53 protein-coding genes, 1 tRNA gene and 1 pseudogene are annotated in these 57671 nt (G+C 61.1%); 41 read left to right on the top strand and 14 right to left on the bottom strand.

Annotated elements, in window-relative coordinates:
- Positions 1–352 precede the first annotated feature (352 nt).
- The 7 genes from GCM43_RS12780 to pssA all read left to right on the top strand — a co-directional run bounded on the left by GCM43_RS12780 (position 353) and on the right by pssA (position 7711).
- A complete protein-coding gene (locus GCM43_RS12780; protein WP_193315610.1) occupies positions 353–2116 on the top strand; it encodes an acetolactate synthase 3 catalytic subunit in 1764 nt (587 codons plus the stop codon).
- A gap of 2 nt (positions 2117–2118) precedes the next feature.
- Complete coding sequence (ilvN, locus tag GCM43_RS12775; protein WP_152244821.1) at positions 2119–2610, top strand: acetolactate synthase small subunit; 492 nt, start codon at positions 2119–2121, stop codon at positions 2608–2610.
- 66 nt (positions 2611–2676) lie between these two features.
- On the top strand, positions 2677–3693 hold the full coding sequence (gene ilvC, locus GCM43_RS12770) for a ketol-acid reductoisomerase (protein WP_152244819.1): 1017 nt from the start codon (positions 2677–2679) through the stop codon (positions 3691–3693).
- A gap of 122 nt (positions 3694–3815) precedes the next feature.
- Entirely contained in the window at positions 3816–4250 is a 435-nt protein-coding gene (locus tag GCM43_RS12765) for a hypothetical protein (RefSeq protein WP_152244817.1), read from the top strand.
- Between the two features lie 197 nt (positions 4251–4447).
- On the top strand, positions 4448–5683 hold the full coding sequence (locus GCM43_RS12760) for an MFS transporter (RefSeq protein WP_152244815.1): 1236 nt from the start codon (positions 4448–4450) through the stop codon (positions 5681–5683).
- 161 nt (positions 5684–5844) lie between these two features.
- Entirely contained in the window at positions 5845–6597 is a 753-nt protein-coding gene (locus GCM43_RS12755; RefSeq protein WP_152244813.1) for an SIMPL domain-containing protein, read from the top strand.
- A 262-nt stretch (positions 6598–6859) separates the two neighbouring features.
- Positions 6860–7711, top strand: coding sequence for a CDP-diacylglycerol--serine O-phosphatidyltransferase (gene pssA / locus GCM43_RS12750; RefSeq protein WP_152244811.1), 852 nt, complete (start codon positions 6860–6862; stop codon positions 7709–7711).
- A gap of 160 nt (positions 7712–7871) precedes the next feature.
- Here pssA and bamE read toward each other — a convergent pair whose 3' ends face one another.
- A complete protein-coding gene (bamE, locus tag GCM43_RS12745; protein WP_152244809.1) occupies positions 7872–8369 on the bottom strand; it encodes an outer membrane protein assembly factor BamE domain-containing protein in 498 nt (165 codons plus the stop codon).
- A gap of 177 nt (positions 8370–8546) precedes the next feature.
- Here bamE and rpsO point away from each other — a divergent pair, with 177 nt between their 5' ends.
- The 28 genes from rpsO (at position 8547) to ispF (ending at position 35238) form a co-directional block, all read left to right on the top strand.
- Positions 8547–8816 (top strand): 30S ribosomal protein S15, encoded by a 270-nt coding sequence (rpsO, locus tag GCM43_RS12740; protein WP_010399743.1) that lies wholly within the window; start codon positions 8547–8549, stop codon positions 8814–8816.
- A gap of 227 nt (positions 8817–9043) precedes the next feature.
- On the top strand, positions 9044–11161 hold the full coding sequence (pnp, locus tag GCM43_RS12735; RefSeq protein WP_152244807.1) for a polyribonucleotide nucleotidyltransferase: 2118 nt from the start codon (positions 9044–9046) through the stop codon (positions 11159–11161).
- Between the two features lie 191 nt (positions 11162–11352).
- On the top strand, positions 11353–13329 hold the full coding sequence (locus tag GCM43_RS12730) for a methyl-accepting chemotaxis protein (RefSeq protein WP_226929469.1): 1977 nt from the start codon (positions 11353–11355) through the stop codon (positions 13327–13329).
- Between the two features lie 165 nt (positions 13330–13494).
- Positions 13495–14256 (top strand): GIN domain-containing protein, encoded by a 762-nt coding sequence (locus tag GCM43_RS12725; RefSeq protein WP_152244805.1) that lies wholly within the window; start codon positions 13495–13497, stop codon positions 14254–14256.
- Positions 14257–14329: 73 nt separating this feature from the next.
- Positions 14330–14938, top strand: coding sequence for a tetratricopeptide repeat protein (locus GCM43_RS12720; protein ID WP_152244803.1), 609 nt, complete (start codon positions 14330–14332; stop codon positions 14936–14938).
- Positions 14939–15007: 69 nt separating this feature from the next.
- Complete coding sequence (locus tag GCM43_RS12715; RefSeq protein ID WP_152244801.1) at positions 15008–15988, top strand: NAD(P)H-quinone oxidoreductase; 981 nt, start codon at positions 15008–15010, stop codon at positions 15986–15988.
- A 75-nt stretch (positions 15989–16063) separates the two neighbouring features.
- Complete coding sequence (gene tpiA / locus GCM43_RS12710) at positions 16064–16813, top strand: triose-phosphate isomerase (protein WP_152244799.1); 750 nt, start codon at positions 16064–16066, stop codon at positions 16811–16813.
- Between the two features lie 28 nt (positions 16814–16841).
- Entirely contained in the window at positions 16842–17267 is a 426-nt protein-coding gene (gene secG / locus GCM43_RS12705; protein ID WP_152244797.1) for a preprotein translocase subunit SecG, read from the top strand.
- Positions 17268–17446: 179 nt separating this feature from the next.
- Positions 17447–17531, top strand: a tRNA-Leu gene (locus tag GCM43_RS12700).
- A gap of 177 nt (positions 17532–17708) precedes the next feature.
- Positions 17709–18068, top strand: a complete 360-nt coding sequence (locus tag GCM43_RS12695; protein ID WP_152245192.1) for an NADH-quinone oxidoreductase subunit A — start codon at positions 17709–17711, stop codon at positions 18066–18068.
- A 3-nt stretch (positions 18069–18071) separates the two neighbouring features.
- Positions 18072–18548, top strand: a complete 477-nt coding sequence (locus GCM43_RS12690; protein ID WP_152244795.1) for a NuoB/complex I 20 kDa subunit family protein — start codon at positions 18072–18074, stop codon at positions 18546–18548.
- A gap of 17 nt (positions 18549–18565) precedes the next feature.
- Positions 18566–19159: an NADH-quinone oxidoreductase subunit C gene (locus GCM43_RS12685; RefSeq protein WP_152244793.1), complete on the top strand. Its 594-nt coding sequence runs from the start codon at positions 18566–18568 to the stop codon at positions 19157–19159.
- A complete protein-coding gene (locus tag GCM43_RS12680) occupies positions 19159–20412 on the top strand; it encodes an NADH-quinone oxidoreductase subunit D (RefSeq protein WP_152244791.1) in 1254 nt (417 codons plus the stop codon). Before GCM43_RS12685 ends, GCM43_RS12680 begins: the two co-directional genes overlap by 1 nt.
- 11 nt (positions 20413–20423) lie before the next feature.
- A complete protein-coding gene (gene nuoE, locus GCM43_RS12675) occupies positions 20424–20903 on the top strand; it encodes an NADH-quinone oxidoreductase subunit NuoE (protein WP_152244789.1) in 480 nt (159 codons plus the stop codon).
- A complete protein-coding gene (gene nuoF, locus GCM43_RS12670) occupies positions 20900–22195 on the top strand; it encodes an NADH-quinone oxidoreductase subunit NuoF (protein ID WP_152244787.1) in 1296 nt (431 codons plus the stop codon). Before nuoE ends, nuoF begins: the two co-directional genes overlap by 4 nt.
- Positions 22196–22217: 22 nt before the next feature.
- On the top strand, positions 22218–24551 hold the full coding sequence (nuoG, locus tag GCM43_RS12665; protein WP_152244785.1) for an NADH-quinone oxidoreductase subunit NuoG: 2334 nt from the start codon (positions 22218–22220) through the stop codon (positions 24549–24551).
- A complete protein-coding gene (nuoH, locus tag GCM43_RS12660; protein WP_152244782.1) occupies positions 24551–25633 on the top strand; it encodes an NADH-quinone oxidoreductase subunit NuoH in 1083 nt (360 codons plus the stop codon). The genes nuoG and nuoH overlap by 1 nt, the downstream gene beginning before the upstream one ends.
- Before the next feature lie 12 nt (positions 25634–25645).
- The gene (gene nuoI, locus GCM43_RS12655) at positions 25646–26134 is read left to right on the top strand and encodes an NADH-quinone oxidoreductase subunit NuoI (RefSeq protein ID WP_065310660.1); all 489 of its coding nucleotides are present in this window, start codon (positions 25646–25648) and stop codon (positions 26132–26134) included.
- Positions 26135–26200: 66 nt separating this feature from the next.
- Positions 26201–26830 (top strand): NADH-quinone oxidoreductase subunit J, encoded by a 630-nt coding sequence (locus GCM43_RS12650; RefSeq protein WP_152244780.1) that lies wholly within the window; start codon positions 26201–26203, stop codon positions 26828–26830.
- Entirely contained in the window at positions 26830–27135 is a 306-nt protein-coding gene (nuoK, locus tag GCM43_RS12645; protein ID WP_183676647.1) for an NADH-quinone oxidoreductase subunit NuoK, read from the top strand. The genes GCM43_RS12650 and nuoK overlap by 1 nt, the downstream gene beginning before the upstream one ends.
- A 46-nt stretch (positions 27136–27181) precedes the next feature.
- Positions 27182–29284 (top strand): NADH-quinone oxidoreductase subunit L, encoded by a 2103-nt coding sequence (nuoL, locus tag GCM43_RS12640; RefSeq protein ID WP_152244776.1) that lies wholly within the window; start codon positions 27182–27184, stop codon positions 29282–29284.
- A gap of 29 nt (positions 29285–29313) precedes the next feature.
- The gene (locus GCM43_RS12635) at positions 29314–30816 is read left to right on the top strand and encodes an NADH-quinone oxidoreductase subunit M (protein WP_152244774.1); all 1503 of its coding nucleotides are present in this window, start codon (positions 29314–29316) and stop codon (positions 30814–30816) included.
- A 16-nt stretch (positions 30817–30832) separates the two neighbouring features.
- Positions 30833–32335: an NADH-quinone oxidoreductase subunit NuoN gene (gene nuoN, locus GCM43_RS12630; RefSeq protein ID WP_152244772.1), complete on the top strand. Its 1503-nt coding sequence runs from the start codon at positions 30833–30835 to the stop codon at positions 32333–32335.
- Positions 32336–32337: 2 nt separating this feature from the next.
- Positions 32338–32670, top strand: a complete 333-nt coding sequence (locus GCM43_RS12625; RefSeq protein WP_152244770.1) for a DUF2818 family protein — start codon at positions 32338–32340, stop codon at positions 32668–32670.
- Positions 32671–32725: 55 nt separating this feature from the next.
- Positions 32726–33283, top strand: a complete 558-nt coding sequence (locus GCM43_RS12620) for an NUDIX domain-containing protein (RefSeq protein WP_152244768.1) — start codon at positions 32726–32728, stop codon at positions 33281–33283.
- A gap of 8 nt (positions 33284–33291) precedes the next feature.
- Entirely contained in the window at positions 33292–33993 is a 702-nt protein-coding gene (locus GCM43_RS12615; protein WP_193315609.1) for a hypothetical protein, read from the top strand.
- A 10-nt stretch (positions 33994–34003) separates the two neighbouring features.
- Complete coding sequence (ispD, locus tag GCM43_RS12610) at positions 34004–34717, top strand: 2-C-methyl-D-erythritol 4-phosphate cytidylyltransferase (protein WP_152244764.1); 714 nt, start codon at positions 34004–34006, stop codon at positions 34715–34717.
- 23 nt (positions 34718–34740) lie between these two features.
- Entirely contained in the window at positions 34741–35238 is a 498-nt protein-coding gene (ispF, locus tag GCM43_RS12605) for a 2-C-methyl-D-erythritol 2,4-cyclodiphosphate synthase (protein WP_226929468.1), read from the top strand.
- 140 nt (positions 35239–35378) lie between these two features.
- Here the strand turns inward: ispF and GCM43_RS12600 are convergent, their stop codons facing one another.
- From GCM43_RS12600 to GCM43_RS12580, 5 genes are read right to left on the bottom strand one after another with little or no spacing between them, the layout of a single operon-like run.
- Positions 35379–36770 carry a sensor histidine kinase gene (locus GCM43_RS12600; protein ID WP_193315608.1) on the bottom strand — a complete coding sequence of 464 codons (1392 nt, stop codon included), beginning with the start codon at positions 36768–36770 and terminating at the stop codon, positions 35379–35381.
- Entirely contained in the window at positions 36763–37443 is a 681-nt protein-coding gene (locus GCM43_RS12595; protein WP_152244760.1) for a winged helix-turn-helix domain-containing protein, read from the bottom strand. Before GCM43_RS12595 ends, GCM43_RS12600 begins: the two co-directional genes overlap by 8 nt.
- A gap of 18 nt (positions 37444–37461) precedes the next feature.
- Positions 37462–38886 carry an efflux transporter outer membrane subunit gene (locus tag GCM43_RS12590; RefSeq protein WP_152244758.1) on the bottom strand — a complete coding sequence of 475 codons (1425 nt, stop codon included), beginning with the start codon at positions 38884–38886 and terminating at the stop codon, positions 37462–37464.
- Positions 38886–42023, bottom strand: coding sequence for an efflux RND transporter permease subunit (locus GCM43_RS12585; protein WP_152244756.1), 3138 nt, complete (start codon positions 42021–42023; stop codon positions 38886–38888). The genes GCM43_RS12590 and GCM43_RS12585 overlap by 1 nt, the downstream gene beginning before the upstream one ends.
- 10 nt (positions 42024–42033) lie before the next feature.
- Entirely contained in the window at positions 42034–43200 is a 1167-nt protein-coding gene (locus tag GCM43_RS12580) for an efflux RND transporter periplasmic adaptor subunit (RefSeq protein ID WP_152244754.1), read from the bottom strand.
- 236 nt (positions 43201–43436) lie between these two features.
- Here GCM43_RS12580 and GCM43_RS12575 point away from each other — a divergent pair, with 236 nt between their 5' ends.
- The 3 genes from GCM43_RS12575 to GCM43_RS12565 all read left to right on the top strand — a co-directional run bounded on the left by GCM43_RS12575 (position 43437) and on the right by GCM43_RS12565 (position 47127).
- A complete protein-coding gene (locus tag GCM43_RS12575) occupies positions 43437–45488 on the top strand; it encodes a PKD domain-containing protein (RefSeq protein WP_152244752.1) in 2052 nt (683 codons plus the stop codon).
- A gap of 111 nt (positions 45489–45599) precedes the next feature.
- A complete protein-coding gene (locus GCM43_RS12570) occupies positions 45600–46775 on the top strand; it encodes a PQQ-dependent sugar dehydrogenase (protein ID WP_152244750.1) in 1176 nt (391 codons plus the stop codon).
- Positions 46776–46824: 49 nt separating this feature from the next.
- Positions 46825–47127 (top strand): hypothetical protein, encoded by a 303-nt coding sequence (locus GCM43_RS12565; protein WP_152244748.1) that lies wholly within the window; start codon positions 46825–46827, stop codon positions 47125–47127.
- A gap of 11 nt (positions 47128–47138) precedes the next feature.
- Here the strand turns inward: GCM43_RS12565 and GCM43_RS12560 are convergent, their stop codons facing one another.
- A complete protein-coding gene (locus GCM43_RS12560; protein WP_152244746.1) occupies positions 47139–47540 on the bottom strand; it encodes a hypothetical protein in 402 nt (133 codons plus the stop codon).
- A 46-nt stretch (positions 47541–47586) separates the two neighbouring features.
- Positions 47587–47922 (bottom strand): MmcQ/YjbR family DNA-binding protein, encoded by a 336-nt coding sequence (locus GCM43_RS12555; RefSeq protein WP_152244744.1) that lies wholly within the window; start codon positions 47920–47922, stop codon positions 47587–47589.
- A gap of 449 nt (positions 47923–48371) precedes the next feature.
- Between GCM43_RS12555 and GCM43_RS12550 the strand changes: the two genes are divergently transcribed.
- The gene (locus tag GCM43_RS12550; protein WP_152244742.1) at positions 48372–49034 is read left to right on the top strand and encodes a CCXG family PEP-CTERM protein; all 663 of its coding nucleotides are present in this window, start codon (positions 48372–48374) and stop codon (positions 49032–49034) included.
- Positions 49035–49129: 95 nt separating this feature from the next.
- Here the strand turns inward: GCM43_RS12550 and GCM43_RS12545 are convergent, their stop codons facing one another.
- The 4 genes from GCM43_RS12545 to GCM43_RS12530 form a co-directional block, all read right to left on the bottom strand.
- Complete coding sequence (locus GCM43_RS12545) at positions 49130–50110, bottom strand: FHA domain-containing protein (protein WP_152244740.1); 981 nt, start codon at positions 50108–50110, stop codon at positions 49130–49132.
- Complete coding sequence (locus GCM43_RS12540) at positions 50107–51519, bottom strand: S1 family peptidase (RefSeq protein WP_152244738.1); 1413 nt, start codon at positions 51517–51519, stop codon at positions 50107–50109. Before GCM43_RS12540 ends, GCM43_RS12545 begins: the two co-directional genes overlap by 4 nt.
- A 63-nt stretch (positions 51520–51582) precedes the next feature.
- A complete protein-coding gene (gene ribA / locus GCM43_RS12535; protein WP_152244736.1) occupies positions 51583–52236 on the bottom strand; it encodes a GTP cyclohydrolase II in 654 nt (217 codons plus the stop codon).
- A 190-nt stretch (positions 52237–52426) separates the two neighbouring features.
- The gene (locus GCM43_RS12530; protein WP_152244734.1) at positions 52427–53128 is read right to left on the bottom strand and encodes a pirin family protein; all 702 of its coding nucleotides are present in this window, start codon (positions 53126–53128) and stop codon (positions 52427–52429) included.
- Between the two features lie 162 nt (positions 53129–53290).
- On the opposite strand from GCM43_RS12530, the gene GCM43_RS12525 reads away from it, so the two are divergent.
- Both GCM43_RS12525 and GCM43_RS12520 read left to right on the top strand, forming a co-directional pair.
- Entirely contained in the window at positions 53291–54214 is a 924-nt protein-coding gene (locus tag GCM43_RS12525; RefSeq protein WP_152244732.1) for a LysR family transcriptional regulator, read from the top strand.
- A gap of 186 nt (positions 54215–54400) precedes the next feature.
- Entirely contained in the window at positions 54401–56557 is a 2157-nt protein-coding gene (locus GCM43_RS12520) for a putative bifunctional diguanylate cyclase/phosphodiesterase (protein ID WP_152244729.1), read from the top strand.
- 4 nt (positions 56558–56561) lie between these two features.
- Here the strand turns inward: GCM43_RS12520 and GCM43_RS12515 are convergent, their stop codons facing one another.
- Positions 56562–57446, bottom strand: a complete 885-nt coding sequence (locus tag GCM43_RS12515) for an EamA family transporter (RefSeq protein WP_152244727.1) — start codon at positions 57444–57446, stop codon at positions 56562–56564.
- 118 nt (positions 57447–57564) lie between these two features.
- Positions 57565–57671 (bottom strand): annotated as a pseudogene (locus tag GCM43_RS26140) (IS110 family transposase); the annotation flags it as partial.

The raw sequence follows: 57671 nt of genomic DNA, 5'->3' as shown, positions 1-57671 counted from the left end.
GACATTTTCCTTGACCATAATGGTGCGACGCGATAACGTATGGAACGCTTTGAACACCCCAAAGCCCTATGGTCGACTTGACACTGGCACACAACGCCAGCGGCGACGAGACGCGCTTTCATTTGTAGGCAGTTTGTTCTAACCCGCGCCACAAGCGCGAGAGGTTCGTACGATCGCTACAGAAACTCCGCCGAACGAGTTGCGTCCAGCGTCATTTTGCAAGGTATCTATGGGTGCCCGAATCTATGCCGTGACCGCATGAAAAGGGAAGCAGGGAAACTGTCGCGCAAGGCGTACTTCGTCAGGAAAGAGCATCCGATCAATCTCCAATGGACCTTGAAAGGAATGTTGCATGAATACCGACGCAAGAGGACCTGCAGCAGGTTCGGCATCGGGCCAGCCCACCGGGCCCATCACTGGCGCAGAAATTGTCGTGCGCTGTCTGGCTGAAGAAGGCGTCGAGCACGTCTTTGGTTATCCGGGCGGAGCCGTACTGTATATCTACGACGCCATTTTCCAGCAAAATAAATTCCAGCACGTACTGGTACGCCATGAACAGGCGGCCGTGCACGCTGCTGACGCCTATTCGCGCAGCTCGAACAAGGTTGGCGTGGCCATTGTCACCTCCGGCCCGGGCGTGACCAATGCCGTGACCGGCTTGTCGACCGCGTATATGGATTCGATTCCGATGGTGGTGATCTCCGGCCAGGTGCCGAGCCACGCCATCGGCCAGGACGCCTTCCAGGAATGCGACACCGTGGGCATCACGCGCCCGGTGGTCAAGCACAACTTCCTGGTCAAGGATGTGAAAGACCTGGCGGCAACCATCAAAAAAGCTTTCTTTATCGCCAAGACCGGCCGTCCAGGCCCGGTGCTGGTTGATATTCCGAAAGATATCAGCATGCACAAATGCCATTTCGACTATCCGAAGGAAGTTGAAATGCGCTCCTACCGTCCGGTCGACAAGGGTCACTCGGGCCAGATCCGCAAGGCCGTGCAGCTGCTGCTGCAAGCCGAACGTCCGATGATCTACACGGGCGGCGGCGTGATCCTGGCCAATGCTTCTGACGAGCTCAACAAGCTGGTCGACCGCCTCGGCTTCCCGTGCACCAACACCCTGATGGGCTTGGGCGGCTACCGCGCTTCGAGCGAGCAGTATGTCGGCATGCCCGGCATGCACGGCACCTACGAAGCGAACATGGCGATGCAGAACTGCGACGTGCTGATCGCTATCGGCGCCCGCTTCGACGACCGCGTGATTGGCAATCCGAAACACTTCGCCTCGCATCCGCGCAAGATCATTCACGTCGATATCGACCCATCGTCGATTTCCAAACGCGTCAAGGTCGATATTCCCATCGTGGGCAACGTCAAGGATGTGCTGATCGAGTTCCTGGCGCAGCTGGACGCGGCAGAAGCGAAGCCGAACGTCAATGCGCTCAGCAACTGGTGGAAGCAGATCGCCGACTGGCGTGGCCGCGACTGCCTGAAATACCCGGGCTCGGACCTGGTGATCAAGCCGCAGTCGGTGGTCGAAAAAGTCTGCCAGATTACCAATGGCGACGCCTTTATCACGTCCGACGTGGGCCAGCACCAGATGTGGGCTGCGCAGTACTACCGCTTCAACAAGCCGCGTCGCTGGATCAATTCGGGCGGCCTGGGCACCATGGGTGTCGGCCTGCCGTACGCCATGGGCGTTCAGATGGCCAATCCTGACGCCACCGTGGCCTGCATCACGGGCGAAGGCTCGATCCAGATGTGCATCCAGGAGCTCGCCACGTGCAAGCAGTATCACCTGACGCCGAAGATTATCATGCTCAACAACCGTTTCCTCGGCATGGTGCGCCAGTGGCAGCAGATCGATTACGGTTCGCGCTATTCCGAGTCCTATATGGATTCGCTGCCGGATTTTGAAAAGCTGGCCGAGGCCTATGGCCACGTGGGCATGAAGATTGAAAAACCGGGCGACGTTGACGGCGCCCTGAAAGAAGCATTTGGCATGAAGGACCGGCTGGTGTTCATGAACTTTATTACCGACCAGTCTGAAAACGTGTGGCCAATGGTGAAAGCCGGCAAAGGCTTGTCCGAAATGATGCTCGGCTCGGAGGACCTCTGATCATGCGCCATATTATTTCTGTCTTGCTGGAAAACGAAGCCGGCGCCCTGTCGCGCGTGGTCGGCCTGTTCTCGGCCCGCGGCTACAACATCGAAACGCTGACCGTGGCGCCGACCGAAGACGCGACGCTGTCGCGCATGACGATCGTCACCAGCGGCTCAGACGACATCATCGAGCAGATCACCAAGCACCTGAACCGCCTGATCGAGGTGGTCAAGGTGGTTGATCTGACCGAAGGCCAGCATATCGAACGCGAACTGATGCTGATCAAGGTGCGTGCGGTCGGCAAGGAGCGCGAGGAAATGAAGCGCACCGCCGATATTTTCCGTGGCCGCATTATCGACGTGACCGAAAAGAGCTACACGATCGAACTGACCGGCAACAAGGTCAAGCTTGACGCGTTTATCGATTCGATCGACCGCGCCTCGATCCTGGAAACGGTACGCACCGGCGGCTCGGGTATCGGCCGCGGCGAACGCATCCTCAAAGTATAAAAGCGTAGTACTGCGGCACGTGCCGCACCACAGACAAACACAACAAAATATTAGATAGGAAATACCATGAAAGTTTTTTACGACAAAGACGCTGACCTCTCCCTGATCAAAGGCAAAAACGTGGCCATCATCGGCTACGGTTCGCAAGGCCATGCCCACGCGCAAAACCTGAACGATTCGGGCGTCAACGTGACTGTCGGCCTGCGCAAGGGCGGCGCTTCGTGGAACAAGGTTGAGCAGGCTGGCCTGAAAGTGGCGGAAGTCAATGACGCAGTCAAGAACGCCGACGTCATCATGATCTTGCTGCCGGACGAAAACATTGCCCAGGTCTACAACGAGAACATCGCCCCGTTCGCCAAGCAAGGCGCGGTGCTGGCGTTTGCCCACGGCTTTAACGTGCACTACGGCCAGGTCGTGCCACGCGCCGACCTCGACGTGATCATGGTTGCGCCGAAAGCGCCGGGCCACACCGTGCGCGCTACCTACACCCAGGGTGGCGGCGTGCCGCACCTGATCGCCGTGTACCAGGACAAGTCGGGCGTGGCGCGCGATATCGCGCTGTCGTACGCTTCGGCCAACGGCGGCGGCCGTGCCGGCATTATCGAAACGAACTTCCGTGAAGAAACCGAAACCGACCTGTTCGGCGAACAAGCCGTACTGTGCGGCGGCGCCGTCGAACTGATCAAGGCTGGCTTTGAAACCCTGACCGAAGCCGGCTATGCACCGGAAATGGCCTACTTCGAGTGCCTGCACGAACTGAAACTGATCGTCGACCTGATCTATGAAGGTGGTATCGCCAACATGAACTACTCGATCTCGAACAACGCCGAATACGGCGAGTATGTGACCGGCCCGAAAGTGGTGACCTCGGCCACCAAGGACGCCATGCGTCAATGCCTGAAAGACATCCAGACCGGCGAATACGCCAAGTCGTTTATCCTGGAAAACAAGGCCGGTGCACCGACCCTGATCTCGCGCCGCCGCCTGACGGCCGAGCACCAGATCGAAGAAGTCGGCGCCAAACTGCGCGCCATGATGCCATGGATCGCCAAGAACAAAATGGTTGACCAGTCGAAGAACTAAGTTGTTTCTTGATAGCTAGAAGCCGGCGCAAGCCGGCTTTTTTGTATCTGTGCAGCCCGGCATGCATCCAGGCACGCGAACATCGGCTAGAATCAGCATCGTTAAAAATTGCCGGTCACACCATGCTTGTTTTTTCAAAAGTTGTCGTAGGAAACCTCAATCTGGTCAGGCGGCCGTTTTCCGTCGCCATCAGCTGCTGGTTTCTGATTATCGGTTCGCTGGCCTCGCTGGCGTCGGCTTATCTCAGCCGCAACGATCCGGCCATGCATGCATGGATGGCGCGCAGCTTTCTGTCGGTCCCGGTGCAATATGCGATCCTGCTGGGCGGCCTGGGGCTGACGCTGGTGACCGCGCTGGCCATGCTGCAGGGGCATCGCAGTGCGCGCACCGTGTATGTGCTCTGGAGCGTGATCGATATCGGCCTGGCGCTGGCCACGGTGCCGGTCAAAAGCGGCGTGCTGCCCGGTGCGGTGGCGTTTGTGGTGATCTGCGCTTTGTTGTTCAGCCCAGGCGCCAACGGTTATTTCTCGCCGCGCAAGGCGGCCAATGATGCCTGAACAAGATGTCTGACTGACTAGCAGCCCTGGCGTGCGCACGCTTTTGGTGCGTTTGCTGTAAAATTCCGCCCTTCCTTTGCAGTTGCGCCCGCAACTGCATCTGTTTCGGTTTCTGCCGACCGCAACGTGCATTACCCGCGCCGTAACAATTCCGGCAGCACGCCAGGCGCCAAGCCTGCGTCTTCAGAAAGACCCACATGACTGACCGTTTTACCGCCACGGTGCCCCTGACAGGCGCTGACAGATTTTCTATTCCTCAACGCTTCCCGCTGGCCGGCCTGCTGGCGTTGGCCATGACCGCCTTTATCGCCATCCTGGCCGAAACCCTGCCGGCCGGGCTGCTGCCGCAAATCGCCCAGGGTCTCGGCATTTCCGAAGTGATAACCGGCCAGCTGGTGACCGCCTACGCGGTCGGCTCGATCCTGACCGCCATACCGCTGACGGCCATGACGGCCAGCTGGCGCCGCCGCAAGGTGCTGCTGCTGGCCGTTGGCGGCTTTCTTGTCTTCAATACCGTAATGGTATTTGCACCCAATTACACCGTGGCGCTGGTGTCGCGTTTTTTTGCCGGCATGGCTGCCGGTTTGGCATGGGGACTGATGGCCGGCTACGCGCGGCGCATGGTCAGCGTCGACCAGCAGGGCAGGGCGATGGCGATTGCCATGATCGGCACGCCGCTGGCGCTGTCGCTGGGCGTGCCGCTGGGCACCCTGATGGGTGGCGTGCTGGGCTGGCGTGCGATTTTTGCCGTGATGTCGGGCCTGGCCGTCATCCTCGTTGGCTGGATACTGGTGGCCGTGCCCGATTATGCAGGCCAGAAGCAGGGCGAGCGCCCTGGTATTGCCCAGGTATTCATGACGCCGGGCGTGCGCCCCATCCTGGCGGTGATCGTGGCGTGGATGCTGGCGCATAATATTCTCTATACCTATATCGCGCCGTTCCTGGCACCGTCCGGTCTGCGCGCACGCGTCGACCTGGTGCTGCTGGTGTATGGCGCAGGCTCGCTGGCTGGCATCTGGCTGGTCAGCCGCCTGATCGACCGCTGGCTGCGCAAGCTGGTGCTGGGCAGCATCGCCGCCTTTGCCGCGATTGCCGTGGCGCTGGGGCTGGCGATGGACCAGCCACTGGTTATTTACTTCGTCATGGTGATCTGGGGCATGACTTTTGGCGGCGCCGGCACGCTGCTGCAAACGGCTTCGGCCGACGCGGCCGGCAATGGCATGGATGTGGCGCAGGCGATGGTGGCCACCATCTGGAACGTGGCCATCGCAGGCGGCGGCCTGGCCGGCGGCATGCTGCTCGAGCATCTTGGCGCAGCTTCCTTTCCTTGGGCCATGCTCGCTTTGCTGCTGGTGGCGTTGATGATCGCCTGGGGCGCACGCCGCAGTTTCAAGCCGGGCCGGCGTACCGGCGGCGTGGTTGGCGGTCATTGAGTTCACCGAATGTGAGCAGACTGTGGCAATTGTGACGATTTGTTAATTTGCGCCACAGGAAAGTTCTGGACGTTAGAATCTACCCAGTTTGACAAGTTTCTAAAATGAAATAGGGCGTCCAGAAGACCCTGTTTGTATCCAACCACCAAGGAGAAGTATCCATGACCGTGATGAAATCCGTACTGGTTGCCGCCGCAGCCACCGTTGCCCTGTCCGCACAAGCGCAAAGCCTGCCGACCACTGGCACACTGGTAGTGGTGCCCGCGTTTGGCGAAGTCAAGCATGTCAACGATCAGGTGGTGGCCACGCTGGCCATCGAAGAGCAGGACAAGGACAAGGCTGCCGCCGCCTCGCGCGTCAACCAGAAGATGAACAAGGGTGTGTCCATCGTCAAGCAGGCCGATCCTTCGGCAGTGCTGAAATCGTACGGCTATTACACCTATCCGGTCTATCCGGAAGACCAGCCGCTGCCAGCTGGCGCCGTGGCCAAGCCGCGCGTGCCGACTTCGTGGCGCGTGGGCCAGTACCTGGAAGTGAAAACCACCAACCTGACCGCGTTGCCAAAAACCGTGGCAGCGGCGCAGAACGTGCTGACGTTGAACGGCCTGAACTTCGGCCTGAAGCCGGAAACCATCCGCCAGCTCGATGATCAGCGCATTGCCGCGACCTACAAGAATCTCAACGAGCGCATCGCCTCGATCGCACGCGCCATGGGCCGCAATGTGTCGGACGCCGTGCTCGATACGGTTGACTTTGAAGGCTCCGGCAACTATGCCAACGAATCGCGCGCCGCTGCCGCACCGATGATGATGCGATCGAAAATGGCTGACGACAACGCCGTGGCCGAACCAAGCTTCGAGCCGGGCGAGACCACGCTCGATATGCGTGTGGTAGGCAAGGTGAAATTCAAGTAATCAGTTTTTGCACAGATGCAATCATGGGGCTTTCGGGCCCCATAATTGTTTCTGGTATCGGATCTGACGCCTGATCTGCCGTTTCGCGCCGGCTCCTGTTGGTTGCAATCGACTTGCACCTGGCAGAGGGCAGTAATATTGTCAGGAAGGTTGTGGCGCGCTATTCTTTGGCCTTGTCTCCTCTATAATGGCGAGATCGGCGACTGCCATTGCGTGCAGCCGCCAGGCCCGATTACCAGCAGTACACAAGAAATGGATCAACATGGCAAACTTTCCCCGTCGTCGCGGCAAGAACGGCGCACCCGCAGTCTCCAAAGCGTCGCGCTTCAGTAAATTCGTGCGCCAGCCGGTGGCCGATGGCGCCGGCAAGAAAACCTTGCGCCGGCGCGGCATCTACCTGTTGCCCAACGCCTTTACGACGGCGGCCCTGTTCTGCGGTTTCTACGCCATCGTGATGGCCATGAACCAGCGCTTCGAGCATGCGGCGTGGGCCATCTTTATCGCCATGATCCTCGATGGACTCGATGGCCGCATCGCGCGCCTGACCAATACCCAGAGCGAGTTTGGCGCCCAGTACGACAGCCTGTCCGACATGGTCTCGTTTGGCGCCGCGCCGGCGCTGGTGATCTATGAATGGTCGCTGCGCGGCATGGGCAAGCTGGGCTGGCTGGCCGCGTTTGTCTATTGCGCCGGCGGCGCACTGCGCCTGGCGCGCTTCAATACCAATATCGCGGTGGTCGACAAGCGCTTCTTCCAGGGCCTGCCCAGCCCGGCAGCTGCTGCCATGGTGGCCGGTTTTATCCTGCTGATGAACGACCTTGACGTATCGGGCAAGCAACTGGGCTGGGTCTCGTGGGCCATTGCCCTGTTTGCCGGCCTGACCATGGTCACCAACGTGCCGTTCTACAGCTTCAAGGACGTCAATTTCCGCAAGTCGGTGCCGTTTATCGTGGTGTTCCTGCTGGCGCTGTTCTTTGCGCTGATCTCGATCGACCCACCCAAGGTGCTGTTCCCGATCTTTGTGGCCTACGGCCTGTCCGGCTATGCGGTGTTCTTCTGGCGCATGGCCAAGGGCAAGCCGGTCAGCATTGTGCAGGTGGATCACGAGCATTGAGGGCACGCCTGATCCTGGTGCAGCAACGTAGGTCGGATTAGGCCGCGCCGCGCAGGCCCCGCAGGGGCCGTAATCCGACAACATTGTTGGCGCCGCGGGTGTTGTCGGATTACGGCCCGAAGGGCCTAATCCGACCTACGCTCTTCATGCGCGCTGCCGGTCACCAGAAAAACCTCTTCTCCTCCCTGTCCGGATCGGGCCCATTGAGCATCTGGCGCACGATACCGGCATCGTCAAAGTGCACATGCATCATCGAATCCCATACGCCTGACTCCTTGTAGCGATACGACCATACGTGCAGCCGGGTCAGCGACAGGTAGGATTTCTCGGTCGGCTTGCCCAGCAGATGCAGCACATCTTGCTGATTGGAAACGCCAATCTTCACGCGCGCAAAGCCGGTCGTGTCGAGTACCTGTTCGTAGGAAGTCAAGCGCTGGTCGGGGCCGAAACGCACCATCCAGGTCTTCTGGCCATAGGGGCCGGTGGCGTATTCCAGTTCCGGGCCTTGCGGCAACTGATAGATATTGGTAGGCGGCCCCAGCCGCGCTTCGACAGCGGCACGCGGCTCGCCCACTTGCGGTGGTGCGCCATCCAGACCTGCGCAGGCAGCCAAGCTGGCTGACAGCGCAAGTGTGGCCAATTTGCTTGAAATGTTCATGCTGGGCTCCTGAAATGCGGTAAAACGCCATCATGCGCCAGAAAAGCGCGCATCGCAGGATACACACGCCACTTTTTCCGCTATACTTGCGCCTCTGGGTTTTTGCCCAGGTTTTTTTAATCGTAGTTCACGGTGGATAGGGTCGAGACTCTTTGCACCGCATGTGAAAGGTTTATCATGACAGTAGAGAACATCAACAAAGCCGCTATCATCGCGGACAACGCCCGTGGCCAAAACGACACCGGCTCGCCTGAAGTGCAAGTTGCACTGCTGACCGCTCGTATCAACGAACTGAACGGCCACTTCAAAGCCCACTCGAAAGACCACCACTCGCGCCGCGGCCTGATCATGATGGTCAACCGTCGCAAGAGCCTGTTGTCCTACCTGAAGGCTAAAGACGCTACCCGTTATCGCGACCTGATCGCTAAACTCGGTCTGCGCAAGTAATTCTTGCCGTACAAGGTTTAACCAGAAATGCCTGCGCCAGTTCGCTGACGCGGGCATTTTGTCATTTGAAGATCGGTTTTCTGCCAGTAAAGTATTGTGTGCGGGCGGAATTGTGTCAGCATCCGGTAGCAAAATGGTAAAGTAGGAAAGGCGGCAACCCCTGGCGCCTGTGGTGAGGTGAACGACAGCTCCTGAAAATCTGTCGGCAATTAAAAAGGGATACCCCAATGTTTAATAAAGTTACGAAAACCTTCCAGTACGGTCAACATCAAGTGACCCTGGAAACCGGCGAAATCGCGCGTCAGGCATCGGGCGCCGTGCTGGTGTCGATCGAAGATACCGTTGTGCTGGCAACCGTGGTGGCGCGCAAAGACGCCAAGCCAGGCCAGGACTTCTTCCCTTTGACGGTAGACTACGTCGAAAAAACCTACGCTGCCGGCAAGATTCCAGGCGGCTTCTTCAAGCGTGAAGGCCGTCCTTCCGAAAAAGAAACGCTGACCTCGCGCCTGATCGACCGTCCGATTCGTCCGCTGTTCCCTGAAGGCTACCTGAACGAAGTGCAAGTGATTATTCACGTGCTGTCGGTCAATCCTGAAATCGATCCTGATATCGCCGCCATGATCGGCGCTTCGGCTGCCCTGTGCGTGTCGGGCGTGCCATTCAATGGCCCGATCGGTGCTGCCCGCGTTGGCTACGCCAATGGCCAGTACATCCTGAACCCGACCGTCCAGCAACTGAAAACGTCGCAAATGGACCTGGTGGTTGCCGGTACCGAAACGGCCGTGCTGATGGTTGAATCGGAAGCGCAACAGCTGTCCGAAGAAATCATGCTGGGCGCCGTGGTGTTTGGCCATGACCAGATGAAAGTGGTGATCGATGCGATCCATGATCTGGTGCGTGACGGCGGCAAGCCGGAAGTGGAATGGGCGCCTGCGCCGAAGAACGAATCGCTGATCGCCCGCGTTGAACACTTCGCCAAGGCCAAGATCAACGACGCGTATCAAACCAAAGACAAGCAGGAGCGTACGGCCAAGCTGAAAACAGCCACCGCCGAAGTGATCGCCGACCTGACGGCTGAAGCGGCTATGGCCGGCGGCTCGGTCGACAGCGCTGAAGTCAACAACATCCTGTTCGATATCGAAGCGAAAATCGTGCGCACCCAGATCCTGGACGGCGAGCCACGCATCGACGGCCGTGATACCCGCACCGTACGTCCGATCTCGATTCGCACCAGCGTGCTGCCACGTACACACGGTTCGGCCCTGTTTACCCGCGGTGAAACGCAGGCACTGGTGGTCGCTACCCTCGGTACCGCACGCGACAGCCAGAAGATCGATGCACTGATGGGCGAATTTACCGATTCGTTCATGCTGCATTACAACATGCCACCGTTCGCCACCGGCGAAACGGGCCGCGTCGGTACGCCCAAGCGTCGTGAAATCGGCCACGGCCGCCTGGCCAAGCGTGCGCTGATCGCTGCACTGCCACCGGAAGAAGAATTCAGCTACTCGGTGCGCCTGGTATCGGAAATTACCGAATCGAACGGTTCGTCGTCGATGGCTTCGGTCTGCGGCGGCTGCCTGGCGCTGATGGACGCTGGCGTGCCGATGAAAGAGCACGTGGCTGGTATCGCCATGGGCCTGATCAAGGAAGGCGGCAAGTTTGCCGTGCTGTCCGACATCTTGGGCGACGAAGATCACCTGGGCGACATGGACTTCAAAGTAGCCGGTACCCGCAACGGTATCACCGCGCTGCAGATGGACATCAAGATCATGGGCATCACCAAGGAAATCATGCAAGTGGCACTGGCGCAAGCCAAGGAAGGCCGCGAGCATATCCTGGGCGAAATGCAAAAAGCCATGCCAACGGTGAAAACCGAACTGTCCGATTTCGCACCGCGCCTGATCACCATCAAGATCAACCCGGAAAAAATCCGTGACGTGATCGGCAAGGGCGGCGCCGTCATTCGCGCGTTGACCGAAGAGACCGGTACCCAGATCGACATCAGCGACGAAGGCGTGGTCACCATCGCTTCCGTCGATGCTGCCGCCGGCCAGGAAGCCAAGCGCCGCATCGAAGAGCTGACCGCGTCGGTTGAAGTGGGCAAGACCTACGAAGGCACCGTACTGAAATTGCTGGACTTCGGCGCCATCGTGCAAGTAATGCCAGGCAAAGACGGCCTGCTGCATATCTCGCAGATCGCCAACGAGCGCGTCAACGCCGTGGCCGACTACCTGAAAGAAGGCCAGCTGGTGCGCGTGAAAGTGCTGGAAACGGATGACCGCGGTCGTCTGAAGCTGTCGATGAAAGCTGCCGAAGGCGGCGAAGCGCCAGCTGCTCAGTAATCGTTCTCAGTAGTACTGCTTACTACCGGCCAGTCCGGTATTAGCGAGAAAACCGCCAGTGCGCAAGCCTGGCGGTTTTTTTATTTGCTTTTGTTGTTTCGTGGTAATTTTTGGTTGGTATTTCTTGACGACAAAATTTTATTCCGTAAGGATGGTGCATCTCCTCAACTTTATTTCTTACAGGGTGCGCCATGCTGTCATCTCTTAAGGCGCGGCTGATTGCCATCGCCGTCTCCATTGTCGTGCTGGCCATGCTGGCCGTGGCGATTGCCAACTTCTTTACCACGCGCAGCAGTACCCTGGCAGCGCTCGATACACAGATGCTGCAGCTGTCGCACAGTCATGCGGCGGCGATTGGCGAGTGGCTGCGTGCCAAGCAGGCCATCGTCACCTCGATGAAAGAGGGCGCACAGCTGCCCGACCCGTTGCCGACGCTCAAGATGGCGGAGAAAGCCGGCACCTTCGATATCGCCTATGTCGGCCTGGCCGACAAGCGCTACTTCTTTTCGCAGGAGCGCAAGCGCGCCGCCGATTACGATCCGACCGCGCGCCCCTGGTACCAGCAGGCCGCCACTGCGGGCGCGCCGGTGATTACGCCGCCGTATATCGGCGCCAGCACCGGCAAGCTGGTGGTGACGTTTGCCGAACCGCTGGGCGGCAAGGGTGGCGTGGCTGGCGTGCTGGCAGCTGACGTAATGATGGACGCTGTCGTGCAGAACGTGGCCTCGATCAAGCCGACGCCGGCCAGCTACGCCTTCCTGATCGATGGCGGCGGCAAGATCATCGCCCATCCGGACAGCAAGCTGACCTTGAAGCCGCTGGCTGACCTCGATGCCGGCATGACGCCGCAGACCCTGTCCGGCATCGAGCAGAGCGGCGCCGGTGGCGACGTACGCCTCGATGGCCGCGCCGGCATTTTGCATGTCAGTAAAGTGCCGGGCAGCGACTGGCTGCTGGTCACCGTGCTGGACCGGGCCGAAGCGACGGCAGCGCTGTCGTCGATGCTGCGCTCTTCCGTACTGGCAGCGGTGCTGGTGCTGGCGCTGGCGTCGTTTGTCTTGAGCGTGCTGGTGGCGCGCGCGCTGCGCCGCCTGGGCCTGGTGCGCGATGCGATGGAGGCGATTGCCGTCGGCGATGGTGACCTGACCAGCCGCCTGGACGCCACCGGCCAGGACGAGCTGGCGCAGATCGCCAGGGCCTTCAACCAGTTCGTCGAAAAGATCGCCACCGTGCTGGTGCAGATTCGCAGCATCAGCACGCTGGTGCGCAGCGAATCGGCCGATATTGCCGCCGGTAACGCCGATCTGTCTTCGCGCACGGAAGCGCAGGCCGGCGCGCTCGAGCAGACGGCCAGTTCGATGGACGAGTTGACCTCGACCGTGAAACAAAATGCTGAAAACGCCCAAGCCGCCAATGAACTGGCGCTGTCCGCTTCCAGCGTGGCGGCCAAGGGCGGCCAGGTGGTGCAGCAGGTGGTGGGCACGATGGCCGATATCCAGGAAAGCTCGCGCAAGATCGTCGATATTATCGGCGTGATCGACGGCATCGCCTTCCAGACCAATATCCTGGCGCTGAATGCGGCTGTCGAAGCGGCGCGCGCCGGCGAACAGGGGCGCGGCTTTGCGGTGGTGGCGTCGGAAGTACGCAACCTGGCGCAGCGCTCGGCCGGCGCTGCCAAGGAGATCAAGCAACTGATCGGCGACTCGGTGGCCAAGGTCGACGCCGGCGGCCGCCTGGTCGATGAGGCGGGCCAGACCATGGGGCAGGTGGTGGCGTCGGTGCAGCAACTGACCGCCATCATGAGCGAAATCACGGTGGCCAGCCGCGAGCAGAGCGCCGGCATTGGCGAGATCAATACCGCGGTCACGCATATGGACACCATGACCCAGCAAAATGCAGCGTTGGTCGAGCAGGCTGCGGCGGCCGCCGAAAGCCTGCAGGAGCAGGCGGTGGATCTGGCGCAGGCGGTAGGCATGTTCCGCCTGGGCGATACACCGGCGGTGGTGGCAAGCAAGCCGGCACCGGTCCGGGCCGCAGTGGCCGCGCCAGCGTCGCCGGCAGTCAAGGCCAGAGTGCTGCCCAAGCCTGCGCCTGCAGGCAAGACCATCAAGGCCACCAAGGCCATCAAGACCGCCAAGCCTGCGGCTGATGAGTGGGAAGAGTTCTGACGAGCCAGTAACGCCTGGGCTGGCGATTTTGTCAGGCCATGCCGTCAAAATTGCAGTTCGTCGCAATCGGCGCCCCGTCCTGGGGCGCTATGATTATAGTGAACACATTGCCAGCTGGCCTGTCGTTGCGGCCAGCTGTTCCCTATCAGATTTCAAGGAAGTAATATGAACAAGACCCTGCAACTTGCGTTTGCGTTCCTGGCCACCTTCGGCCTGCTTGCCGGCGCTCGCGCCGAGACGCGTTTGCTGGAAATGCGGCCGGTCGACGGCCGCGTGGTGCGCGTCAAGCTCGATGGTGTGATGGAAGTGCGCATACGCCAGGGCAATACGGCATCGCTCAGCATTACCGCCGACAAGCGCTATATTGCCGATATCAGCACGGTGCAAAGCGGCGATACCTTGCATATTGAAACGGAAATACGCGGTTTCAAGGTCAGCCCTTCCTCGATCCGCGCCGAACTGGTGCTGCCCAATCTGCGCGAACTGAGCTCGGAAGGCTTCGGCACCACCGATATTGCCGGCTTTGCCGGCGAGCAGCTCGACCTGTCGCTCGAAGGCGCGGGCAGCATGAAGATCGTGGGCGACTATCGCCGCCTCAATGCCACGCTGGGCGGCGTGGGCAGCATGCAGATATGGGTCGGCAACAACGAGCGCGCCGATCTCGACCTGCAGGGCGCCGGCTCGGTGGTGCTGGGTGGTCGCGGCAAGCTGCTTAAAGCCACCCTGGGCGGCCTGGGTAGCCTGAACGCGCAGCAGTTCCAGTCCGACAGCGTCAATGTGGAATTGAGCGGCCTGGGCAATGCGACCGTCAATGCCGTCAACAATGCCAAACTCAATCTGAGCGGCCTCGGTTCGGTGGTGGTGTACGGCAAGCCGGCCACGCGCGATGTCAGTGTCGACGGCCTTGGCAAAGTCAGCTGGAAATAGACTGAGTCGGCAAATAAGGGCGTCCTGCAAGTTGCCAGGATAAGTATCAACGTCAGAGACCATCCTCAACCCGATGAAAAAACTGATCATTGCACTATTGATGCTGTACGCGATACAGCAGCCGGCCTGGGCCGGTTTTACCGAAGGCGCCAGCGCCTACAATAACAAGAACTATGCACTGGCCTACAAGGAAATTTTGCCGCTGGCCAAGGCCGGCAACGCCGACGCCCAGCATCTGCTGGGCCTGATGTACTACATGGGACGCGGCTTGCCGCAGGACTACAAGCAGGCCATGTTCTGGCACCGCAAGGCGGCCGACCAGGGCAAGGCCGACGCCCAGTATGTGGTGGGCGCCATGTATTACACCGGTAACGCGGTGTTGCAGGACCACAAGCAGGCGGTGGCCTGGTTTCGCAAGGCAGCCGAACAGAACCATGCCGATGCGCAGCAGGTGCTGGGCCTGATGTACCGCTATCAGATGGGTGGGGTGCAGCAGGACAACGTGATCGCCTATATGCTGTGGAATCTGTCGGCCGCCAGTGGCAACGCCAACGCTGCCGAACAGCGTGCGGCCGTGGTGCGCAAGATGACCCATGAGCAGGTCGAGGAAGGCCAGGCCTTGTCGAGCAAATGGAAGCCGGGCACGCCGTTGCCGCGCAGCTCGAAAACCGGCGCGCCATAGCCGCTGGCGTGCGCCGGCAGGGTGGGGCGGCTTGGCGTACAATCGGCCTTTTGCATGAAAGAGGTCCGTATGCGCGCAGTTGAAATCACCGAACCAGGCCCGTCCGATGTGCTGCAGATCGCCGAGCGGCCCGCGCCGCAATGGTCAGCCGGCCAGTTGCTGATCCAGGTGCAGGCGGCCGGCATCAACCGTCCCGACGTGCTGCAGCGGCTCGGCAAGTATGCGCCGCCTGATGGTGCCTCCGATATTCCGGGTCTGGAAGTGGCTGGCGTCGTGGTCGATGGCGACCTCGACGGCTCGCCGTTCAACAAAGGCGACCTGGTCTGCGCGCTGGTGCAGGGCGGTGGCTATGCCGAGTATTGTGTTGCGCCGATTGGCCAGTGCCTGCCGCTGCCCAAAGGGCTGACTGCGCTCGAAGGCGCTTCCCTGCCGGAAAACTTCTTTACCGTCTGGAGCAATGTATTTGACCGCTGTGCATTGTCTGACGGCGAGACGCTGTTGGTGCAAGGTGGCACCTCCGGCATTGGCGTGACCGCCATCCAGCTGGCCAGCGCACTCGGCCACCGCGTGTTTGCCACGGCAGGCAGCGATGACAAGGCGCGCGCCTGCGAAGCGCTGGGCGCCGAACGCGGCATCAATTACCGCAGCGAAGATTTCGTGGCGGTGGTCAAGCAACTGACCGATGGCAAAGGTGTCGATGTGATCCTCGACATGGTGGGTGGCGACTACCTGCCGCGCGAGATCGAGTGCTTGGCCAACGATGGCCGCATCGGCCTGATCGCCGTGCAGGGCGGCACCAAAGCCACGCTCGACATGGGCCAGCTGTTGAGCCGCCGCCTGACCGTGACCGGTTCGACCTTGCGTCCGCGTTCGGTGGCGTTCAAAACCGCAGTGGCGCGGCATCTGCTGCAAACGGTCTGGCCGCTGATCGAGGCAGGCAAGATCAAGCCGGTGATCTACAAGACTTTCCCGCTGGAAAAAGCCAATGAGGCCCATGCGCTGATGGAATCGAGCACGCACGTGGGCAAGATCATGTTGCAAGTTGCCTGAAATGCGATGCCCTTCGTTTGACCGGCCACAATGGCGGCGGTAGAATGACGGGTTATTAAAATTTAGGCTACTACCATGCGTCGCAAGCTCGTCGTAGGAAATTGGAAAATGAATGGCAGCCTGGCCGCCAACGCGGCCCTGTTGTCGGAAGTGGTGGCCGGACTGGCTGGCGCCAAAGCGGCCAGCGCAGTGTGCGTGCCGGCGCCGTACCTGGCGCAGTGCCAGGCGCAGCTGGCCGGCTCGGCCCTGGGCTGGGGCGCGCAGGATGTCTCAAGCCACGCCAGCGGCGCCTACACGGGCGAAGTGTCGGTATCCATGTTGCAGGATTTTGCCTGCAGCCATGTGATTATCGGCCACTCCGAACGCCGTGCTTACCATGGTGAAACCGATGCCCAGGTGGCCGCCAAGACGGTGGTGGCGCTGGCTGCTGGCATCACGCCGATTGTCTGCATCGGCGAAACGCTGGCGCAGCGCGAAGCAGGGCAGACCGGCGCGGTAGTGGCCGAACAGCTGGGCGCCGTGCTGGACGCCATCGGCGCCGACGATATTGCAAAAATCGTGCTCGCTTATGAGCCGGTCTGGGCAATTGGTACCGGCAAGACGGCCACGCCGCAAATGGCGCAGGACGTGCACCAGGTGCTGCGCGAGCAGTTGGCAACAAAGAATGCAGCAGCGGCTGGCGGCGTACAGATCCTGTACGGCGGCAGCATGAAGCCGGACAACGCCAAAGAATTGCTGGCCATGCCAGATATCGATGGCGGCCTGATTGGCGGTGCGGCATTGAAGGCGGGCGATTTCCTGGCGATTATTCGCGCCGCTGATTGAATTACTTTAAACTGAGAATGGAATTGCAATGAACATGATGTTCAATCTGGTAGTGGTAGTACAGGTTATTTCGGCATTGTCGATTATCGCGCTGGTGCTGCTGCAGCACGGCAAGGGCGCCGATATGGGTGCGGCTTTCGGTTCGGGCGCTTCGGGCAGCCTGTTTGGCGCCACCGGCTCGTCGAACTTCATGTCGAAGTCGACCGGCGTGGCCGCCGCCATCTTCTTCGGCGCCACGCTGGCGCTGTCGCTGATGGCCAATCAGCGCGCCACCACGGTGGGCGGCGGCGTGATGGATAAAGTCACCAAGCCGGTACCAACGACCGGCGCTGGCGCGATTCCTTCGACCGCACCTGCGCCAGCTGCGCCTGTCACGGGCGTGCCTGCATCGACCCTGCCAGCAGCACCGGCCGCAGCAGCACCAGCAACGCCAGCAGGTACGATTCCTAAATAAATAGTGATGAATTGCGAGTAATTCTCATTACGAGCAGATTATTGCTCAATGTTTTAGCAGTAGAGTAGGAAAAAGCTGTACAGGCTGCAAGAATGTAAAAATTTCTCGTTTTTATCTGCGATTTAATGCATTTGTGCATTAACTTTAGCAACAAAGCAGAGTAGAATACGGGCCTTACCGCCGACGTGGTGAAATTGGTAGACACGCTATCTTGAGGGGGTAGTGGCGCAAGCTGTACGAGTTCGAGTCTCGTCGTCGGCACCAGAAATCAGAAGCCAGCAACGGCGCATGAGCCATGGCTCATACAAAGTTGCTGGCTTTTTTTACGAGGATGTGTCGTTCGATCCTGGTCTAGCCTTTGATTGGGGTCGGGCGTTAAATACGCTGCAGCTGATCGCAGCGTCCTCATTTAACCGATCGTTCAACATAAGCGTATCAATCGTGAACCTCGAAAATTACTTCCCCGTCCTGCTGTTCATTCTTATCGGCCTTGGCGTCGGTATCGCCCCCCAGGTCCTTGGGCGGCTGTTAGGGCCTCACCGTCCTGACGCAGCAAAACTCTCCCCGTACGAATGTGGTTTTGAAGCATTCGAAGACGCGCGCATGAAGTTTGATGTGCGCTACTATCTGGTCGCAATCCTGTTTATTTTGTTCGATCTGGAAACGGCATTCTTTTTCCCATGGGGCGTGGCAATGCGCGACCTGGGCTGGGCCGGTTTCGTCACAATGATGGTGTTCATCGCCGAATTCGTGGTCGGATTTTGGTACATTTGGAAGAAAGGTGCCCTTGACTGGGAATAAGCCATGGCTATTGAAGGCGTATTAAGCGAAGGTTTCATCACCACCTCGGCCGACAAGCTGATCAACTGGGCGCGTACCGGGTCGATGTTCCCGATGACGTTCGGTCTGGCCTGCTGTGCGGTTGAAATGATGCACGTGGGCGCAGCCCGTTACGATATGGACCGTTTTGGCGTCGTGTTCCGTCCGTCGCCACGTCAGTCCGACGTCATGATTGTTGCCGGCACGCTGTGCAACAAGATGGCGCCGGCACTGCGCAAGGTCTACGATCAGATGTCCGAGCCGCGCTGGGTCATCTCGATGGGTTCCTGCGCCAACGGCGGCGGTTACTATCATTATTCCTACTCTGTGGTGCGCGGTTGCGACCGCATCGTGCCTGTCGACGTGTATGTGCCTGGCTGCCCTCCAACAGCTGAAGCGCTGCTGTACGGCATCATGCAGCTGCAGAACAAGATCAAGCGTACCAGCACGATCGCACGCTAACCGGGCCGCTTCAGATTATGACTACACATTTAGAAGTTTTGCAAAACGCCCTCGGCACTGCCCTGGGCGAACGCGTTACGACCACCGTGACGCTTGGTGAAGTCACGCTGGTCGTGAAAGCCGAAGACTACCTGGCCGTGATGCAGACCCTGCGCGACGATCCGAGCCTGCATTTCGAGCAGCTGCTCGACCTGTGCGGCGTCGATTATTCGACCTACGGTGATGGTATCTGGGAAGGGCCGCGCTTTGCGGCCGTTTCGCATTTGCTGTCGGTCAAGCACAACTGGCGCGTGCGCGTGCGCGTGTTCGCACCCGACGACGACATGCCGCTGCTGCCATCGGTGGTCGGTATCTGGCGCTCGGTCAACTGGTACGAGCGCGAAGCGTTTGACCTGCTGGGCATCCTGTTCGAAGGCCATAACGACTTGCGTCGCCTGCTGACCGATTACGGCTTTATCGGCCATCCGTTCCGCAAGGACTTCCCGGTTTCCGGCTATGTCGAGATGCGTTACGACCCGGAACAGAAGCGCGTGATCTATCAGCCTGTGACCATCGAGCCACGGGAAAACGTGCCGCGCGTGATCCGCGAAGAACAATACGGGATGAAATAATGGCTGAGATTAAGAATTACACCCTGAACTTTGGGCCACAGCATCCGGCCGCGCACGGTGTGCTGCGCCTGGTGCTCGAGCTCGATGGCGAAGTCATCCAGCGCGCCGACCCGCACATCGGCCTGCTGCACCGCGCTACCGAGAAGCTGGCCGAGCAGAAGACTTATCTGCAATCGGTGCCGTATATGGACCGTCTCGACTACGTGTCGATGATGTGCAACGAGCACGCCTATGTGATGGCGATCGAGAAGCTGCTGAACGTGGAAGTGCCGCTGCGCGCGCAATATATCCGCGTGATGTTCGACGAGATCACCCGCATCCTGAATCACCTGATGTGGCTGGGCGCGCATGCGCTCGACGTCGGTGCGATGGGCCCGTTCCTGTACTGCTTCCGCGACCGCGAAGACCTGTTCGACTGCTACGAAGCGGTCTCTGGCGCGCGCATGCACGCAGCCTACTACCGTCCGGGCGGCGTTTACCGCGACCTGCCGGACGCCATGCCGCAGCACAAGGCCTCGATCATCCGCAACGCCAAGGCGATTGCCAAGCTGAACGAAAACCGCCAGGGTTCGCTGCTGGACTTTATTGAAGACTTCACGCGCCGTTTCCCGACCTATGTCGACGAATACGAAACGCTGCTGACCGACAACCGTATCTGGAAACAGCGTACCGTCGGCATCGGCGTGGTTTCGCCGGAAGATGCGCTGGCGATGGGCTTTACCGGCGCCATGCTGCGCGGTTCGGGCGTCAAGTGGGATCTGCGCAAGCAGCAGCCGTACGAAGTGTACGACCTGATGGACTTCGACATTCCTATCGGCACCAACGGCGACTGCTACGACCGCTACCTGGTCCGCGTGGAAGAGCTGCGCCAGTCGAACCGCATCATCAAGCAATGCGTCGAGTGGCTGCGCAACAATCCAGGTCCTGTCATGACCAGCAACCGCAAGGTGGCGCCTCCGGGCCGGGTCGACATGAAGACCAATATGGAATCCTTGATTCACCACTTCAAGCTGTTTACCGAAGGCTTCCACGTGCCGCCAGGCGAAGCGTACAGCGCGGTCGAGCATCCGAAGGGCGAGTTCGGCATCTACCTGGTGTCCGATGGTGCCAACAAGCCGTACCGCATGAAACTGCGCGCGCCCGACTTCGCTCACCTGCAGTCGCTCGATGAAATGGCCCGCGGACACATGATTGCCGACGCCGTGACCATTATCGGTACGCAAGATATCGTGTTCGGCAGTATTGACCGCTAAGAGGCAAAACAATGTTGTTATCAGAGCAGTGCTATAAAAAGATTGATCGCGAACTGGCCAAGTATCCAGCCGATCAGCGTCAGTCGGCCGTGATGGCCGCGCTGGCCCACGCCCAGGATGAACTGGGCTGGCTGGCGCCTGAAACCATGAAGGAAATCGCCGACTATATCGGCATGCCGGCCATTGCCGTGCAAGAAGTGGCGACCTTCTACAATATGTACAACGTCAAGCCGGTCGGCAAGCACAAGATCACCGTGTGCACCAACCTGCCATGCGCCCTGTCGGGTGGCGTGCGCGCTGCCGAATACCTGAAGCAAAAGCTCGGTATCGATTTCCGCGAAACCACCGCCGATGGCCAGTTCACCCTGGTTGAAGGCGAGTGCATGGGTGCTTGCGGCGATGCGCCTGTCCTGTTGGTCAGCAATAAAACCATGTGCAGCTGGATGTCGAACGAGAAGATCGACGCCATGCTGGAGGAACTCAAGAAATGACGTCACTCCACAACCGCCATATCGATCCACTGATCCTCAAGGGTCTGGATGGCAAGAACTGGCATTTGCAAGATTATGTGAACCGCGGCGGCTATTCGGCCCTGCGGCGTATACTGGAAGAGAAAATCACGCCGGAACAGATCATCGCCGACCTCAAGGCTTCGTCCTTGCGCGGCCGTGGCGGCGCGGGTTTCCCTACCGGCCTGAAGTGGAGCTTCATGCCGCGCCAGTTCCCGGGGCAAAAATACCTCGTCTGCAATACAGATGAAGGCGAACCGGGCACGTTCAAGGACCGCGACATCATTCGTTACAATCCCCATGCACTGATCGAAGGCATGGCCATTGGCGCTTATGCGATGGGCATTACCGTGGGTTACAACTATATCCACGGCGAGATCTTCCAGGAATACCTGCGTTTCGAAGAAGCGCTGGAAGAGGCGCGCGCCGCCGGCTTCCTGGGCGACAAGATCATGGGCAGCGAATTCTCGTTCCAGTTGCATGCGCACCACGGTTATGGCGCCTACATCTGCGGCGAAGAAACCGCGCTGCTCGAGTCGCTGGAAGGCAAGAAAGGCCAGCCACGCTTCAAGCCGCCTTTCCCGGCCTCGTTTGGCCTGTACGGCAAGCCGACCACCATTAACAACACGGAAACGTTTGCAGCCGTGCCGTTCGTGCTCAACATCGGCCCGGAGAACTATCTGGCGATGGGCAAGCCGAACAACGGCGGCTCGAAGATCTTCTCGATCTCGGGCGACGTGGAACTGCCGGGCAACTACGAAGTGCCGCTCGGCACGCCGTTTGCCAAACTGCTGGAACTGGCAGGCGGCATGCGCGGTGGCAAAAAGATCAAGGCCGTGATTCCTGGCGGCTCGTCCGCACCGGTAATCCGCGGCGAAATCATGATGCAGACCGATCTGGACTACGACTCGATCGCCAAGGCTGGCTCGATGCTGGGTTCGGGCGCCGTCATCGTGATGGACGAAACACGCTGCATGGTCAAGGCGCTTGAACGCCTGTCCTACTTCTATTTTGAAGAGTCGTGCGGCCAGTGTACGCCTTGCCGTGAAGGCACAGGCTGGATGTACCGCATGGTGCACCGCATCGAGCAGGGGCAGGGCCGTCCGGATGACCTGGACATGCTCAACTCGATCGCCGACAACATCCAGGGCCGCACCATTTGCGCGCTCGGCGATGCGGCTGCCATGCCAGTACGGGCCTTCATCAAGCAATTCCGTGAAGAATTTGAATATCATGTCGAGCACAAGCATTGCTTAGTGCCCGCTTACATCTAAGCTGCGTCAGGTAACGATCACCATGGTTGAAATCGAAATAGACGGCAAAAAAGTCGAAGTCCCTGCTGGTAGCATGGTGATGGACGCCGCCAACAAGTTGGGAACCTACATTCCGCACTTCTGCTACCACAAGAAATTGTCCATCGCAGCGAACTGCCGCATGTGCCTGGTCGAAGTGGAAAAGGCGCCCAAGCCTTTGCCCGCTTGCGCGACCCCGGTCAGCGCTGGCATGATCGTGCGCTCGTCGAGCGACAAGGCTGTGCAGGCGCAAAAGTCGGTCATGGAATTCTTGCTCATTAACCACCCGCTCGACTGCCCGATCTGCGATCAGGGCGGCGAGTGCCAGTTGCAAGATCTGGCAGTCGGTTACGGCAAGAGCGAATCGCGCTACAAGGAAGACAAGCGCGTCGTGAAGCCGAAAGAAGCCGGTCCGCTGGTCTCGATGCAAGAGATGGCGCGCTGCATCCAGTGCACCCGTTGCGTACGTTTTGGCCAGGAAGTGGCCGGCGTAATGGAGCTGGGCATGATCGGCCGCGGCGAACACTCGGAAATCGTCTCCTTTGTCGGTCAGACGGTCGACTCCGAACTGTCGGGCAACATGATCGACCTGTGCCCGGTCGGCGCACTGACCTCCAAGCCATTCCGCTACAGCGCCCGTACGTGGGAACTGTCGCGCCGCAAATCGGTCAGCCCGCATGACGGCTTGGGCGCCAACCTGATCGTGCAAGTGAAAGCTGGCAAGGTCAAGCGCGTGCTGCCGCTGGAAAACGAAGCCATCAACGAGTGCTGGATTTCCGATAAAGACCGTTTCTCGTACGAAGCGCTGGACAGTGCCGAGCGCCTGACTTCGCCAATGCTGAAACAAGGCAACGAGTGGAAAGAAGTCGATTGGCAAACCGCGCTGGAATACGTGGCGCACGGCCTGAAAAACATCAAGCACGAGCACGGCGCTGACGCCATTGCCGCGCTGGCTACGCCGCATTCGACGGTTGAAGAACTGGTACTGCTGCAAAAAGTCGTGCATGGCCTGGGTTCGGCCAATGTCGACTTCCGCCTGCGCCAGACCGACTTTGCACTCGGCGCCGATGTGAAACCTTGGCTGGGCATGCCGATCAGCGAATTTGGCCAGATCAAGCGCGCCTTCGTGATCGGTTCGTTCCTGCGCAAGGATCATCCGCTGCTGGCAACGCGCCTGCGCGCCTCCGTCAAGGGCGGCGCCAAGCTGTCGATCCTGCACGCAGCCGATGACGAGCAACTGATCAATATCGCCAACAAGATGATCGTGGCGCCAAGCGACTGGCTCGCTGCCCTGTCGCAAGTGGTGGTGGCGGTTGCCAAGGCAAAAGAGATTGCCGCGCCTGTCGGTTTCGAGTCCATCGAAGCGTCTGACGTGGCCGTCAATATCGCCGCGAGCCTGATGGCTGGCGACCATGGCGCCGTTCTGCTGGGCAACGCTGCCACGCAGCATCCGCAAGCCTCGCAGCTGCACGCTGCCGCACAGTGGATCGCCGACCAGACCGGTGCTACGCTGGGCTATTTGACTGAAGCGGCCAACACCGTTGGCGCGCACCTGGTCATCAAACCAGCGGCCAACGCACAGGCAGCTTTTGCTGCGCCGAAGAAAGCCTACGTGCTGCTGCACGCCGAGCCGGAATTGGATGCCGCCAATCCACAGGCAGCGCGCGCTGCGCTGGACGGCGCCGAGATGGTCGTTGCCATGTCCGCCTTCAAGCACGGCATGGACTATGCCGACGTGCTGCTGCCGGTGTCGCCGTTTGCCGAAACCTCGGGCACGTTCGTCAACTGCGAAGGCCGTGCACAAAGCTTCAATGGCACCGTCAAGCCGCTGGCTGAAACGCGTCCGGCCTGGAAAGTGCTGCGCGTACTGGGCAATATCCTGGGCCTGGGCGGTTTCGACTATGAAACCTCCGAGTCGATCCGCGACGAAGCCTTTGGCGCCGGCGTGACCGACCTGTCGGCACAGCTGTCGAACAAGGCTGTTCACGCACCGGTTGCCGCCGCCTACGCTCCGGCGTCGCCAGCACTGCAACGTCTGGCCGATGTGCCGATCTACTTTGCCGATGCACTGGTACGCCGCTCCGAGCCACTGCTGCGCACGGTCGATGGCGCCGCGCCGCAAGCGCACTTGTCGGCTGAGCTCGCTGGCAAGCTGGGCGTCAAGGCCGGCGACAAGGTCAAGGTTGCACAGGGCAATGGCAGCGCCATCTTGGTGGCGGCCATTCATGCCGGCCTGCCAGCCAATGTGGTGAAAGTGTCGGCGGCGCATGCCTCGACAGCCCAACTTGGCAGCATGTTCGGTACTATCACAGTAGAAAAAGCAGAGGGGAACATCTGATGGCGCTGCCTGAATTTGTAAACGCCATCAACAGCGGCGGACAACAGCTGCTGGGCGTGACCTGGCCGTTCTTCTGGACCCTGATCAAGATCCTCTGCGTGCTGCTGCCGCTGATGGGTCTGGTTGCTTACGCTACCCTGTGGGAGCGCAAGCTGATCGGCTGGATCCAGATCCGCGTCGGTCCTAACCGCGTCGGTCCGCTGGGCCTGCTGCAGCCGATCGCCGATGCACTGAAACTCTTGTTCAAAGAGATCATCATCCCGTCGAAAGCTGCCAAAGGCCTGTTCGTGATCGGTCCGATCATGACCATCATGCCGGCACTGGCTGCCTGGTCGGTGGTGCCTTTCGGTCCTGAAGCGGTGTTGGCCAACGTCAACGCCGGCCTGCTGTTGCTGCTGGCGATTACCTCGATGGAAGTCTACGGCATCATCATCGCCGGCTGGGCCTCGAACTCGAAGTACTCGTTCATGGGCGCCATGCGCGCTTCGGCACAGATGATCTCGTATGAAATCCCGATGGGTTTCGTGATGGTGATCGTGCTGATGGTGTCGGGCAGCCTGAACTTCATCGACATCGTCGGTGGCCAGCAGATCGGCTACTTCGCTGAAAAAGGCGTGAACTTCATGTCGTGGAACTGGCTGCCGCTGCTGCCGATGTTCGTGATCTACCTCGTTTCCGGCCTGGCCGAAGCGAACCGTCATCCATTCGACGTGGTCGAAGGCGAGTCCGAGATCGTTGCCGGCCATATGGTCGAGTACTCGGGCATGGCCTACGCCATGTTCATGCTGGCCGAATACGCCAACATGATTTTGATCGGCGCTCTGGCTTCGATCATGTTCCTGGGTGGCTGGTCGGCACCGTTTGCCTTCCTCGAATTCTGGGGTGGTTTCGGCGGCTTCTTCTGGCTGTTTGCGAAAACCTTCTTTATCGTCTCGGTGTTCGTCTGGGTTCGTGGTACCTTCCCGCGCTACCGTTATGACCAGATCATGCGCCTGGGCTGGAAAGTGTTTATTCCGCTGACGCTGGTCTACCTGGTCTTCGTCGCTGCCTGGATGCAGACATCCTGGAATATTTGGAAGTAAGAGAGCATACGAATGGATAAGGTTAAAGATTTTTTCAGCAGCCTCCTGTTAGGCGAGCTGATCAAGGGCATGGCGCTGACAGGCAAGTACATGTTTTCGCGCAAGATCACGGTGCAATTCCCGGAAGAGAAGACACCGATCTCGCCGCGTTTCCGTGGCTTGCACGCACTGCGCCGCTACCCGAATGGCGAAGAGCGCTGCATCGCCTGCAAACTGTGCGAAGCAGTCTGCCCGGCAATGGCCATCACGATCGAATCGGAACAGCGTGACGACGGTTCGCGCCGTACCACGCGCTACGATATCGATCTGACCAAGTGCATCTTCTGCGGTTTCTGCGAAGAGTCCTGCCCGGTCGATTCGATCGTCGAGACGCACGTCCTGGAATACCACGGCGAGAAACGCGGCGATTTGTATTACACGAAAGAGATGTTGCTGGCCGTGGGTGATCGTTATGAAAACGAGATCGCCGCTGCACGCGCTGCCGACGCTCCTTATCGCTGATGGATGCGCCGCAGCCCCCGGGCTGCGGCGCGCCCCTCGTTCATCTGTACGTCTATTGGGTTTTTTATGGACTTCAAAACAATTTTGTTTTACGCCTTCTCGCTGATTCTGATCATCGCAGCGACGCGCGTCATCACGGCCCGCAATCCGGTCCACGCAGTGCTGTTCCTGGTACTGTCCTTTTTCTCGGCAGCCGGCATCTGGCTGTTGCTGCAAGCTGAATTCCTGGCCATCGTGCTGGTGCTCGTGTATGTGGGCGCGGTAATGGTGCTGTTCCTGTTCGTGGTCATGATGCTCGATATTAATATCGACCGCATGCGCGAAGGCTTCTGGGGCTACCTGCCGATGGCAGCGACCGTCGGCGCGATTATCGTCGCTGAAATGGGCGCCGTGTTGTGGCTGGGCTTCCGCGATTTCGCACCGAAAGTGGTCGCCGATGGCGTCAACCTCGGTGGCACCAAAGAGCTGGGCCTGCTGATCTACACCAAGTATGTATTTGCTTTTGAAATTGCAGCAGTCGTTCTGCTGGTGGCCATCGTTGCCGCCGTTGCGCTGACGTTGCGCAAGCGCAAGGACACCAAGCACTTTGCACCTGGCGATGCAGTTCGCGTCAAGCGCAATGACCGCCTGAAGATCATCAAGATGGACCCGGTCGTCGAGCGTCCTGCAGCACCGGAAGTCAAGGAGACACCATGATACTTACGCTAACTCATTATCTGGTCCTGGGCGCGATCCTGTTCGCAATCTCGATCGTCGGTATTTTCCTGAACCGCAAGAACATCATCGTATTGCTGATGGCAATCGAACTGATGCTGCTGGCGGTGAACATGAATTTCATCGCGTTTTCCCATTACCTGGGTGACGCGGCCGGTCAGATCTTCGTTTTCTTTATCCTGACGGTTGCCGCTGCTGAATCGGCCATCGGTCTGGCTATTCTGGTGGTGATGTTCCGTAATCTGGATACCATCAACGTCGAAGACCTGGACAGCCTCAAAGGCTGATGTTTTTCAGACTCGATCTCTCGAATAATAACGATTAAGGTTCATCATGGCGGGGCAACTCCTCAACCCTAACCTCCTACTTGCCGTACCGCTGGCGCCGCTGGCCGGTGCCGCGATTGCAGGTTTGCTTGGCACCCAGTTCCTGGGTAATTTGGTCGGTCGCAAGACGTCGCATACCGCGACGATCCTGGGCGTACTGATTGCTTTCATCCTGTCGGTGCAGACGCTGCTGGCAGTGATCGACGGCGCGTCGTTCAATGGCACCATCTATAACTGGATGACCATCGGCACGCTGAAGATGGAAGTGGGCTTCCAGATCGATTCGCTGTCGGCGATGATGATGTGCGTGGTCACCTTTGTTTCGCTGATGGTGCACATCTACACGATCGGCTACATGAAGGACGACGAAGGCTACAACCGCTTCTTCTCGTACATTTCGCTGTTCACGTTCTCGATGCTGATGCTGGTCATGGCCAACAACTTCCTGCAGCTGTTCTTCGGCTGGGAAGCGGTGGGCCTGGTGTCGTACCTGCTGATCGGTTTCTGGTACAAGCGCCCGACCGCCATCGTGGCCAACATGAAGGCCTTTTTGGTCAACCGTGTCGGCGACTTCGGCTTTATCCTCGGTATCGGTCTGCTGCTGGCGTTTGCCGGCACCATGAACTACCAGGAAGTATTTGCCAAGAAAGACGAACTGGCGCTGTTGACCATGCCGGGTACCGACTGGGCGCTGCTCACGGTTGCCTGCATCTGCCTGTTTATCGGCGCGATGGGCAAGTCGGCGCAGTTCCCGCTGCACGTCTGGCTGCCTGACTCGATGGAAGGCCCAACCCCGATCTCGGCACTGATTCACGCCGCGACCATGGTGACGGCCGGTATCTTCATGGTCTCGCGCATGTCGCCGCTGTTCGAACTGTCGGACACCGCGCTGTCGTTCATCCTGGTGATCGGTTCGATCACGGCGCTGTTCATGGGCTTCCTGGGCATCATCCAGAACGACATCAAGCGCGTGGTCGCGTACTCGACGCTGTCGCAGCTCGGTTACATGACGGTCGCGCTCGGTTCGTCCGCCTACTCGGTAGCGGTATTCCACCTGATGACCCACGCGTTCTTCAAGGCACTGCTGTTCCTGGGCGCCGGTTCGGTCATTATCGGCATGCACCATGACCAGGACATCCGCAACATGGGTGGCCTGCGCAAATACATGCCGATCACCTGGATCACGTCGCTGATCGGTTCGCTGGCCCTGATCGGTACGCCACTGTTCTCGGGTTTCTACTCGAAAGACAGCATTATCGAAGCGGTGGAAGCAACCCATATCTGGGGTGCAGGCTTTGCCCAGTTCGCTGTTCTGGCTGGCGTGTTCGTGACCGCTTTCTACTCGTTCCGCATGTACTTCCTGGTGTTCCATGGCAAAGAGCGTTTCGGCCAGCCGCACGCACATGGCCATGACGATCATCACGCACCAAAGGCAGCCCATGGCGCCCACGATGCGCATGATGACCACGCGCACCATGAAGAAGAGGAAGACGACCATGGCCACCACGGCCTGGAGCCTGGCCAGAAGCCGCATGAATCGCCATTCGTGGTGTGGTTCCCGCTGGTCATGCTGGCGATTCCTTCGCTGATCATCGGTTATCTGGCCATCGGCCCGATGCTGCATGGCGACTTCTTCAAAGGCGTGATCTTTGTCGGCGAAAACCATCCAGCGATGGAAGAGCTGTCGCATGAGTTCCACGGCGCGATGGCAATGGCGCTGCACGGCCTGTCGACTGCACCGTTCTGGCTGGCCCTGTCGGGTGTGGTAGCGGCTTACTACTGCTACATGATCAATCCGCGCGTACCGGCCTGGTTCTATAACAAGTTCCATGCGATTCACACGCTGCTCGACAACAAGTACTACATGGACAAGTTCAACGAAGTGGTGTTCGCCGGTGGCGCACGCCTGTTGGGCAATGGCCTGTGGAACTTCGGCGACAAGAAGCTGATCGATGGCTTGCTGGTCAATGGCAGCGCCAAGCTCGTTGGCTGGGTGTCGTCGCTGTCGCGCGTGCTGCAGACCGGTTACATCTATCACTACGCGTTCGTGATGATCATCGGCGTGCTCGCCGCCCTGGTCTATTTCCTGCCATTCTGGCCCGCTAAGTAAGCTGACCTGATAAAAGAATACTGAGAACCATGATGCAGTCTACGATTTCTACACTACCTCCTTACCTGAGTCTGTCGATCTGGGTGCCGATCATTTGCGGCATCCTGGTCCTGGCTCTCGGCCGTGACAGCAAAGCGGGCTTTACCCGCTGGCTGGCACTGGCTGGCGCGGTGCTCAGCATGCTGTGCACCCTGCCGCTGATCCAGCATTTCGACAATGCCGCGCACGGCATGCAGTTCGTTGAAAAAGCGCCCTGGATTGAAACTTTCAATATCTGGTACTCGCTCGGCATCGACGGCCTGTCGCTGTGGTTCGTGCCGCTGACCGCCTTTATCACGGTGATCGTGGTGATTTCGGCCTGGCAGGTGATCGAAACGCGCGTTGCCCAGTACATGGGCGCGTTCCTGATCCTGTCCGGTCTGATGATCGGCGTGTTCTGCGCGCTCGACGGCCTGCTGTTCTACTTCTTCTTTGAAGCTACCCTGATCCCGATGTTCATCATTATCGGTGTGTGGGGCGGTGCCAACCGCGTGTACGCGTCGTTCAAGTTCTTCCTGTACACCTTCTTCGGCTCGCTGCTGACGCTGGTTGCCATCATCTATCTGCGCACCGTGTCGGGCTCGTTCGACATTTTGCAATGGCATCAGTTCAAGCTGTCGCTGAACGAACAGATCTTTATCTTCCTGGCGTTCCTGATGGCGTTTGCCGTCAAGGTGCCGATGTTCCCGGTCCACACCTGGCTGCCGGACGTTCACGTTGAAGCGCCTACCGGTGGTTCGGCTGTGCTGGCTGCGATCATGCTGAAACTGGGCGCATATGGGTTTCTCCGCTTTTCGCTGCCGATCACGCCGGACGCCAGTCATTACTTGTCGGGCTTCATGATTGCGCTGTCGCTGATCGCCGTGATCTACATCGGCCTGGTGGCACTGGTGCAGACCGACATGAAAAAACTGGTTGCTTACTCGTCGATCGCCCATATGGGTTTCGTCACGCTGGGCTTTTTCATGTTCAACGACATCTCGGTGCAGGGCGGTATCGTGCAGATGATTTCGCACGGCTTTATCTCCGGCGCGATGTTCCTGTGCATCGGCGTACTGTATGACCGCATGCATACCCGTAACATCGCCGACTACGGCGGCGTGGTTAACCGCATGCCCAAGTTTGCTGCCTTCTTCGTGCTGTTCTCGATGGCCAACTGCGGCCTGCCAGCGACGTCCGGCTTTGTCGGCGAGTTCATGGTGATCCTGGGCGCGGTGAAATTCAACTTCTGGATTGGCCTGCTGGCTGCAACGGCACTGATCTGGGGCGCGGCGTACTCGCTGTGGATGGCCAAGCGCGTGGTGTTCGGCAAGATCACCAACAAGCACGTGGCCGAGCTGACCGACGTCAACAAGCGTGAATTCTTCATGCTGGCCGTGCTGGCGATTGCCGTGCTGGTCATGGGCCTGTACCCAGCGCCGTTTACCGACACGATGCAGACCTCGGTTGCCGATCTGCTGGCCCATGTAAAAGCCGGCAAGCTGACGCCTTAATTAGAAGATCCAAAACATGACTAATTCACCCAATCTGGTACCGCTGTTTCCGGAAATCTTTCTGCTGATCGCCACCTCGGCGATCCTGCTGGTCGATATGTTCTTGCCGGCGGCCAAACGCAATATTACCTATGTGCTGTCGCTGCTGACGCTGGCCGGCTGCGCCTTGCTGACCGTTGGCGACTTCAACGCCGGCGCTACCGTCTACACGTTCAACAATATGTTCGTGTCGGACCCGATGTCGCACCTGCTGAAACTGTTCTCGTACGGCGCGGTGGCCATGACACTGATCTACTCGCGCAGCTATGCTACCGACCGTACCATGCTGTCCGGTAACCTAGGCGGCGAGTTCTACGTACTGGCACTGTTCGCACTGCTGGGCCAGATGATCATGATCTCGGCCAACAGCATGCTGATCATCTACCTGGGCCTGGAACTGATGTCGCTGTCGTTGTACGCGCTGATCGCGCTGCGCCGTGACAACAGCAAGGCAACCGAAGCGGCCATGAAGTACTTCATCCTGGGCGCACTGGCTTCCGGCTTCATGCTGTATGGTATTTCGATGCTGTACGGCGCCACCGGCACGCTGGACCTGGGCGAACTGCGCCTGGCGCTGGAAAACGGTACCGCCAACGGCACCATCATGATCTTCGGCCTGGTGTTTCTGGTCGCTGGCCTGGCCTTCAAACTGGGCGTGGTGCCATTCCATATGTGGGTGCCGGACGTGTACCAGGGTTCGCCAACGGCCGTCACGCTGCTGCTGGGTGCGGCGCCGAAGCTGGCCGCCTTTGCCATTACCTTCCGCCTGCTGGCCGAAGGCCTGCTGCCGATGGCGCGCGACTGGCAACAGATGCTGATGTTGCTGGCGGTGGCCTCGCTGGCCATCGGTAACTTTACCGCCATTGCACAGACCAACCTCAAACGCATGCTGGCGTATTCGACCATCGCGCAAATGGGCTTCGTGCTGCTGGGCATGATGGCCGGCACCGTCACGGGCGAGGGCAATACCCTGAACGCCGCCGGTGCGGCTGCCGCCTACGGTTCGGCCATGTACTACGTTGCCACCTATGTGTTTACCACGCTCGGTACTTTTGGCGTGATCATGCTGCTGGCACGCAGCGGTTTTGAAGCCGAGGAACTGGCCGACTTCAAGGGCCTGGCCAAGCGCAGCCCGATCTTTGCGCTGATCATGACCGCGTTCATGTTCTCGCTGGCCGGCGTGCCGCCACTGGTCGGTTTCATGGCCAAGTACTCGGTGCTCGCTTCGCTGCTGGGCGCCGGCCACCTGTGGCTGACGATCGCTGCCGTGCTGTTCTCGCTGATCGGTGCGTTCTATTACCTGCGCGTGGTCAAGACCATGTGGTTCGACGAGCCAGCCGACAGCAATGCGCTGGTAGTGCATGGCGACATGCGCGTGGTACTGGCACTGAACGGCGTGCTGGTGCTGGTACTGGGCGTGATGCCTAACAGCATCCTGGCCGTGTGCGCCAGCGCCATTACCAAGACCCTGGCGTCGTAAGCATGGATGCCGCTGCCGCAAGCTGGCTGGTGATTGCCATGGGCATCCTGGCAGCGAACTTGCCTTTCTTTAATGAAAAGCTGTTTGCCGCCGTGCCCCTGAAGCGTGCTGCAGGCACCGGTGAGGCAGGACGCAGCTGGCGCAAGCCGCTGGCCCTGCGCCTGCTGGAAATGATCGTGCTGTACTTTATTGTCGGTGCGCTGGCCTTTATGCTTGAAGCGCGTATCGGCAACGGTTTTCCGCAGACCTGGGAGTTTTACGCCATCACCGGCTGCCTGTTCCTGGTGCTGGCTTTCCCCGGCTTCGTGGCGCGCTACCTGCGCAAACGGCGCTGAACTACATGACCGAAAGCGGCGCCTCTGGCGCCGTTTTTTTTTACAAGGAAATCAGATGAGCACGCAATTGAATGAAACGAAGGTCGACGGCGAAGTGGTGTATGACGGCGGCTTTCTCAAGGTACGCAAGGACCGCGTCAGCCTGCCGGACGGCAAGATCACCAGCCGCGAATATATTTTGCATCCGGGTGCGGTCGTGATCCTGCCGCTGCTCGACGACGGCACGGTACTGATGGAGCGCCAGTTCCGCTATCCGCTGAACCAGGTGTTTATCGAGTTCCCGGCCGGCAAGATCGATGCCGGTGAAGCCCATCTCGATTGCGCCAAACGTGAATTGCTGGAAGAAACCGGTTACACGGCCAGCGACTGGCAGTTCGTCTCGACCATCCATAACGCGATTGCCTACTCCGACGAGCACCTGGAACTGTTCCTGGCGCGCGGCCTGGTGGCGGGCGAACGCCAGCTCGACGAAGGCGAGTTTCTGGAGACCTTTACGGCGACCGTGCCGCAGCTGCTCGACTGGGTGCGCGACGGCACCATTACCGATGTGAAAACCGTGATCGGCATCTTCTGGCTCGACAAGATTACCAGCGGCGCCTGGCAGCCGGGCTGATTGCAGCCATGCGCGTGCTGCTGTTTCTGCTGCTGGCCTGCTGCGGCTTCAGTGCGCAGGCGCAGACACGCACGCCGTTCCAGATCCGCTGCGAAGACAGCATCAGCAAAACCGTGTCGGTGCTGACGGCGCAGCAGAACGGCTACAGCATCGACAACCATCTGCCCTACAAGGCGCTCACGGTGATGAAGGGCGAGGCGCGCCGCAATGCCTTTGTGCTGGGGCTGACAAAGACCGAGTCGCAGGTCAGGATCGCGCTGGCCGGCCCGATGCTGCAGGACCCCGCCAGCGGCTACGAATGCGTGGCGCCGCAGATCAGCGTCAGCATTACCTATGTGCCGGTGGTGATTTACATCGGCCGCGAATTTGCGCCCGACAGCTGTGCCTATCGTGAGATACTCACGCATGAGCTGCGGCACCTGAAAACCTATATGGATCATCTGCCGCGCGTGGAAAAGACCGTGCGCGCCGCGCTGGCCAAACGCTTCGAGGCGCGTCCGCTGTATGCGCGCAGCGGTACCGCCAAGGCCCAGCTGGCGCGCGAGATCGATACCGGCTGGCTGCCTTATATCAAGGCCGAAATGCGCAAGGTGGAGGTGCTGCAGGCCGCCATCGATTCGCCGCAGGAATATGCGCGCCTGGGCAAGGCCTGCAATGGCGAAATCCAGAATAGTTTGGCCGGCAAGGCGCCGCCGGCCGGCAAGCAATAAGAAAGCAGCAATGACCGAACACATACCAGCGGCGCGTTATATCGCGCTGATTCCTGCTGCCGGCGTGGGAGCACGCATGGCTGCAGGCAGCCCCAAGCAATATCTGCCAGTGGCCGGCAAGCCGATGCTGCGCCACGCCATCGACGCCTTTCTTGCCAGTCCCCGTATTGCGCATACCTATGTGGTGGTCAGCGCCGACGACGGCATGATTGCCGGGGTAGTCCCTGCGCACGGCGTCACGGTGCTGCGCTGCGGCGGCGCCACCCGCATGGAAACCATTTTGAACGCGCTCGTTGCGCTGCAAGGCGTACTGCAGGAGCATGACCAGGTGCTGGTGCATGATGCGGCCCGCCCGGGCCTGACGCCGGCGCTGATCGCCAGACTGATCGATGAAGTCGGCAACCATCCGGCCGGTGGCCTGCTGGCCCTGCCGGTGGTCGATACCGTCAAGCGAGCAGCGACAGGGATCGAGCAACTGTCGCAGGCCACCGTGCCGCGCGACGGCCTTTGGCTGGCGCAGACGCCGCAGATGTTTTCCTGTGCGCTGCTGCGCCGTGCGCTGTCGGAAGCGGCTGATCCCGCCGCGATTACCGACGATGCCTCGGCCATCGAAGCGCTGGGCCTGTCGCCACGGCTGGTCGAAGGGCATCCGCGCAACCTGAAAGTCACGCTGCCGCGCGATATCGCCATTGCAGAACTGTATCTGAACCACGCCTCATTTTGAAAGACCGTATGACAAGCACTCCTGTGACAAGCACTCCTGTATTACCGTTCCGTATCGGCCAGGGCTACGACTGCCACGCACTGGTGGAAAACCGCGACCTGATCGTTGGCGGCGTCAAGATCCCGCACCACCTGGGCCTGCTGGGCCACTCGGACGCCGACGTGCTGCTGCACGCGATTACCGACGCCATCCTGGGCGGCGCTGCACTGGGCGATATCGGCCGCCATTTCCCCGATACTGACGCGCGCTTCAAGGGCGCCGACTCGCGCACGCTGCTGCGCGAGGCCGCTGCCCGCGTGCGCGCGGCCGGCTATGTGGTCGGCAATATCGACGCCACCATTATCGCCCAGCGTCCGAAAATGGCACCGCATATCGGCGCCATGTGCGCCAACGTGGCCGAAGACCTCGGGGTGACGGTGGGCCAGGTCAATATCAAGGCCAAGACCAATGAAAAGCTCGGCTACCTGGGACGGGAAGAGGGGATGGCGGCGGAAGCGGTCGCGTTGTTGTTGATGGCGTAACGAATTTCGATCAACCGCCACGCGCGAGACATTCACGCGTCGGATTATATGGACAACCTCGACCCATTCACGCGTAGGTCGGATTAGCGGCGGTACGCCGCGTAATCCGACAACATTGTTGGCGCATGGGTGTTGTCGGATTACATGGCCACCCGTGGCACATTCAGGCACAGCACCGCCCTTAACCCCGGCGCATTGTCTTCCAGCCTCAGCACCCCGCCATGCAGCCGCGCCACTGACGACACCAGCGCCAGGCCCAGGCCCACGCCGGGCGTGCCGCGGCTGGCGTCGCTGCGATAGAAGCGCTCGACCACGCGCGCGCGTTCGGCTTCGGGCACGCCGGGGCCGTTGTCGGCCACCGTCAGTTCGATATCGAGTTCACCGCAGCGCCGCGCGCCGATCATGATCTGGCTGTGCGCCGGCGCGTATTTCAGCGCGTTTTCCACCAGGTTGCCCAGCGCCTGGGCCAGCAGCAGCGGGTCGCCGACGGTGTGCAGCATGCCTTGCGGTGCGAAGGTCAGGCCGACATCATTGAGTTCGGCCACCGGCAGGTAGAATTCCGTCACCTCGGCTGCCAGGCGCGCCAGGTCGACCGGCACGAAACCGCCGCGGCGCGTGCCGCTGTCGATTTCGGCCAGGCGCAGCAGCGCGTTGAAGATCGCCATCACGCGGTCGACGTCATTGATTGCCGCATCGATTTCCTGGTAGGTTTCTTCTTCGGCAGGGCGCGTGACGGACAGTTCTTCAAGCCGCGCGCGCAGCTCGGTCAGCGGCGTGCGCAGGTCGTGCGCAATCGCGTTCGACACATCCTGCACGCTGTGCACCAAGTGCTCAATCTGGTCGAGCATGCCGTTGACGGTATGGGTCAGCATTTCCAGTTCATCGCCACGGTGCGGCGCAGGCAGGCGTTGGGTAAGCTTGCCGGCCATGATGGCGCTGGTGGTCTGGCTGATGCTGTCGACCTTGCGCAGCATCACGCGCCGGAACAACAGTGCGCCCAGTACGGCCACCAGCAGCACGGCAGCGGCGCAACCGAGCAGGCCGCGCACGAACAGCTTTTCCAGTTGTTCAAAGCGATTGAGATTGCTGGCCACCAGCAGCCGATAGCCGCCGGGCAAAACGGTATGAATCATCTCCACGCGCTGCGGCACGCCGTCGACCATGATATTGGCGGCGCAGGGGCTGGTGTTCTCGGGCGCGCCTTTGGGCCAGCCATCCAGATTGCCGGCCAGCTTGACGCCATTGGGCGCCATGAACAGCATCAGGCGGCCCACGCCCTGATAGGTGCCGCTGGTCTGCGCTTCGATCGCTACCGACAGCGCGCCCGGGCCATTGCTGGCAAACAGCCTGCTCAGGCGCTCGGTATCGGTCTGCAGCAGTTCCGTGCGCACGCCTTCGACCGTGATTTTCCAGGTGTACCAGAGCGGGCCGGCAAACATGGCCAGCACCAGCAGGCTGACGGTAACGTAGCCGACGGCGATCGTGCGCGCTGAAAAGCCGGGCAGCCTGAACAGGCGCAGGCGCTCAGGCATGGTCGCTCAGCATATAGCCTGCGCTGCGCACGGTGCGCAGCAGCTGGGTGGGAAAACCGGCGTCGATCTTCTGGCGCAGCTTGCTGATATGCACGTCGATCACATTGGTCTGCGGGTCGAAATGGTAGTCCCACACGTTTTCCAGCAGCATGGTGCGCGTGACCACCTGGTTGGCATGGCGCAGCAGGTATTCGAGCAGCTTGAATTCGCGCGGCTGCAGGCTCAGGGTGCGTCCGTCGCGCATCACCTTGTGGGTCAGCAGGTCGATCGACAGGCCGCCCAGCGCCAGGCTGGTTTCCACGCTTTTTTCCTGCGAGCGGCGCAGCAGCGCGTCGAGGCGCGCCAGCAGTTCGCCAAAGGCAAACGGCTTGATCAGGTAATCGTCGCCGCCGCTTTTCAAGCCACGGATGCGTTCGTCAACCCCATCGAGCGCGCTCAGGATCAGGATCGGCACCCGGTTGCCGCTTTTCCTCAGCGTCTCGACAATGGCCAGGCCGTCAATGCCGCCGGGCAGCATGCGGTCCATGATAATGGCGTCATAGGTGGCGCTAACGGCGTGGTACATGCCGTCGCGGCCATTGTCGGCATGGTCGACCGTGTGCCCGGCCTCGCTCAGGCCCTTGATGACGAAGCGCGAGACGCGCTCGTTGTCTTCCACTAAGAGTAATTTCACTGCCCGCCTCGTCCAATATCAGCTTGCGCCGTGCTCGCGCCAGCCGCCGCCCAAGGCGCGATACAGTTCCAGCAGGCTGTTCCAGCGGTTCAGGCGTGCCGTGACCAGCGCGATCTGTGCATTGTACAGGTCAGTCTTGGCGTTAAGCACGCTCAGGTAGTCGTCCACGCCGTTGTCGTAGCGCAGTTCGGCCAGCGCCAGCCGGCGCTGCTGCGTCTCGCTATAGGCTTGGCGTGCCGCCAGTTCCGACTCGTACGTGCCGCGCGCAGCCAGGCCGTCGGCGACCTCGCGAAACGCCACCTGCACGCTTTTCTGGTACTGCGCCACGCCGATATCCTTGCCGATGCGGGCCGCATCGAGATTGGCCTGGTTGGCGCCGCCGTCAAACAGCGGCAGCAGCAGTTGTGGCGCAAACGACCAGGAGCCGGAGCCGGCCTGGAACAGATTGCCCAGCGAGGAACTGGCCGTGCCGGCTGTGGCGGTCAGCGAAATGCGCGGGAAGAAAGCGGCGCGCGCGGCGCCGATACGGGCGTTTTCGGCGCGCAGCTGGGCTTCGGCCTGCTGCACGTCGGGACGGCGCAGCAGCAGCTCGGACGGCAGGCCGGCCGGAATATCGGTCAGCAGCGCCAGCTGGCGCAGCGGCGTGGCCGCTGGCAGGTCGGCTGGCACGGCTTGGCCCAGCAACAGCTCCAGCGCATTTTTCGCCTGCGCCTGCTGGCGCGTGAGCGCGGCCTGGTTGGCCTGCGCCTGCTGCAAGGTGCCTTGCGCCAGCGTGGCGTCAAGCTCGGAGCCGGTGCCGGTGTCAAAGCGTAGCTTGACGATGCGCAGTGACTCCTGCGCCGCGCGCGCCGTCTCGTTGCTGACAGCCAGCTGTTCGCCATAGGCCAGCATCGCCAGATACTGTTCGCTGACCTGCGCCACCAGCGCCAGTTGCGCTGCCTGGCGTGCATAACCGGTGGCCAGATACTGTTCGCGCGCCACGTCGTTCAGGCTGCCCAGGCGGCCGAACAGATCGAGCTCCCACGAGCTTGACAGGCCCACGCTCTGGTTATGCGTGACGCCGTGATTGCGGCTGGCATCGCTGCTGCTGGCCGAGTTGTTCTTGGCAGTGCTGCTGTTGGCCGCCAGGCCCACTTGCGGCAAGTTGGCAGCGCGCTGCAGTTGCAGCTGGGCGCGCGCCTGCTCGACGCGCAGCATGGCCACGCGCAGGTCGCGGTTGTTGTCGAGCGCAATGCGCACCAGCTGGCGCAGGGCCGGGTCGCCCAAAAATTCTGCCCAGCCGGTATCGGCCGCTGCCGCGCTGCTGCTGTCATTGGGCGCATAGGCGGCGCCGCTTGGGTAGCTGTCGCGCGCCGCTTCGGGGCGCTGGTGGGGTTCCTGCAGCGAGCAGCCGGCAAGCAGCAGCGCACTGGCGACCGCCACGGTAATTTTCAAACGGTTCATCAGTGTGCTCCTTCAGCTGCTGCTGCAACTGCAACGGGTTGCGGCTTGGGCTTGCCCGCCACCAGCACGTAAAACAGCGGAATCATGTAGGTGGCCAGGAAGGTGGCGGCCAACATGCCGCCGATCACGCCGATGCCCAGCGCCTTCTGGCTGGCCGCGCCGGCGCCAGACGCCAGCGCCAGCGGCAATACGCCCAGCACAAACGCCATCGAGGTCATGATAATCGGGCGCAGTCGCAGCTTGGCCGCTTCCATGGCGGCAGCGAACGGCGTGGCGCCGTGCTGCTGCAGTTCGCGCGCAAATTCAACGATCAGGATCGCGTTCTTGGCTGACAGGCCGATGGTGGTCAAGAGTCCCACCTGGAAGTACACATCATTGGACATGCCAAACAGGCTGGCCGCACCAAGCGCGCCCAGTACACCGATCGGCACCACCAGGATCACCGAGACCGGCACCGTCCAGCTTTCATACAGCGCGGCCAGGCTCAGGAACACCACCAGGATCGACAGTGCATACAGCAGCGGCGCCTGGGCACCGGCTTTTGATTCCTGCAGCGAGATGCCGCTCCACTCGTAGCCGATGCCCTGCGGCAGCTGCTGTGCCAGGCGCTCCATCGCCGCCATCGCCTGGCCGGTACTTTTTCCCGCAGCCGGCTTGCCAAGGATCTCGGCCGACTCGACGCCGTTATAGCGCTGCATGGCCGGCGAACCCCATGACCAAGTGGCCGTGGCAAAGGCCGAAAACGGCACCATCTGACCTTGCTTGTTACGCACGTGCAGCAGGCGGATATCGTCGGGATTCATGCGAAACGGCGCGTCGGCCTGCACATAGACGCGCTTGATGCGGTTGTCGGTGTCGAAAAAATTGTTGATGTATTTCGAGCCCCAGGCGGTTGAAAAAGTCTGGTCGACGTCGCTCAGCGACACGCCCAGCGCAGCCGCCTTTTCATGGTCGATATTGATCTTGTAGGTCGGGTTGTCGGCCTGGCCGGTAAAGCGCACCTGCATCAGGTCCGGGTCTTGCCTGGCCAGCTCGAGCAACTGGTCGCGCGCTTTTGCCAGCGCTTCGTGGCCGAGATTGCCGCGGTCCTGCAACTGGAACGAGAAGCCCGAAGCGGAGCCGAGGCCACGGATAGGCGGCGGCTCGATCGGCTGGATCAGCGCGCCCTGGTAGCTGGCGTAGCGCGCAGCGATGCGCGCCGTCAGGGCCGATACCGACAGTTTGGCGTCTTCGCGCTCGCCCCAGGGTTTGAGGCGCACGAACAAGCGGCCCAGGTTCTGGCCACGGCCGTTGGAGTTGGCACCATTGATCATCATGGTGGCGTCGACCATCGCCGATTCATCCTTGAGCAGGTAGTTCGACACTTCATCGAGCACGGCGCCGGTACGCTCCAGGGTGCTGCCGGCAGGCGTTTGCACCTGCACGAACATATAGCCCTGGTCTTCATTGGGCAGGAAGCCGCCGGGCAGGCGCAGGAACAGCCACAGCACCAGCGCGATCAGTGCGCCATAGACCAGCATCCAGCGCCCGCGCTTGTGCACGATGGCGGTTACGCCACCCAGATAGCCGTCGCGGCGTTTATCGAAGGCGCGGTTGAACCAGCCGAAAAAGCCGCGTTTTTCATGGTGGTTCGGGTCGGGTCGTTTAAGCACCATCGCGCACAGTGCCGGCGTCAGCGTCAAAGCCACGAACACCGACAGCAGCATCGAGGCAACAATAGTCAGTGAAAATTCGCGGTAGATGGCGCCCACCGTGCCGCTGGAAAAGGCCACCGGCACGAACACCGCGCACAGTACCAACGCCACGCCGATCAGCGCGCTGCTGATCTGGCCCATGGCTTTTTGCGTGGCCTCGAACGGCGCCAGGCCATCTTCATGCATCACGCGCTCGACGTTTTCCACCACCACGATGGCGTCGTCGACCAGAAGGCCAATGGCCAGCACCAGGCCGAACATCGACAGGGTATTGATGGTAAAGCCCATCGCTGCCATCACGCCGAAAGTGCCCAGCAGGACCACCGGCACGGTAATCGACGGTATCAGCGTGGCACGCAGGTTCTGCAGGAACAGATACATCACCAGGAACACCAGGATGATCCCTTCGATGAGCGTCTTGACCACTTCATGGATCGACACTTCGATAAACGGCGTCACATCGTTCGGATACACCACGCGCAGGCCGTGCGGGAAGAACGGCGCCAGCTCCACCAGGCGCGCGCGCACCGCGTCGGCGGTGGCCAGCGCATTGGCGCCGGGCGCCAGCTGGATGCCCAGGCCCGAGGCGCTCTTGCCGTTGTAGCGCACGTCCACATTGTAGTTTTCCGGGCCCAGCGCAATGCGCGCCACGTCACCCAGGCGCACGCGCGCGCCATCGGGCTGGACTTTGAGCAGGATACGGCTGAACTGCTCGGGCGTGCGCAGCAGCGTAGCCTGGGTAATGGTGGCGCTCAGCGCCTGGCCGGCCACCGACGGCGAGCCGCCCAGCTGGCCGCCCGAAATCTGCACGTTCTGCATCTGGATCGCCTGGTTCACGTCCAGCGGCGTCAGTGCATAGCTGGTCAGCTTGACCGGATCGAGCCAGATGCGCATCGCATACTGGGTGCCGAACAGATTCATGCTGCCCACGCCGGGAATGCGGCTGAGCGGATCCTGGATATTGGAAGCGACATAGTTTGAAATATCGAACTTGCTCATCGAGTTGTCGTCCGACACAAAGCCGGCCACCATCAGGAAGTCGCTGGTGGACTTGGTCACGCGCAGGCCCGCTTGCTGCACTTCGGCCGGCAGGCGCGAGGTGGCCGACTGCAGCTTGTTCTGTACCTGCACCTGGGCGATATCGGGATCGGTGCCGGGAGCAAAGGTGAGGGTGGTGGTCGACTGGCCGGTGTCGTCGCTCGACGACGACATATACAGCAGGTTGTCGATCGCGCTCATCTGCTGCTCGATCACCTGGATCACGGTGTTCTGCATGGTTTCGGCCGAGGCGCCGGGGAAGGTGGCGGCAATCTGCACCACCGGCGGCGAGACGGGCGGGAACTGCTCGACCGGCAGCTTGAAGACGGCGATGCCGCCGACCAGCATAATGATCAGCGACAGGACGATGGCAAAGATGGGGCGGCGGATAAAGAAGTGCGACATGCGGCCGTCCTTATTGTTGGGCCACGACAGGCGCGGCTGCCGTGGCAGGCGCCTCCTGCACCTTGACCGCGATACCGGGCTTGAGCTTCTGGATACCGCTGACGATTACCCGGTCACCGTCTTTCAGACCACTCTCGACCAGCCACTGGCCGCGCAACAGGGTATTGGCCACCACCGTGCGCTGCTGCGTCTTGCCGCTGGCGTCGGCCAGCATCACCGTCGCTTCGCCCTGCGGATTGCGGGTAATGGCCGGCGCCGGCACCAGCATGGTGTTCTGGCGCACGCCCTGGCCGATCTCGGCGCGCACGAACATGCCGGGCAGCAGCAGGTGCTGCGGATTGGGGAAGCGCGCGCGCAGGGTCACCGAGCCGGTGGCCGGGTTGACCGTCACGCCGGAGAATTCCAGCGTGCCTTGATGCGCATAGCTGCTGCCGTCTTCGAGTTTCAGGCGCACGCTGGCTTCGGCAGCACCGCCCTTGGTCAACGCGCCCGAGGCCAGCGCCTGGCGCAGCGCCAGCCCTTCGGCGCTCGACTGCTGCAGGTCCACATACATCGGGTCGATCTGCTGCACGGTGGTCAGCAGCGTGGCGGCGCCGCCTTGCACATAAGCGCCTTGCGTGACCTGCGATACGCTGGAGCGCCCGGCGATCGGCGCCGTGACTTTGGTGTAGCCGAGGTTGATGCGGGCGGTGGTGGCGGCGGCCTTGGCGGCAGCCACGTCGGCCGCCGATTGCAGCTGCGCAGCGAGCGCATTGTCATACGACTGCTGGCTGACCGCATTGCCCTTGATCAGGATTTTGTAGCGCTCAAGCTGGGCATTATTGCTGACCAGATTGGCCTGCGCTTTTTGCAGCGCCGCTTCGGCGCTGGCCAGCGCGGCCTGGTAGGGCGCCGCATCGATCTGGTACAGCGCCTGGCCGGCGCGTACATCGGCCCCTTCCGTGTAGCTGCGCTGCAATATCACGCCATCGACGCGCGCGCGCACTTCGGCCATCAGATAGGCAGAAGTGCGCCCGGGCAGTTCGACCGACAGCGGCACGGCGCCATGGCGCACCGTCAGCACTTGCACTTCCGGCGTGGCGCTGGCGGCAGGCTTGGGCGTGGGGCTGCAGGCAGCAAGGGACAGCAGGGATAGTGGGAGGGCAAGGCGAAGGCAGTGCTGGGACAGGTCGGGCATGGCGCAATTCCAAAGACGTGGCAAGGGCAGGTTTGTTGCACCGCACTATGCCAGTACGCCGCTTACGCCAGCCTTTGCAGAACATTAAAGTTTTTTAATATAAGTCTTTTTTTGCAAAGATATATTTCCAAAATGCAATTTTAATGTTGCCTCTGTGATATTATTGATTCGTTATGCCCGGCGCATCAAGACGCCTTTTATAAAACCACGGGAAATGCCTGATAGAACGGAATGTCATGAAACAGATTAAGCAAAAAGCATTGATGCGCTGGCTGGTCGCCAGTGTGTTTGCAGTGTCGGCGCTGGCCGGTTGCGGAGGGGGCGGCGATAGCAGCACAGCTACGCCACCTGTGACGACCACGCCGCCACCGCCAGTGCCGGTAGTGGTGGTGCCGCAGGCGTCCATCCTGTTCGCCGGTGCTGTAGCGGCTGGCAGTGAAGGTGCCGACGCCACCGGCAGTATCGGTGCGCCGATCGAACTCGATGCCGGCAGCAGCAGCGACAAGGAAGGTAATGCGCTGAGCTATGCCTGGAGCATTGTCTCCAAGCCTGCGGGCAGCGCGCTGGAAGTCAGCGGTGCGACCGCCAAGCTGAGTTTCCTGGCAGACACTATGGGCACCTATGTGTTCAAGTTGCGTGTCAGCAACAGCAAGGGCGGCGTGGCCGAGAAAAACGCCAGCGTGCTGGTCAATAACACCGTACCCAATGCAGTGATTGTGGTCAACGCAACCTTTGCAGCTCAACCCGTGACCAAGGCGCCACTGGTGGTGTCGGCCGGATCGAGCATCGTGCTGGACGCGTCCACCAGTACTGATGCCGATGGCGACAAGGTCAGCACGACTTGGGAGCTGATCGCCAAACCGGCCACCAGCAAGGCTGCGCTGTTCGTTACCGGCCAGAGCGCCGGCTTCACGCCTGACGTGCTGGGCATGTATCAGATCCGCGCACGCGGGGCCGATGGCAAGGGTGCGTATGCCGAAACAATTTACCAGGTCAACGCGGCTAACCAGGCGCCGGTCGGCGTGATCCGTGGCACGGTAGCGGTGATCAGCGGCAGTAATCAGACGGTGCCGAGCGGTCAGCCAGTTGCCGCCAGCGGCATACTGAGCTATGACGAAGGCGGCGCCGGCCTGACCTTCAAATGGGCGGTCGACAGCCGTCCTGCCGATTCCGTGGCGCAGGTGGTGACGCCGGGTAATCCGATACTGTCTTTCACGCCTGACAAGGCTGGCGCCTATGTTTTGTCTTTGTCAGTGAGCAATGGACGCCAGACTGTCGTCGCGTATCTCAATCTGAACGTCTACCTGTCCACTTCCAGCGTGCTGGCGCTGCCATTTACACCACTGGAGGCCAAGTACAACAAGGCGCTGGACCGCCTGATGGTGGTGACGGCCGAACCGGATGCACTGCAGCTGATCAAGCCGGCCGATGGCGTCACGACCAGCATCAGCCTGCCTGCTGGCGTGAAAACCTTCAGTTTCAGCCCTGACGGCAAACTGGCCGGCGTGCTGCACGAAGGCGTGGTCAGCCTGGTTGATCTGGTCGAAGGCAAGGTGCTGCGCTCCAGCCGTACCGGCGGTGCGCAGACCGAAATCATTACCACCAATGACGGCGTGGTGTTCCTGACTGGCCAGTCGCTGGGTTCATCGGTGCGTCCGGTCGTTGCAGTCATGAATGCGGCAACCGGCGCAATCCTGCCGGGGCTCGACTATTCCAACGGCAGCTTTGGCGGCACCGTGCGCGGCGTCTATGCGCATACTCTGAACAAGGTGATCGTCTCGTCCAATTACACCTACGGTTCACCGTCCTACTTTACCGTGGACCCGAAAACCAATGCGATACTGACCAGCGGCTACAACTATTCCAGTGAATACCCGATGGGCGGTCCTTACTTCCTGTCTGCCAAGGAAGACCTGCTGTTTACGGGCGGCGGTACTTACTTCAATACCGATACATTGAAGTATGTGGGACGCTTCGTGCTGACCAGTACCGGCCACAGCGTGATATCGATGAGCTATTCGCCGGTCAAGGAAGAGGCGCTGGTGCTGGAAGGCCAGTATGTCAGTGGCGTGCCGGTGACCGAGGCGACTTACCAGACCAGCTACAAGCGCTATAGCGGCGAGTTCCTGTTCCCGGCAGGCCAGGTGAGCCTGCCGTTTATCGGCGGCCAGGCCAGCTACGGCATCGGTGTCTACCATACCGCGGCTGGCGATCCGCTGGCGCTGGTGCAAACCGGTGGTGCGCAAAAAACGGCGACGCGCGTCAAGTACTATCTGGTCTATCGCTGATGCGTATCAGGTCGGCGGCGCGTGCGCCTGCTGATCTGTGCTATGTTAAAAAGCGGCAAGGTGGTGATCAACCACCCTGCCGCTTTTTTATTCAGACAGGAGAAACGTACGATGCCATCGACCAGGACGAAAAAACTTGCCGTTACGCTGCTGCTGGGCGTTTGTGCGGCTTCAGTCATGCCAGCCCATGCCGAACTGGCCCCGAGCGGTGAGCCGCCCGCTGCGAAACAGGGCTGGAAAGCCGTCACGGTGGCCGACGGTGTGCGCCAGCCGTGGGGCATTGCCTGGCTCGGCGACGGCCGCGCGCTGGTCACCAGCAAGGAGGGCAGCCTGCATATCCTGAACGGGCAGAAGTTCGACGAGGTGACGCTCGAAGGCATGCCGGCGGTGTTTTCCGGCGGGCAGGGCGGGCTGCTCGATATCGTGCTGCACCCGCAGGATGCGGCCAAGCCCAATCCGCGCGTCTACATGACGGTGTCGACCGGTACCAATGCAGCGAACCGCACGACGCTGGTGCGCGGCGTCTTCGACGGCAAAAAGGTCACCGGCATCACGACCCTGTTCAAGGTCGGCATCGACAAGAGCGGCGGCCAGCATTTCGGTTCGCGCCTGCTGTGGCTGCCTGATGGCAGCTTGCTGATGAGCGTGGCCGATGGCGGCAATCCGCCGCTGCGCATCGGCGACCGGCTGGCGCGCGAACAGGCGCAGAACCCGGCCACCCATCTCGGTTCCATCCTGCGCCTGACCGATGAAGGCAAGCCGGCACCGGGTAACCCGCTGGCGGCCAAGGGAGCCTTGCCGGAAATCTGGTCGATGGGCCACCGCAATGTGCAGGGGCTGGCGCTGGACCCGCAATCGGGCCGCGTCTGGGCTACCGAACATGGACCGTATGGCGGCGATGAACTCAATCTGGTGGTTGCCGGCGGCAATTACGGCTGGCCGCTGCAGGGTTATGGCGCCGACTACAAGACCCATGAACCGGTCGGCAAGCATGAAGTGGCCGGCATGATCGCTCCGAGCGTGGCCTGGGTGCCGTCGCCGGCGCCGTCGGGTCTGGCTTTCTACACGGGCGACAAGATTGCCGCCTGGCGCGGCAGCGTGTTTAGCGGCGGGCTGGCGGCCAATGACATCCGCCGCGTGGCGCTCGACGCCAGCGGCAAGGTGACCGGCCAGGACCGGCTGGCGATCGGCGCGCGCGTACGCGATGTAAAGCAGGGGCCGGACGGCTATTTGTATGCGTTGACCGATGAAAGTAATGGGCGCTTGCTGCGGATCGTGGCTGAATGAGCACCTGTTTGCTTTAAGATACTGCCTTTTCCGACAAAGAGGCAGCCAGATGGCGCGTGATACTTATGCATACCGGCAGGTAGCCGTCGAATCGCGCCTGATCGATGGCAAGGTGGAGATTCGCCCGGTGCCGGGGCAGGCTTTTTCACCGGAGCTGGCGGTGCAGTGCTCGCGCCGCCTGAGCGACCTGCAGCAGCATGCGCTGGGTACGCGTTTCCTGCTGTTTGCCAAGCTGACCGACCGCCTGGGCGGCACGCCTTATCTGTATGCCTGGCATGGCGACGCCGATGTGCCGATGACGCCGGCCGAGGTAAGCAAATTTCTTGGGGAATTCCGGCGCGGACGGATCTGAAGCTGGCGTGGCTACCTGAGCGCGTGAAACAGTTCTGTCCTCAGCTGCTGCTCCTGTTGGGGAGACAGGTGCAGTAGTTCAACCCAGCCTTCAATGGCCCGTTGCCCGAGGTCCGGCGCCATGTTCAGGAAGTCGACCGCAGCGCCCCGGAAGTGCGCCGTCGAGAAGGTCCCCAGTTTGGCCAGCAGCTCTGCCAGCAGCGCTGCATGGGCGCGCGCCGCTTGCCGGTAGGCGCGAAAGAGCGTCGACAGCGTTGCCTGGCACAGCGCCAGTGCTGGTTCGCCGGGCTGTTCAGCAGCGAGTATCGACGTCAGGCTGGCAATCACGCGCTCCGGAATCAAAAGGGGGACTGCTGGCGCGTGCCATGCTTCGCTTGCAAGCCAGTCGTGCAGTACTTGTTGTGCTTGGTCCATGGTCTCGTGATTTTCTTATGAGGCACTTGTAGGCAGCCGCGCGCCGCTACTGTGGCGCTATGCTGTCGGCCAGGTCGCGTGGCGCCTTGCGCCGCCAGGCTGCCGTCAGGGCCATGGCCAGCATGTCCAGTTCGGCGTCGGCCAGGCTGACGGTAATACCGGCCAGGCGCTCGCCCCACCATAGTTCCTTGCAGCCGTCCGGCGCGATGGCCGTGGCGATTTGCGCCGCTTCGGCGTCAAGCATGACGTTGATATGCTCGTCGTCGGGCAGGGTGGCGAAAATCTTGCCGCCCACGCGAAACGCCGGCCGCTCATGGTGTTCGTCCTCGGTCGTGTCGGGAAACGACAGTGCCAGATAGCGGGTTTCGTCCAGGTCGACCATGTCTCTTGCTCCCTCGTTTCAACGGATAACAGTGACTGCATTTTGCCATGCTGTCGCAATCTGTGGGGCGGTGCGATACGAAAAGTTCGTGCTTATTTTCCACAACCTTGCCACACCGGTCTTTCGGCCTGTCGCAATGGTGCGACGCTTTTTCTTGTCTTCGATGAATTTTTCATGGCGAAAAGAAAATGTCTTTTCTTGTTGGGAATTTACGCTAAAATACACACATAGATTTTCTGAACCGCCAACCGTTCGATTTTGCCTGGGAACCCGAACCCTTTCCAGGAAGCCTGCAGCGTGCATCGCGCCGCCGCAGGTCCGCCATCAAGTGCGGAAGTTGACACCACCGGCCGCTCATCCTTGCAGTTACTGCCCGCGCACCGCCGACACGCCTCAATGCAGCGTGAATTCAGCTGAAGCGCCCACACGCCTTTAAATCTGGATCCATCATGAAAAACCTGTCGAACATTGCATTGTCCCTGATCGTTGCCGGCGCATTTGCACAAGCCAACGCCAGCACCATCACCATCTCCACCGGCTATTCGGAAGCCGGCGTGCAGGCCAGCGCTGCGGCGTACCAGGCCGTTGTCAACGCGGCGGTGGCCACGCCGGGCGCCGGTTATGGCAGCACCAGCTTGACCAGCTATGACAATGTCAGCAACCACAGCCTGTTCGGCAGCAACAGCAATATCGCCTCGAAGTCGGTAATCAGCTTTGGCGTGAGCGCAGCCGACGCCGGCCTGTGGTCGTTCCGCAGCGGCGTGGACTTCGGCCGCGGCGGCGCCATGTTCCTCGACGGCGTGGCGCTCGACAGCAAGAGCAGCGACATGTGGTGGGCCGGCAGCTACAGCAGCACCAGCCAGTTCCTGGCCGGCTCTGGCACGTTGGCAGCGGGCAACCATACGCTGTCCATCTATGGTCTGGAAGGCTGCTGCGACGGCGGCCAGCAGGTGCAGTTCAAGTCGGCAACCAGCAACTTCACCAGCTTCAGCAGCACCGACGGCCTGGTGTCGGCCGTGCCGGAGCCAAGCGCCTACGCCATGCTGGTGATCGGCCTGGGCCTGCTGGGCTTTACCGCCCGCCGCAAGCAGGCGGCCGCTTTCACCGCCTGATCTGCCGCTTCCCCGATTGTCCAATAAAAAGCCCGCTGGCTCCTTGCAGAGCCAGCGGGCTTTTTTCTGTGCGGGCAGCTTCGGCGCAGCGCTGCCTATTCTTCGCTGTCGTCCTCGGCTTCCTCGTCGCCGCCACCTTTGCCGCGTTCGGCGTCAGCGCCGGCCTGCAGCGCCTGCGCTTGCCTGAAGAAGGCGTCGGTGCTGTGATTCGGACTCAGGCGCAGCACCGGCGGATACAGCACTGCCATATACGGCTCGTCGGCCAGGCGGCCCGACGATTGCAGATTGCCCAGCAAGACCATGGTCGAGCCGATGATCGCCAGCACCGTTGCCGTCACGGCAAAGCGGCGCGCATGGCGCGGCTTGATGGTGCACAGGTGGAAGTAAATCATGACGGCGATAATCACGATATACATGTGCTTGCCATAGCGCGTGAGGAACTCCAGCGACAGGCTGTAGGCCAGCGCCGTGCTGCCCATTTCCCATGCCTCCATCACTGCCAGGCCGCAGCCGATAATGAACAGGTGGCGGCCAAAGCGCGCCACCTGGCCAAACAGGCGATTGGCCACGCCCCACACCGAGGCCCACACCAGGCCGCCTGCTAGCGCGTAGGCAATGATCATCAGGTACGCAATCGGCTCGAAGTTGTCAGCGTCGCCGAGCCAGTTGCTCAGCGCTGCCGACAGGCCGATCATGCACAGGCCGGCAATCGCCGGCCGCGTGCCTTCCCAGCCGTGCATGGCGGTGTCGGACAGTTCGGCCGCCACCGGCTGGTCGGCGCCGCGCACGCGCAGGCGGGTATGGCCCAGGCGCACCACGGTATTGCCGGTCATGGCCACTTCCTGCTGGCGCCGGCCGCGGTGGATCACGCCGTTGCGGCTGCCCAGGTCGCGCAGCAGCAAGCCGTCTTCGCCGTCGGTGTCGATGATTGCGTGCGAGGCCGCGGTATGGGCGTCATCGAGGATAAAGTCGTTGTCGTAGCCGCGGCCGATACGGATCGGCAGGCTGTCCACGCGCTGGCGCTGCAGGATATCGCCGTTGGCGGCCAGCGTTTCGATATGGTAGGGCGCTCTCATGGCTGCTCCTTGCGTTCGCGCGCCAGCGCTTCAAGGAAGGTGCGCGTGACGCGCATGCCGTTGGCGTAGGACACACCGCGCGCATCGATGCGGCTTTGCAGGCTCATCAGAGGCGCGTCGGTGCTGGCGGCCAGCAGCGCGAAATCGTACAGGCCGGCAAATTTGCGGTAGGCGCGCACGCACATGACGGCGCGCAGCGGCAGGGTCTTGTTCTTGACGAACTGCTCGGTGCAATGCGGACCGGTCAGGTGCGCACTCTTGTAGCTGCCAAAGCTTTCGTTTCTGAACGAATTGCTGGCCAGTTCGGCGAAGCGCAGCGCGCCCAGGTCGCTCGAGCGCAGGAACTCGTGGCGCATCGACACCTGGCCCGTCTGCAGTGCACCCGAGATAAAGATGGCTGTTTCCATGGCGCAGCTGGTGCTGTCAACCGTATAGGGTTTGTCAGCCTTGACGTTCGAGCTGCCCCAGCAGCGCATCTGCTCGGACTCGCGCACCGGCACGCGGTACGGTCCCATGGCCTTCAGGCTCAAGGGCGTTTCCAGCAGCCGTGCCAGCATCGCTTCCTGGTGCTGCAGCAGTTGCGCCGTGACTACCGGTTTGAAGTCTTTCGGCGCCTTGGCCTGCAGCGCTACCTGGTTCAGCAGTTGCTGGGCGTAGCGGGCCGGCACCAGAAAGCTGACCAGCTCACCGTCGAGGCGTTTCGAGACGTTGACGCCGGCCACGTCTCCATTGGCGGTGACGCTGGGGCCGCCGCTCATGCCCGAGTTGATCGGGCCGGTAAACATCAGCTGGTCGTAAAAGCTGCGCGTGACGACGCCGTTGTAAGAGCCTTCGGAAATGGCAAAGCCCAGGTCGAGCGGGTTGCCCATCGAATACAGGTACTGGCCCTGGGTCAGCGGCGCCAGCGGCGCTTGCCCGGCCGGCATCCTGAAAAAGCCGGTGCCATGGCGGCTCACGCGCACCACGGCCAGGTCGTGCAGCACATCGACGGCCAGCAGTTCCACATTGCCGCGCTGGCCGCTGGTGTCGACCCATTCGCCGACATAGGTGTCAGGGTCGAGCGCAAACTGTGACACCACGTGGTAATTGGTGACCACCAGGTCGCCGGTGCCGATCAGGAAGCCCGACCCGACCGACGACTGCGTGCGGCCGTTTTTCAGCAGCACCCGTACCTGCAGGATATCGGCGCGCGCCGCCGTATAGAGCTTTTGCGCGGCCGACGACGGCGGTGGCAGTGCCGCGTGCTCGCTGGCGGCTGGCGCCGCTGCTGCTGGCGGCTTGGCCGGCGTGGTGGTTTTCGGGATGGCGGGAGCGGCGCCCGCCGGCACCGGTACGGCAGGCCCGGCCGCGCGTACGCCAGTGACGGCGCACAGGCCGGCGAGCAGCAAGGCAGATTTAGATAATTTCATGCAACCTTTATGCGTGAGCAGGGGAGGCCGGTACCGGGGCGCCATGCGCCGGCGCCGTTCATCTTACAGGGCGCCGTCTTCCAGCGCAGGCGCGGCCGCTGGCGTCATCATGTGGCCAAGCTTGCTTTCCTTGGTATTGAGGTAGTGGTGGTTGAACGCATTGCGATTGACCAGCAGCGGCACGCGCTCGTCGACGGTCACGCCCAGCGCCTCCATGGCGGCAATCTTGCGCGGGTTGTTGGTCATCAGGCGCAGGCTGCGGATATTGAACTGGGAAAACATCGGCTTGCACAGCGTGTAGTCGCGCGCGTCGGCCTTGAAGCCCAGCTGTTCATTGGCCTGCACCGTATCGGCGCCGGCTTCCTGCAGGCGGTAGGCGCGGATCTTGTTGATCAGGCCAATACCGCGCCCTTCCTGGCGCAGGTACAGCAAGATGCCGCGGCCCTCTTCGGCGATGCGCTTCAAGGCGCCTTCAAGCTGGGCGCCGCAATCGCAGCGCTGGGAAAACAGGACGTCGCCGGTCAGGCATTCGGAATGGACGCGCGCCAGTACCGGCTCGCCGTTGCCGACATCGCCCAGCACCATGGCCAGGTGTTCCTTGCCCGTTGCGTGCTCGACAAAGGCGTGCAGCGTAAATTGCGCCCACGGCGTTGGCAGGGCGCAGGAAGTGGTGTAATCCAATTGGCCTGTTGCCAGGATTTCTGCGCCGCTTTGCATGGTTGTGCTCATATTAGTCAGTAAAAAAATAAAGGCGCGCCACACCACTGCGGTGTCGCGCGCCTTGCCATCATACCAAAAAGCAGGACTTTGATTTCCCCGGTTGCTATTTTTGGGAGGACATGTCAAGTGATAGCAGTCTATCTCGGGACATTTCCTCCTTTTGCAAGCAAGCCGGTGCCTTCCATGCTTAGTAAGGCAGGTCAAACAGCAGCACTTCAGCGTCTTCGGCCTGGGTCAGCGTGACTTCAGCTTCTTGCGTCAGTTTCAGCGCGTCGCCCGCTTTCAGCGGCGTGCCGTTGACCACCAGGCTGCCGCGAATCAGGTGCACATAAGCGGTGCGGCCTTCATCGAGTGCATGTTTCGCGCTGTCGCCTTCTTTCAGGATGCTGGCGTAGATCGACGCGTTCTGGTGGATCAGCACCGAACCTTGGCGGCCGTCGCTGGACGCGATCAGGCGCAGCTTGCCCTGTTTGCTTTCCGGCGTGAAGTGTTTCTCTTCGTAGCTCGGTGCAATGCCGGTCACGTTCGGCTGGATCCAGATCTGCAGGAAATGCAGGCCATCGGTCTGCGAGTGGTTGAACTCGCTGTGACGCACGCCGCTGCCGGCACTCATGCGCTGTACATCACCGTAGTGCAGGACCGAACCTGTGCCCATGCTGTCCTTGTGTTCGAGTGCGCCGTCGAGCACATACGAGATGATTTCCATGTCGCGGTGGCCGTGGGTACCAAAACCCTGGCCTGGCGTGACGCGGTCTTCATTGATGACCAGCAAAGGACCGAAGCCCATGTGTTTCGGATCGTGGTAGCTGCCGAACGAGAAGCTGTGATGGGATTTGAGCCAGCCGTGGTTGGCGGCGCCGCGTTCTTCGCTATGACGGATTTGCAACATGATGATCTCCAATTCTATAAAGGTTAATGTGCGATAATTTCGAAGGACCGTTGCCACCGCTGGCGGGGCTTTCTGTCAATCGCTGTTCGATGAAAGAAGTATAGGCCTCTGTTCAGCGAAAGAAAAACGGAAAATTTGCCGTACTATTATCGAAAAATTCGAATGTTAAGACTGAGCCTCGAATCACTGCAAATCGTTGACGCCATTGACCGTTGCGGTTCCTTTTCTTCCGCCGGCAAGGAGCTGCATAAAGTGCCGTCGACCATTTCCTATACGGTGGCCAAGCTCGAAGACGATCTGGGCGTACAGGTGTTCCAGCGCAACGGTCCGAAAGTAACGCTGACGGCGGCCGGCCAGGAACTGCTCAAGGAAGGCCGCTACCTGCTCAAGGCGGCGCTGGACCTCGAACACCGCGTGCGCCGCGTCGCTTCCGGCTGGGAGACCGAGCTGGCGGTCGGTCTCGACTCGGTGTTTTCGGCGCTGGCGCTGTCAAACGATATTAGCGCCTTCTATGAAGTGGCGCAGCAGACCCGTCTGCGCCTGGTGCAGGAGACTTTGTCGGGCACCTGGGAAGCGCTGCTCGAGCGCCGCGTCGACCTGCTGGTGGGCGCGGCCGGTGACGGCCCGCCAGGCGGCGGCTATATTGCCCAGCCGCTGGGCATGGTCGACTTCGTGTTTGCCGTGGCGCCCACGCATCGGCTGGCCGCCGTCACGCATCCGCTGTCGCGCAGCGACCTGCAGCATCACCGCGCGGTGGTGGTGGCCGATTCGGCGCGCCAGCTGGCGCCGCGCACGGTGGGCCTGCTGCTGGGGCAGGACGCGCTGACGGTGCCGAACATGCAGGTCAAGTTCGATTACCAGGTCATGGGACTTGGTTTCGGCTTCCTGCCCGGGCCGTGCGCGCGCGCTGCCATTGCCAAAGGGCTGCTGGTAGAAAAAGCCGTGGAAGAACCGAAGCCGTCGGAAACCTTTTACCTGGCCTGGCGTGTCGGCGAAGACGGCGCTGCGCTGCGCTGGTGGCTGGCGCGCATGCGCGAGCCGGCTTTGTTCGCCCGTCTGCTCCAATATTTGCCCGGCAATACTTGAGCCAGATAAAGCGCTGGCCTTTCATTCTGCGGTGCAGACAAAATGTTGACACAGGCCAACAAATTCACGTTACCATATTCGCAGCATTTTGTACCGACTCCAGCCCCGACAGCGGGATTTTGATGATGATAACGACAGCAGCATCCCTGGCCATGTCCTTCCGTTCCCCTTGTGCGTGGAGGCGGCGTGCTTGAGGCGCGGGTTGAACAGTGCTTGCGCCTGAGCCATGACGCGCAGCAGCAGGACGGTGCGCAACTGGCCGCCACTTTGGCGCAACTGCAGCAGGAGCTGCAGCAGTTGCGCGGCGCCAGCCGGCCGCAGATCCGCGTGGCGCCGCCCGATGCGCTGTTTGAAATCGATGACGACGGCTTTCTGATCGGCTGGAGCCATGGCGCCGAACAGATGTTCGGCTATTCGGAAACCGAGGCGCTGGGCCAGCACATCCTGTTTTTGTATCCGCCGGGCCAGAGCCAGGCCAAAGTGGCCGAGCTGCAGTTCGACCAGGGCGATATCGCCATCGATGTATTGCGGCGCAAAAAGTCCGGCATGCTGACCTGGTTGCGCATGCACCGCCATGTGATCAGCAACCAGGCCGGCCAGGCTTGCGGCACGGCCGTGCGCCTGTCGGCGCTGAGCGAGCCGCTGTCCGATGTCGACAAGGTCAAGTTGCATGCCCGTATCATCGAAGACAGCGACCAGGGCGTGATGATTACCGACGCCCAGGAACGCATCGTCTCGATCAACAGTTCGTTTTCACGCATTACCGGCTATTCGCCGTTTGAAGCCATCGGCCGCACGCCAGACTTGCTGCGTTCGGGCGTGCACGACCCCGACTTTCGCGCCAAGGTGCGCGCCGCCATGCGCGGCTACGGTTCCTGGCGCGGCGAAATCATCGGCCGGCGCAAGAATGGCGAACTGTTTCCGCAGGATGTGACGCTGAGCGTGGTGCGAGATGAATACGGCGAGATCAGCCATGTGTTTTCGCTGTTTTCCGATATCTCCGTGCACAAGGACGCCGAAGCGCGCATGCAGCGCATGGCCAACTACGACACGTTGACCGGCCTGCCCAATCGCTGCCTGCTCAACCAGCTGGTCGACCAGGGGCTGGCCGAGGCGAAGCGCCAGTCCACGCACGGCGCGCTGCTGGTGATCGATATCAGCCGCATCGGTTCGATCAGCGACACGCTGGGCCATGAGGTGGGCGACCAGTTGGTGATCGCGATTGGCAAATTGTTCCGTGGCGCGCTGCGTGACGCCGATATCCTGGCGCGCGTCGACAACAGCAAGTTCGTGGTGGCGCTATTGCATATCGAAAAGCGCGAGCACGCGGCCAACGTGGCGCAAAAGCTGCTGCACCTGCTCGAGGCGCCGATCCAGATCGACGCCCATGCGCTGTATGTGGGCGCCAGCATCGGCATTACCGTGTATCCGGAAGACGGCATGGAGGCGCCGGCGCTGTTCCGCTTTGCCGACGTGGCCGTGGCCAAGGCCGCGCAAACCATCGAATCGACGTTTCTGTTTTACCGCGAAGACATGAACCGGCGCGCCAAGGAGCATTTGCGGCTGGAAAGCGAAATGCGCCTGGCGCTGGGCGACAAGGAACTTGAACTGCATTACCAGCCCAAGGTCAGCCTCGATACCGGTCGCATCGTCGGCGCCGAAGCGCTGCTGCGCTGGAAGCATCCAAGGCGCGGCATGGTCTCGCCGGGCGTCTTTATTCCGGTGGCCGAAGAGACCAGCCTGATCCTGGAACTGGGCACCTGGGTGCTCGATGAAGCGTGCCGCCAGATCCGCGCCTGGGAAGACCGCGGCCTGCATATGCCGGTGATCGCCGTCAACCTGTCGGCGCGCCAGTTCGACGCGCATTTGCCCGAGCGTATCGCTGCCGTGCTGGAACGCTACCGCGTGCGGCCCGACCAGATCATGCTGGAAATCACCGAAAGCCTGCTGATGCGCGGCGCCGACAATGTGATCGCCATCATGGATCAATTGGTAGCGATGGGTCTGTCGCTGGCGCTTGATGATTTTGGCACCGGCTATTCCAGCCTCGCCTATCTGAAAAAGTTCCCGATCAGCACCCTGAAGATCGACCGCGCGTTTGTGATCGGCCTGCCGTTCGAGGAAAACGATTGCGCCATCGCGCGTGCCATCGTCACCATGGCGCAGCAGTTGCGCCAGGAAATCGTTGCCGAAGGCGTGGAGACAGCCGAGCAGATGCGCTTTTTGCGCGAACTGGGCTGCGACCAGCTGCAGGGCTACCTGTTCAGCCCGGCAGTTACGGCCAGCGAATTCGAAGCCATGCTGGGCGAGGACCGGCGCCTGCTGCTGGCTGCGCTGACCTGATCGCCTAGCTGTGTACGGCTGCGGGCAGGCGCGCGCGCCGCTGCGCCATCCATGAACTGCCCATCGAGGCGGCCATGATCAGCGCAATGGCCAGCCATTGCACCAGGTCCAGCCGTTCGTCCAGCAGCACCAGCGCCAGCAGCGCCGCCACCGCCGGCTCCATGCTGCTCATGATGCCGAACGCCTGCGGCGGCAGGCGCTTTAACGCCACCATTTCCAGCGAAATGGGCAGCGCGCTCGACACCAGCGCCACCCCCAGCCCCACCAGCAATACAGCCGGCGAGAGCAGCGCGCTGCCGGCCTGCGCCACGCCAACCGGCACCACCACCAGCGCCGCCATCGCCAGGCCCAGCGCCACCGAGTGGCCAGCATGCAAGTGGCTGGCGCGCTTGCCAAACACAATATACGTGGCCCAGAACACGGCGGCGGCCAGCGCAAAGGCAACGCCGCCGGGATCGAGCGTGCTGACGTCATGGCCGAGCGGCAGCAGCAGGCCCAGTCCGCCAGCGGCCAGCAGTACCCAGACAAAGTCGAGCGCACGGCGCGAGGCCAGCAGCGCCACCGCCAGCGGCCCGGCAAATTCGATGGCCACCGCCACGCCGAACGGAATCGTTTGCAGCGACAGGTAAAAACACAGGTTCATCGCGCCCAGCGCCGCACCGTACAGCGCCACCGTACGCGCATCGCGCGCACTCAAGGCCCAGCGCCAGGGCCGCCAGAACGCCAGCAGCAACAGCGCGGAAAAACCGACCCGCACCGCGCTGGTGCCGGCCGCGCCCACCAGCGGAAACAGCGTGTGCTTGGCCCATGAGGTACCCAGCCCCAGGCAGGTAACGGAGCCGAGGATGGCCAGGAATGGAATCAGTGCGGTGAGGCGGGAGTGGGGCATGTAGCGGTTGATTGTGCGGATGGGGGCTTATGATACTTCATTCAGGCATAGCGAAAAACGGGGTCAGGTCGGCCAATGCTACACAAGCTCATCCAAAGGGTAGATACTGTTATCCCCGTCAAGCGGCGTGCAAGGTCGGATCAAATATTTTTCCTGACCTGAGCACGCCGAATGCCACGTGTACCAGTTTGCGCATCATGGCGCCGATGATCAATTTCGGCGCCT

The sequence above is a fragment of the Janthinobacterium aquaticum genome (assembly GCF_009208565.1).
Taxonomy (GTDB): domain Bacteria; phylum Pseudomonadota; class Gammaproteobacteria; order Burkholderiales; family Burkholderiaceae_D; genus Janthinobacterium.
The sequence above is the reverse complement of the archived record's forward strand: the minus strand, read 5'-3'. Positions and strand labels throughout refer to the sequence as shown.

What these genes read in the sequence shown, in the direction of transcription:
- GCM43_RS12780 (WP_193315610.1), top strand. Translation starts at nt 353, where the DNA reads ATGAATACCGACGCAAGAGGACCTGCAGCAGGTTCGGCATCGGGCCAG.
- ilvN (WP_152244821.1), top strand. Translation starts at nt 2,119, where the DNA reads ATGCGCCATATTATTTCTGTCTTGCTGGAAAACGAAGCCGGCGCCCTG.
- ilvC (WP_152244819.1), top strand. Translation starts at nt 2,677, where the DNA reads ATGAAAGTTTTTTACGACAAAGACGCTGACCTCTCCCTGATCAAAGGC.
- GCM43_RS12765 (WP_152244817.1), top strand. Translation starts at nt 3,816, where the DNA reads ATGCTTGTTTTTTCAAAAGTTGTCGTAGGAAACCTCAATCTGGTCAGG.
- GCM43_RS12760 (WP_152244815.1), top strand. Translation starts at nt 4,448, where the DNA reads ATGACTGACCGTTTTACCGCCACGGTGCCCCTGACAGGCGCTGACAGA.
- GCM43_RS12755 (WP_152244813.1), top strand. Translation starts at nt 5,845, where the DNA reads ATGACCGTGATGAAATCCGTACTGGTTGCCGCCGCAGCCACCGTTGCC.
- pssA (WP_152244811.1), top strand. Translation starts at nt 6,860, where the DNA reads ATGGCAAACTTTCCCCGTCGTCGCGGCAAGAACGGCGCACCCGCAGTC.
- bamE (WP_152244809.1), bottom strand. Translation starts at nt 8,369, where the DNA reads ATGAACATTTCAAGCAAATTGGCCACACTTGCGCTGTCAGCCAGCTTG.
- rpsO (WP_010399743.1), top strand. Translation starts at nt 8,547, where the DNA reads ATGACAGTAGAGAACATCAACAAAGCCGCTATCATCGCGGACAACGCC.
- pnp (WP_152244807.1), top strand. Translation starts at nt 9,044, where the DNA reads ATGTTTAATAAAGTTACGAAAACCTTCCAGTACGGTCAACATCAAGTG.
- GCM43_RS12730 (WP_226929469.1), top strand. Translation starts at nt 11,353, where the DNA reads ATGCTGTCATCTCTTAAGGCGCGGCTGATTGCCATCGCCGTCTCCATT.
- GCM43_RS12725 (WP_152244805.1), top strand. Translation starts at nt 13,495, where the DNA reads ATGAACAAGACCCTGCAACTTGCGTTTGCGTTCCTGGCCACCTTCGGC.
- GCM43_RS12720 (WP_152244803.1), top strand. Translation starts at nt 14,330, where the DNA reads ATGAAAAAACTGATCATTGCACTATTGATGCTGTACGCGATACAGCAG.
- GCM43_RS12715 (WP_152244801.1), top strand. Translation starts at nt 15,008, where the DNA reads ATGCGCGCAGTTGAAATCACCGAACCAGGCCCGTCCGATGTGCTGCAG.
- tpiA (WP_152244799.1), top strand. Translation starts at nt 16,064, where the DNA reads ATGCGTCGCAAGCTCGTCGTAGGAAATTGGAAAATGAATGGCAGCCTG.
- secG (WP_152244797.1), top strand. Translation starts at nt 16,842, where the DNA reads ATGAACATGATGTTCAATCTGGTAGTGGTAGTACAGGTTATTTCGGCA.
- GCM43_RS12690 (WP_152244795.1), top strand. Translation starts at nt 18,072, where the DNA reads ATGGCTATTGAAGGCGTATTAAGCGAAGGTTTCATCACCACCTCGGCC.
- GCM43_RS12685 (WP_152244793.1), top strand. Translation starts at nt 18,566, where the DNA reads ATGACTACACATTTAGAAGTTTTGCAAAACGCCCTCGGCACTGCCCTG.
- GCM43_RS12680 (WP_152244791.1), top strand. Translation starts at nt 19,159, where the DNA reads ATGGCTGAGATTAAGAATTACACCCTGAACTTTGGGCCACAGCATCCG.
- nuoE (WP_152244789.1), top strand. Translation starts at nt 20,424, where the DNA reads ATGTTGTTATCAGAGCAGTGCTATAAAAAGATTGATCGCGAACTGGCC.
- nuoF (WP_152244787.1), top strand. Translation starts at nt 20,900, where the DNA reads ATGACGTCACTCCACAACCGCCATATCGATCCACTGATCCTCAAGGGT.
- nuoG (WP_152244785.1), top strand. Translation starts at nt 22,218, where the DNA reads ATGGTTGAAATCGAAATAGACGGCAAAAAAGTCGAAGTCCCTGCTGGT.
- nuoH (WP_152244782.1), top strand. Translation starts at nt 24,551, where the DNA reads ATGGCGCTGCCTGAATTTGTAAACGCCATCAACAGCGGCGGACAACAG.
- nuoI (WP_065310660.1), top strand. Translation starts at nt 25,646, where the DNA reads ATGGATAAGGTTAAAGATTTTTTCAGCAGCCTCCTGTTAGGCGAGCTG.
- GCM43_RS12650 (WP_152244780.1), top strand. Translation starts at nt 26,201, where the DNA reads ATGGACTTCAAAACAATTTTGTTTTACGCCTTCTCGCTGATTCTGATC.
- nuoL (WP_152244776.1), top strand. Translation starts at nt 27,182, where the DNA reads ATGGCGGGGCAACTCCTCAACCCTAACCTCCTACTTGCCGTACCGCTG.
- GCM43_RS12635 (WP_152244774.1), top strand. Translation starts at nt 29,314, where the DNA reads ATGATGCAGTCTACGATTTCTACACTACCTCCTTACCTGAGTCTGTCG.
- nuoN (WP_152244772.1), top strand. Translation starts at nt 30,833, where the DNA reads ATGACTAATTCACCCAATCTGGTACCGCTGTTTCCGGAAATCTTTCTG.
- GCM43_RS12625 (WP_152244770.1), top strand. Translation starts at nt 32,338, where the DNA reads ATGGATGCCGCTGCCGCAAGCTGGCTGGTGATTGCCATGGGCATCCTG.
- GCM43_RS12620 (WP_152244768.1), top strand. Translation starts at nt 32,726, where the DNA reads ATGAGCACGCAATTGAATGAAACGAAGGTCGACGGCGAAGTGGTGTAT.
- GCM43_RS12615 (WP_193315609.1), top strand. Translation starts at nt 33,292, where the DNA reads ATGCGCGTGCTGCTGTTTCTGCTGCTGGCCTGCTGCGGCTTCAGTGCG.
- ispD (WP_152244764.1), top strand. Translation starts at nt 34,004, where the DNA reads ATGACCGAACACATACCAGCGGCGCGTTATATCGCGCTGATTCCTGCT.
- GCM43_RS12600 (WP_193315608.1), bottom strand. Translation starts at nt 36,770, where the DNA reads ATGCCTGAGCGCCTGCGCCTGTTCAGGCTGCCCGGCTTTTCAGCGCGC.
- GCM43_RS12590 (WP_152244758.1), bottom strand. Translation starts at nt 38,886, where the DNA reads ATGAACCGTTTGAAAATTACCGTGGCGGTCGCCAGTGCGCTGCTGCTT.
- GCM43_RS12585 (WP_152244756.1), bottom strand. Translation starts at nt 42,023, where the DNA reads ATGTCGCACTTCTTTATCCGCCGCCCCATCTTTGCCATCGTCCTGTCG.
- GCM43_RS12580 (WP_152244754.1), bottom strand. Translation starts at nt 43,200, where the DNA reads ATGCCCGACCTGTCCCAGCACTGCCTTCGCCTTGCCCTCCCACTATCC.
- GCM43_RS12575 (WP_152244752.1), top strand. Translation starts at nt 43,437, where the DNA reads ATGAAACAGATTAAGCAAAAAGCATTGATGCGCTGGCTGGTCGCCAGT.
- GCM43_RS12570 (WP_152244750.1), top strand. Translation starts at nt 45,600, where the DNA reads ATGCCATCGACCAGGACGAAAAAACTTGCCGTTACGCTGCTGCTGGGC.
- GCM43_RS12565 (WP_152244748.1), top strand. Translation starts at nt 46,825, where the DNA reads ATGGCGCGTGATACTTATGCATACCGGCAGGTAGCCGTCGAATCGCGC.
- GCM43_RS12560 (WP_152244746.1), bottom strand. Translation starts at nt 47,540, where the DNA reads ATGGACCAAGCACAACAAGTACTGCACGACTGGCTTGCAAGCGAAGCA.
- GCM43_RS12555 (WP_152244744.1), bottom strand. Translation starts at nt 47,922, where the DNA reads ATGGTCGACCTGGACGAAACCCGCTATCTGGCACTGTCGTTTCCCGAC.
- GCM43_RS12550 (WP_152244742.1), top strand. Translation starts at nt 48,372, where the DNA reads ATGAAAAACCTGTCGAACATTGCATTGTCCCTGATCGTTGCCGGCGCA.
- GCM43_RS12545 (WP_152244740.1), bottom strand. Translation starts at nt 50,110, where the DNA reads ATGAGAGCGCCCTACCATATCGAAACGCTGGCCGCCAACGGCGATATC.
- GCM43_RS12540 (WP_152244738.1), bottom strand. Translation starts at nt 51,519, where the DNA reads ATGAAATTATCTAAATCTGCCTTGCTGCTCGCCGGCCTGTGCGCCGTC.
- ribA (WP_152244736.1), bottom strand. Translation starts at nt 52,236, where the DNA reads ATGCAAAGCGGCGCAGAAATCCTGGCAACAGGCCAATTGGATTACACC.
- GCM43_RS12530 (WP_152244734.1), bottom strand. Translation starts at nt 53,128, where the DNA reads ATGTTGCAAATCCGTCATAGCGAAGAACGCGGCGCCGCCAACCACGGC.
- GCM43_RS12525 (WP_152244732.1), top strand. Translation starts at nt 53,291, where the DNA reads ATGTTAAGACTGAGCCTCGAATCACTGCAAATCGTTGACGCCATTGAC.
- GCM43_RS12515 (WP_152244727.1), bottom strand. Translation starts at nt 57,446, where the DNA reads ATGCCCCACTCCCGCCTCACCGCACTGATTCCATTCCTGGCCATCCTC.